We start from the raw sequence: 57,197 nt of genomic DNA, 5'->3' as shown, positions 1-57,197 counted from the left end.
GACTCCTGGCCCGAAGTTTCGCCAGACTTCGATCCGCAAACAGGATCGAGGCGTAACCGAAACGGGTAGACCGTTCCCGTGGCGTTTCCCGGGGTCCAAAAGCCCCACACCCCTTGTTAACTGCGCAGACTCCCCCTGGACTTGTCGACAAGTCACTACAGCGCGTTGCCGACATGTGACATTCTGCGGGAAGTGAGTTTGCCGCAGTCCTCGCTCCGGTATTCAGGTGGAGGCTGCGTTCCTCCGATGGTCGTGGCCACCGCGACCGTCCGCGACCTCAAGGGGGTGGCATGTCCGTAGAACAGGGCAGCTCGAAGGTGCTCACGCTCACCAAGAGCGAACCCGCACCCGTTGCGCTCACCAGCTCGCCGGAAGCCATCGACACCCGCACACTCTCCCGCTCCCTGTTCCTGCGGCTCGCCGCGCTGGGGCCCGCGCCGGGGCCCGGCGGCACCGACAGCCCGGAGCGCGCCTATGTGCGGGACACGCTCATCGAGCTCAACCTGCCGCTCGTGCGGTACGCCGCCGCGCGGTTCCGCAGCCGCAACGAGCCGATGGAGGACATCGTCCAGGTCGGCACGATCGGCCTGATCAAGGCGATCGACCGCTTCGACTGCGAACGCGGCGTCGAGTTCCCGACGTTCGCGATGCCCACCGTCGTCGGCGAGATCAAGCGGTTCTTCCGCGACACCTCGTGGTCGGTACGGGTGCCGCGCCGGCTCCAGGAGCTGCGGCTCGCCCTGACGCGGACCAGCGACGAGCTCGCGCAGAAGCTCGACCGCTCGCCGACGGTGCCGGAGCTGGCCAAGGCGCTCGGGGTCTCCGAGGAGGAGGTCGTCGACGGCCTGGCCGTGGGCAACGCCTACACCGCCTCCTCGCTGGACTCGCCCGCCCCCGAGGACGACGGCGGCGAGGGCTCGCTGGCGGACCGGCTCGGTTACGAGGACACGGCGCTCGAGGGCGTCGAGTACCGCGAGTCCCTCAAGCCGCTGCTGGCGAAGCTCCCGCCGCGCGAACGCCAGATCATCATGCTGCGGTTCTTCGCCAACATGACGCAGTCGCAGATCGGCGAGGAGGTCGGCATCTCGCAGATGCACGTCTCCCGCCTGCTGACCCGCACGCTCGCCCAGCTCCGAGAAGGGCTCATCGCGGACTGAGGCCCCCGTCGGGCCCCTCGCCCACCCGGCCGCCGAGGCCCCGCGCACGCCGCCTCGGCGGCCGCGCCGCGTCCCGGGCGGGGCCGCTCGCGCGGACGGGCCCGGAAACGACGGCGCCGCCGCTCGCGCGGGTCGGCGCGAGCAGCGGCGTGAGGCGGGTGCGGCCCTAGGACACGCCCTAGACGGGGCGCGTTGCGGAAGGTCAGCCCAGGGCCAGCCAGGCGACCGCCGCGAGGATGACGACGACCGCGACGATTCCGGCGATCAGGCCGGTCCTCGGGCCGGAGGAGACGGCGGCGGGCTGCTGCGCGCGCTGCGGCTCGCCGTCGTCGACGAAGGCGCGGAACATCTGGGTGCTGCCGGCCGGGTCGTAGGAGCCCTCGGGACCCTGCGGTGCGTGGGGATTGTGTGCCATGTCGCAGGACCCTAGCGAACTCGGGCGAACGGCCCAACCCCCGGGCGCCGCCTCCCGATCCACCACCCGTGTGGCACGGACCACACCGACTCCTCCATTACCGCAGACCCTGCGGGTTTGACCAGCACCCTACGCAGCCTTTTGCGTTCCTTTACTCCCGCAGGGCCCTTTTCGTTTGCCTGCAGCAACCAACGGCTTCTATGGTTGCCCTAAGCAACAAGATGACCGGTGAGATGTCTGGGGGTCCCGTGGCCGCACGGAGTCAGTACGAAGAACTGGCCCGGCAGCTGAGTGCCATCGGGGCCGTCAAGAGGGGTATCGCCCGCATCCTGCCCGCCGAGTGCCCCGGTGGCTCCGCCGCCGTGCTGACTCTGCTGAGCCGGCACGGTGAGATGCGGATCAGCCGGCTGGCCGAGCTCCTCGCGGTCGACATGTCGGTGACCAGCCGGCACGTCGCCCACGTGGCGGAACGGGGCTGGATCGAACGGTTCCCGGACCCGGCGGACAAGCGCTCCCGCATCCTGCGGCTGACCCCCGCGGGTGAAGGGGTGCTGGAGGACCTCTCCCGCCGGTCGGCCGAGATGTTCGCCTGCCATCTTCAGGATTGGTCCGACGACGAGGTCGGACAGCTCAACACGTTGCTGGCCCGGCTGCGCGACAGCTTCTCCTGTCGCGGCACCGGAGGGTGCGCTTCCGGAAAGCACAGCGGCGAGTGCCGCTCCCGGCAGGCCGACACCGACCACGACTCGTACACCCGTACACCCGTGTAACAGAAGCAGAGACAAGGACTTAAATGGCTACGACCACACCAACCGGTGTGCGGGGCGGCCACGCCAAGCACGGAGGGCACGACGCCTCCGACGGCGCGCCGATGACACACCGGCAGATCATGGAGGCACTTGCCGGGCTGCTGCTCGGCATGTTCGTCGCGATCCTGTCGTCCACCGTCGTCACCAACGCCCTGCCGGAGATCATCTCCGACCTCGGCGGCGGTCAGAGCGCCTATACCTGGGTGGTCACCGCCTCGCTGCTGGCGATGACGGCGACCACCCCCCTGTGGGGCAAGCTCGCCGACCTGTTCAGCAAGAAGCTGCTGGTCCAGATAGCCCTGGTCATCTACGTCGGCGGCTCGGTCGTCGCCGGGCTCTCGAACAGCGCCGGCATGCTGATCGTCTGCCGAGTGGTCCAGGGCATCGGCGTCGGCGGTCTCTCCGCCCTCGCCCAGATCGTCATGGCCGCCATGATCGCCCCGCGCGAGCGCGGCCGTTACAGCGGCTACATCGGCGCGGTCTTCGCCGTCGCCACCGTCGGCGGCCCGCTGCTCGGCGGCGTCATCACCGACACCAGCTGGATGGGCTGGCGCTGGTGCTTCTACGTGGGTGTGCCGTTCGCGGCCATCGCCCTCATCGTGCTCCAGAAGACCCTGAAGCTCCCGGTCGTCAAGCGCCAGGTCAAGGTCGACTGGGCCGGCGCGTTCCTCATCAGCGCCGCCGTCTCGCTGCTGCTCCTGTGGGTGACGTTCGCGGGCGACAAGTACGACTGGATGTCCTGGCAGACCGGCGTGATGCTCGCGGGCTCCGTGGTCCTCGCGCTGCTCTTCGTCTTCACCGAGTCCCGCGCCAGCGAGCCGATCATCCCGCTGCGGCTCTTCCGCAACCGGACCATCACGCTCGCCTCGCTCGCCTCGCTGTTCGTCGGCATCGCGATGTTCGCCGGCACCGTCTTCTTCAGCCAGTACTTCCAGCTGGCTCGTGGCAAGTCGCCGACGATGTCCGGCGTGATGACGATCCCGATGATCGGTGGCCTGTTCCTCTCCTCGACGATCTCCGGCCAGATCATCACGCGCACCGGCCGCTGGAAGGCCTGGCTGGTCACCGGTGGCTTCCTGGTCACCGCCGGGCTCGGCCTGCTCGGCACGATCCGCTACGACACGCCGTACTGGCACATCGCGGTCTTCATGTTCCTGATGGGTCTCGGCATCGGCATGATGATGCAGAACCTGGTGCTCGCCACGCAGAACCAGGTGGACCCGAAGGACCTCGGTTCGGCCAGTTCCGTCGTCACCTTCTTCCGTTCCCTCGGTGGTGCGATCGGCGTCTCGGCGCTGGGCGCCGTCATGGCGAACCGTGTCACCCACTACGTCAAGGAAGGCCTGGCGGACCTCGGTCCGCAGGGCGCGGCCCTGGGCCACGGCGGCACCGGCGGCGGGGGCATCCCCGACCTGGACAAGCTGCCCGCCCCGTTCCGCACGGTCATGGAGACCGCCTACGGGCACGGCGTCGGTGACGTCTTCCTGTACGCCGCTCCGGCCGCGCTGGTCGCCTTCGTGATCACGATCTTCATCAAGGAGGTCGCGCTCAAGAGCCGGGCCGGCAACGACGCCTCCGCGCCGGCCGAGGCACCCGCCGAGGCCGTCACCGAGGCGGTCGCCGAGGGCGCCGCCGGGGTCACCGCGGTAGACACGGCCGAGGCCGTGACGGTCGCCGCCGACGCCCCCGTGGACCTCGGCAAGGGCGGCACCCCCGTCCGCGGCGTGGTCCGCGGCGCCGAGGGCGCACCCGTCGCCCGCGCCGCCGTCACGCTGATCTCGCTCGGCGGCCGGCAGCTGGGCATCGCCGCAGCGCAGGCCGACGGCGGCTACGCGCTGGACGCCCCGGGCGCCGGTTCGTACGTGCTGATCGCGTCCGCCGACGGCTTCCAGCCGCAGGCGTCCACCGTGGTCGTCGGCGACGAGCCGCTGGCGTACGACGTCCTGCTCTCCGGTACGAGCGGCCTGGCCGGTACCGTGCGCGCCGCCGAGAGCGGTACGCCGGTGGCGGACGCCATGGTCATCGTGACCGATGTCCGCGGCGACGTGCTGGCCACCGGAAAGTCCGCCGAGACGGGCGACTTCGCCTTCGGCGAGCTGGTCCCCGGTGCGGTGACCGTCGCGGTCAACGCGGCCGGTTTCCGCCCGCTGGCCCTCCCGGTGGAGGTCGGCGGCCAGGGCGTCACCCGGGTCGAGGTCGCGCTCCGGGCCGGTGCGCTGGTCCAGGGCGTCGTGCGGGCCGGTACGAGCCGGCACCCGCTGCCGGACGCCCGGGTCACCCTGGTCGACGCGGCCGGCAACGTGATCGCCAACTCGACGACCGGGGAGGACGGGGCGTACGCCTTCGCCGACCTGGACGCGGGCGAGTACACGGTCATCGCGACCGGCTACCCGCCGGTGGCCGGTGCCCTGACGGTGGCCGGTCACGGAATCGACGGCCACGACATCGAGCTCGTCCACCCGGGCGAGTAACCCGACGGGTACGGGGCAGGGCCTTTCGTTCGGCGCGAGCCCGGCACGATCCGAACGAAAGGCCCTGACCCCCGGCCCGCGCCAAAACCCCTGGTAGGGGCGGCGCTCTTCGAGCGGAGGCGTCGCACCGGCCGGTGGAAATGGGCCCCGGCGGCGGGGACGGCAGGCAGGGGACGGCCTGCCGTCCCCGCCCCGGGGCCCGACTCATTGAATGACCCGGTCCGGTGAGCGGGCGGGTCATGAACAAGGAGAGAGAACGGGATGGGACTTCGCGCACAGGTACGGACGCGGGACGGCTGGGCCGTCCAGCACGCGGTCGTGACGGTCACCGACATGACCGGCACGCAGGTGCTGCGCGCCGCCGCCGACGAGGCCGGGGCGGTACGGGCCGACACCCCGCTGGCCGCGGGCGCGTACACGGTGATCGTGACGGCGGTCGGGTACGCCCCCGCCGCCTCCACCGCCCTCGTCACGGCGAGCGGCACGGCCGACGCCGGCACGGTGGTGCTGAACCGCCAGGGCGGCGTGGAGCTGCCGCCGCCGGGCACCTGGTCGCTGGACCCGGCGCACTCCTCGGTGGGCGCGGTCGCGCAGCACCTGGGGATCTCCAGCGTGCACGGCCGGTTCACCGAGTTCGGCGGGCGCGTCGAGATCTCCGAGGACCTCGGCAGCTCCCGGGTCGAGGCGGTCATCGACGCCGCGAGCATCGACACCGGCAACGGCATGCGGGACAAGCACCTGCGCTCCCCCGACTTCCTGGACACCGACCGGTTCCCCGAGATCACCTACCGCTCCAGTGGACTGACCCCGGCCGGGCCCGACCGCTGGACCGTGCACGGCGAGCTGACGATGCGCGGTGTGCAGCGGCCCGTCGACCTCGACCTGAGCTACCTCGGCACCGGCCCCGACCCGTGGGGCGGGGTGCGCGCGGCGTTCAGCGCGACGGCCGGACTGCGCCGCGAGGACTTCGCCATGAACTACAACCAGGTCGTCCAGGCGGGCATCGCGGCGATCGGCACCACGCTCCGCGTCGAGCTCGACATCCAGGCCGTGCAGGGCGATTCCCTGCCCGCTGTCTGACCGCATCCGGTCGTAGGGTCGGTTCCATGGCACCCGACATCGCAACGAACACCACCGTGGAACTCGACGCACTGCTCGACTTCGTACGGCCCCGGCACCGGGCGATCCTGCTGACCACCCGGGCCGACGGCCGCCCCCAGGGCTCCCCGCTCACCTGCGGCGTCGACGACGCGGGCCGGATCGTCGTCTCCACGTACCCCGAGCGCGCCAAGACCCGCAACGCCAGGCGCGACGAGCGGGTCAGCATCATCGTGCTGTCCGACGACTGGAACGGCCCGTGGGTGCAGATCGACGGGTCGGCCGAGGTCATCGACGCGCCGGACTCGGTCGAGCCGCTCGTCGAGTACTTCCGGAACATCTCCGGCGAGCACCCCGACTGGGACGAGTACCGGGCGGCGATGGTGAAGCAGGGCAAGTCGATCATCCGGATCACCCCGGAGCGCTGGGGCCCCGTCGCCACCGGCGGCTTCCCCGCCCACCTCGCCCCGTGAGCTCTCCCGCCCTGCTCGACCGGGCCCGGATCGTCGCCGGGCCCGAGGTCGGCGAGGCCGCCGTGCGCGGGCTGTCGCTGGCCACCGGCCGGCCCGTCGGGCGCGACCTCGGTGAGGGCCCCTTCGTGTACGTGGGTGCCTCGCTGCCCGACGCGGTGCGCGGGGCGGACCTGGTCTGGTTCCACAGCGTCAACGCGGGCACGGACGCCCTGCTGCGCTCCGGGCCCTGGCCGGACGGCGTACCGCTGACCCGGACCGTGGGGCGGATGGGCGAGCGGATCGCGCAGTACGTGCTGGGCTGGGTGCTCGCCGAGTGCCAGTCCGTCCCGGAGTTCGCCGCGCAGCACGCCCGCGCCGAGTGGCGCCGCATCGACTCCGAACTCGTCGCCGGTCAGACCGCCGTGGTCCACGGCATCGGCCGCATCGGCTCCGCCGTCGCCGCGCTGCTGCGGGCCTGTGGCATCCGGACCGTGGCCGCCGCCCGCACCCCGCGCCCGGTGCCGCCCGGCTTCGACGCGGTGGTCCCGGCCGACGAGCCGGTCGCCGCCCGCTGGGTGGTCGCCGCGCTCCCGCTGACCGGGGCGACCGCCGGGTACTTCGGGGCGGACCGGTTCGCCGCGATGGGCGGGGCGACCTTCCTCAACGTGGGGCGGGGCGCGACCGTGGACCTGGGGGCGCTGGACGCGGCGCTGCGCTCCGGGGCCGTGGGGCGTGCGGTGCTCGATGTGCTGGCCGACGAACCGGCCGCGTCCGGCGACCCGTGCTGGCGGCTCCCCCGTACGGTCGTCACCTCGCACTCCGCGGGCATCACGGCGGACGAGGACGTCGTCACCGACTTCACCGCGTGCCTGCGTGAGCTGTCGGCGGGCCGGGTCCCGGCGCTCACCGTGGACACCGGGCGCGGCTACTGAGCGCGCGCCCGCATCGCGTCGATGCCGGCGATCAGCAGGTCGAGGGCGAAGGTGAAGTCGCGCTCGCGCATCTCCTCGATGGTGACGCCGCCGCGCGCCGCCATCAGGTCCCGCGAGTCCTCCACGAACTCGTCGAGCCGGGGCTGCTCCTGGATCGCCGACATCGCCTGCCGGAAGTACTGGTCCTGGGTCAGCCCCGCCTCCGCGCTGCGCTGCGCGAACTGGCCCTCGACCGTGCCGAATCCGTACACGAACTGGAAGACCGCCGCGAGCGCGCCGCTGCGGCCCTCGACGGGGAGGCCGGTCGCCCGGATCACGTCCTGGATGGTGTGGGTCACCAGTAGCGAATGGGGGCCCAGGTTCAGGAACTTGCCCGCGAGCGGGGAGACCCAGGGGTGGCGGACGAGCAGCCCCCGGTACGCGGTGGCCACCGCGCGCAGCCGGTCCTGCCAGGACGCGTCGGCGGGCGGCGGACCGATCTCGCTGTAGACCGCGTCGAGGGCCAGTTCCAGCAGGTCGTCCTTGGTGTCCACGTACCAGTACAGGGACATCGCCGTCACGTTCAGCTCGGCGGCGAGCCGGCGCATGGAGAACTTCGCCAGTCCTTCGGCGTCCAGCAGCCGGACCGAGGCTGCGGTGATCCGCTCCCTGCCGAGCCCGGCCGGCTGGTCCGCCCGCCGGGAACGGGCGGGCGGCCGGGTGTTCAGCCACACGCTGGTCCGGACAGGGTTCTTCACGCGGTCGGCCGCGGACACCATGGCGCACTCCCTCGTCTCGCCGGCGGGACGGACGGACCGGCTCCGTACCGCGTACCCGGAAACCGGAGCCGCAGGGTCCGGTAGGTCCCGTCCGATGCTATGCCGCTGTCGCCGCCGGATCGGCCGGGGATCGGAGTGGTTGGGGCGTACAAGTGTCTTCTCGTGGGTACGGTGCCGGTCGCCGCATCGGATACGACCTGCCCCGGAAGCTGGAGTGATATGTCACTGCGTCGTCGTACGGTGGAAGTCCTGGTAGCCGCAGGGTTGTTGGGGGCCGCGCTGGCGCCTCCCGCGACGGCCGCGGGGCACGGGCGGGCGCCCGGGCAGTCGGTGCCGCTGCGCGTCGCCACGTACAACGTCCATGCCGGGGCCGGCATGGACAACGTCTTCGACCTCGACCGGCAGGTGGCCGCCCTCCGCGCGCTGGACGCGGACGTGATCGGGCTCCAGGAGGTCGACGTCCACTGGGGCGACCGCAGCGAGTGGCGCGACCTGGCGGCCGAGCTCGGGCGGCGGCTGCGGATGCACGTCTCCTTCGCCCCGATCTACAGCTTCGACCCGGTGGCCGCGGGCGATCCGAGGCGCGAGTTCGGTGTCGCCGTGCTCTCCCGGTACAGGATCGTGAGCGCTGAGAACCACGACCTCACCCGGCTCTCCACGCAGGACCCGGACCCGGTCCCGGCGCCCGCGCCCGGCTTCGGCGAGGTGGTGCTGAAGGTGCGCGGGCTGCCCGTCCACGTCTACGCCACGCACCTCGACTACCGCGGCGACCCGTCCGTGCGCGTCGCCCAGGTCGCGGACACCCGGCGGATCATGGCGGAGGACCGGAGGCGGGAGCGGCGCCCGGTGCGGCAGATCCTGCTCGGCGACTTCAACGCGCCGCCGACCGCGCCCGAGCTGGCCCCGCTGTGGAAGGAGCTGACCGACATCGAGCCGGGCGGCCCGACCTACCCGGCGCAGGACCCGGTCCAGCGGATCGACTACGTGGCCGTTTCGAAGGACACCGTGCGGGTACGCGGCGCGGCGGTGGCCGAGACGCTTGCCTCGGACCACCGCCCTGTCGTGGCCGACCTGTTGCTGCGGCGCTGACTTCTCGGACCGTCAGCTGCTCGTCTTCGGCTGGGTCAGGTCGTAGAAGGTGGCGCTGCCCGCCGTCACCTCCTTGAAGTTCTTCTCCACCCAGGAGGAGATCTGCGAGGCGGTGCCGCTGCCGCCCATGCCTCCGCCCATTCCGCCGCCCGAGACGAAGTAGTGGACGCGGCCGTCCTCGACGTACTTCTCGAACTGCGCGAGCGTCGGGGACGGGTCGCTTCCGTTGAAGCCGCCGATCGCCATGACGGGCTTCTCGGTGGCGAGTTGGTAGCTCGCCGCGTTCTGCGAGCCGATGGCCGCGGCGGCCCAGCTGTAGTCGTCGGCGTTCTTCTCCAGGAGCGCCTCGGCCTCGGAGCCGACGGACGCGCCGTTGAGGAGACCGCCCATGCCGCCGGCTCCGCGTTCGCCCATGCCGGACGGGGCGCCGCGTTGCCGGGTGTTCCGGCTCGTTCCCTGGCCGGGCGGGGTACCGGTGGGGGGCTGGCCCATGCCGGTGCCCTGCTGGTTGGTGCCGCCCTGGCCCGGGGGCTGCGTGCCTCCGGGGCCGCCGCCGCCCGGACCGCCGCCACGGCCTCCGCCGCCGCCGGGGCCGCCGCCCATGCCGCCGGAGGACGGGCCCGCCGTGACGATCGAGCCCTGATGGCCCGTGTTCAGGGTGCTCACGGTGTACGCCGTCGGCCCGGCGAGTGACGCGGCGAAGCCGAGGACCGCGGCGCCCAGGGCCAGTTGGCGTCCGAGGCGCGCCGCGAGCAGCAGGCCCACCGCCGCCACGAGGCCGGTGACGAGGACGGCCGTCCGCAGCCACGGCAGGTAGTCCGGGGTGCGGCCCAGCAGGACGTACGCCCAGTACGCCGTCGCCGCGACGGTCGCGGCCAGCGTGGCACCCGCCCACCAGCGGGCCCGCTCCTCCCACAGGACCGTGACGCCCATGCCGGTCAGCGCGGCCAGGTAGGGGGCCAGGGCCACCGTGTAGTACTGGTGGAAGATGCCGGCCATGAAGCTGAACACGGCGGCCGTCATCAGCAGCGAGCTGCCCCACGCGAGGAAGGCCGCCCGCGCGGTGTCCGTGCTCCCCCAGCGCTTGATGCCTGGGAGGTGTCCCCCTGCGCGCCAGGTCAGCCAGACACCCGCGGCGAGCAGGATCAGGGCGGCGGGCAGCAGCCAGGAGATCTGGGCGCCGATCTCGGAGTTGAACATCCGGCCGATGCCGGTCTCGCCCCACTGACCACCGCCGCCCCGGCCGCCTCCGCCGCCCCCGCCGCCGACGCTACCGGTCTCGTCGCCGTTGATCCGGCCGAGGCCGTTGTAGCCGAAGGTCAGCTCCAGGAACGAGTTGTTCTGCGAACCGCCGATGTACGGGCGTGAGGAGGCGGGCCACAGTTCGACGACCGCCACCCACCAGCCGCCGGCGACGACCATCGCGAGCGCGGAGAGGCCCAGCTGCCCGAACCTCTTGCGTACGGAGACCGGCGCGAACACCGCGTACAGCACGGCGAGCGGCGGCAGGATCAGGAACGCCTGGAGGGTCTTGGACAGGAACGCGAGTCCGACCGCGACCCCCGCCCACACCAGCCACTTCGTACGGCCGTGCTCCATCGCGCGGAGCACGCAGTAGACCGTGACGGTCATCAGCAGGGCGAGCAGCGCGTCCGGGTTGTTGAAGCGGAACATCAGCGCGGCGACGGGCGTCAGCGCGAACACCGCCATGGTGATCAGCCCGGCAGCGGCACTGAACCGGCGGCGCACGGCCGCGTACAGCACCCCGGCCGTCGCCGCCCCCATCAGCACCTGCGGGGCGAGGACCGCCCACGAGCTGAGCCCGAAGATCCGCACCGACAGGGCCATGGGCCACAGGGTGGCCGGGGGCTTGTCGACGGTGATCGCGTTGGCCGAGTCCAGCGAGCCGAAGAAGAACGCCTTCCAGCTCTGGCTGCCGGCCTGCACGGCGGCGGAGTAGAAGGAGTTGGCGTAGCCGGAGGCGCTGAGGTTCCAGAGGTACGCCAGCGTGATGGCCAGCAGCAGGGCGAGGAAGGCGGGCCGCACCCAGGGGGCGTCCCCGGCCCGGCCGCGCCAGACGCGGCGAGGCAGGGAGGTTTCGGCCCGTGCGTGCCCCGGGGGCGTGTCCGGCCGGGCCGGCGCGTGGGCGGGGTCGAGCGTGGTCATCGGGCGTCCCTCAGGTCGTGGATGGTTTCGGCGGTGGGGGGTGCGGGGATGTGCGCGGGGTTTCCCCGGTCGCGGTCCGGGAAGACCCAGGCGCGGAACAGCAGGAACCGCAGCACCGTCGCGGCGAGGTTGGCCGCGATCAGCACGGCGAGTTCGGTGGTGTGCGAGGGCGAGCCGGACGCGGCGCCCAGGGCGGCCAGCGAACCGGCGGTCAGGGCGAGGCCGATGGCGAAGACCACGAGGCCCTGCGCCTGGTGGCGGACGGCGCCGCCTCTGCCACGTACCCCGAAGGTGAGCCTCCGGTTCGCCGCCGTGTTGGCGACGGCCGAGACGAGGAGCGCGGCCCCGTTGGCGAGCTGCGGCCCGGCGCCGAGGCGGAAGAGGGAGTACAGCGCCAGGTAGAACAGCGTGGACAGGGCGCCCACGACGCAGAAGCCGACCAGTTGCCGGGCCAGTCCGCCCGGCACCCCGCCGATCCCCCGGTCGCGCGGGTCGTCCCCGAAGGGCCGCGCCAGCCGGTCCAGCGGCAGCGCGCCGACGGCCAGCGCCCGCCCCACCCGCCACACGCCCTTCAGGTCCTCGGTGGCGGTGCGCACGATGTGCACCGTGGAGTCGGGGTCGTCGACCCAGTCGACCGGCACCTCGTGGATGCGCAGCCCGGCCCGCTCGGCGAGCACCAGCATCTCGGTGTCGAAGAACCATCCGGTGTCCTCGACCATCGGCAGCAGCCGCTGCGCGACCTCGCGGCGGATCGCCTTGAACCCGCACTGCGCGTCACTGAACCGCGCGGACAGCGACGAGCGCAGGATGATGTTGTAGGCCCGCGAGATGAACTCCCGCTTCGTGCCCCGCACGACCCGGGAGCTGCGGGCGAGCCGGGAGCCGATGGCGAGGTCCGAGTGCCCCGAGATCAGCGGCGCGACCAGCGGGAGCAGTGCGTTGAGGTCGGTGGACAGGTCGACGTCCATGTACGCGAGCACCGGCGCGTCCGAGTGGGTCCAGACGGTACGCAGCGCCCGTCCGCGCCCCTTCTCCTCCAGCCGGAACGACCGCACCCCCGGCAGCGACCGCGCCAGCCGCTCCGCCACCTCGGGCGTGCGGTCGGTGCTGGCGTTGTCGGCGACGGTGATCCGGAACGCGTAGGGGAAGGTGCGGGCCAGGTGGTCGTGCAGCCGCAGCACGCACGGTTCGAGGTCCTTCTCCTCGTTGTAGACCGGTACCACCACATCGAGCACGGGCGCACCCGCCGCACCGCCCACGCCGGCGAGGAGGTGGTCCCGGGCCGGCAAGGTGCTCCAAGGAGTCTCTGTTCGCATGCCATCGACGGTCGCCAACCCCGCTGTCACGGGCGTGTGGTGAGGCTGTGGTGCGTCTGTGAGCCGGGGGCGGCCCTGCCCCAGTCCGGTTGACCGACCACGGCGGGCGGTGCTGGAGTCGGCGCGTGGACAGCATCCCCGCCAACCGGCGGCTCTGGAACAGGATCAGCGGCGACTACCAGCAGAGGCACGACCGGCAGATCGGTGCCGCGCCCCGGCTGTGGGGCATGTACTCCGTCCCCGACGCGCAGCTGCGGGCCCTGGGCGACGTCACCGGCAAGCGCGTCCTCGAACTGGGCTGCGGCGCCGGTCAGTGGTCCAGGGCGCTCGCCACCGAGGGCGCCAACGTGGTCGGGATCGACCTGTCCGAGGCCCAGCTCGCCGCAGCGGCCGGTGCGATGGGGGCGGCCCGTTACGCGCTGGTGCAGGGCGCCGCCGAACAACTCCCTTTCGCCGACGCCGCCTTCGACCTGGTGTTCTGCGACTTCGGCGGGCTCAGCTGGGCGCCCCCGCACCTGGCCGTCCCGGAGGCCGCGCGCGTCCTGCGCCGGGGCGGGCGCCTGGTGTTCAACGTCGCCAGCCCCTGGTTCGAGGCCTGCTACGACGAGGCCGCCGCCCGCGTGACCACGACGCTCCAGCAGGACTACTTCGGGCTGTCCGGCATCGCGGAGGGCGACGGCGCGACCAGCTACCAGCTGACGTACGGCGACTGGGTCAGGGCCCTGCGCGGCGCGGACCTCGTCATCGACGACCTCATCGAGCCCCGGCCCGCCCCCGGAACACCCAACGGCTACAACGAGACCGACCCGCCCGACTGGGGCCACCGCTGGCCGGCGGAACTCCTCTGGGTGACCCACAAGCCGTAGGTCACCCGGGCCCTTCTCACCCAGCGGCACCAGCGGGCACCGCCACGGAGGACGAGACCCGCGCCGCCGGCAGCCGTACCGCGAACACCGTCCCGCCCGGGACCGAGCGCACCTCCACCGCGCCGCCGTGGGCCGTCACCACCGCCTGGACGATCGCCAGGCCGAGGCCCGTCGAGCCCGCGTGGCGGGAGCGGGAGGCGTCGCCCCGGGTGAAGCGTTCGAAGATGTGCGGGAGGAGGTCCGGGGGGATGCCGGGGCCGTTGTCCTGGACCTCCAGGGTGACCCAGGGGTCGGTGGGGGCGGTCAGGACGCGGGCGGTGACCGTGGTGCCCGGTGGGGTGTGGGTACGGGCGTTGGCCAGGAGGTTGACCATGACCTGGTGGATGCGGGTGGGGTCGGCGTGGACCGTCGCGGGGGCGTCCGGGAGGTCCAGGCGCCAGTGGCGGGCGGGTTCGGTGCGGTCCGCCGCGCGGGCGTCGCTCACCGCGTCCACGACGAGCGGGGAGAGATCGGTGCTCTCGTACGAGAGCGGGCGGCCCGCGTCCAGGCGGGCGAGGAGGAGCAGGTCCTCGACCATGCCCGTCATGCGCTGCGCCTCCGACTCGATGCGGCCCAGGGCGTGCCGGGTGTCCGGGCCCGGGTCCTCCCGGCCGCGCCGGGTGAGTTCGGCGTAGCCGCGTATCGAGGCCAGCGGGGTGCGCAGCTCATGGCTGGCGTCCGGGACGAACCGGCGCACCCGCGTCTCGCTGCGCTGCCGTGCGTCCAGGGCCGAACCGACATGGCCCAGCATCCGGTTCAGGGCCGCGCCGACCTGGCCGACCTCCGTGCGGGGGTCCGCCTCCGCGTCCGGGACGCGTTCGAAGAGGGCCACCTCGCCGCTGTGCAGGGGGAGTTCGGAGACCCGGGTCGCCGTCGCGGCCACCCGGCGCAGCGGGCGAAGGGCGACGCCGACCATCGCCGCGCCCGCGATCCCGGCGGCGACGAGCCCCGCGCCGGTCACGCAGACCTCCACCAGGATCAGGGTGCCCAGCGCACGGCTCACCTCGGTGGTGGGGATGCCGATCAGCACCGTGCCGCCGTCGCTCGCGGGCACCGCCCGCACCCGGTAGCCGCCCAGGCCGGGCAGGTCGACGTCGTGCGCGCGGTCGTCCGCCGTGACACCGGCCGACGTCAGGGCGTCCCGCTGGGCGGTGCTCAGCGGTTCGGTGTTCTCGCCGGTGTCGAACCCGCCGTCCTTCACCACGGCCGAGTCGGTGACGTCACCGCGCTCGATCAGCGCGCCGAACGTCTCCAGGGGCTGGCCGCCCATGCCGATGAAGCCCAGCGGATCGCGGTTCTTCGGGCCGCCGCCCGGATTCGGCGCGCCCGGCACCCGCTCGGCCCGGACCGCGATGTCCCGGAGCTGGTCGTCGAGTTTCCCGTACATGTAACTGTGGAAGGCGATCGCGGTGACCGAGCCGATCACGGCGGCGACCACCGCGATCAGCGTCACCGCCGAGACCACCAGGCGGGTGCGCAGGGTCCACGGCCGCCCCGTGCGCCTACTCACCGGGCTTGATCAGGTATCCCGCCCCGCGCCGGGTGTGGATCATGGGCGTGCGGCCCGCGTCGATCTTCTTGCGCAGGTAGGAGATGTACAGCTCGACCACGTTGGCCTGGCCGCCGAAGTCGTAGTTCCAGACGCGGTCCAGGATCTGGGCCTTGCTGAGCACCCGGCGCGGGTTGCGCATCAGGAACCGCAGCAGCTCGAACTCGGTGGCCGTCAGGTGGATGTTCTTCCCGCTCCGGCTCACCTCGTGGCTGTCCTCGTCGAGCATCAGGTCGCCCACGACGAGCTGCGACTCGCTGCGCGCCGTCGCCGTGCCCGAGCGCCGGATCAGGCCGCGCAGCCGGGCCACGACCTCCTCCAGGCTGAACGGCTTGGTGACGTAGTCGTCGCCGCCCGCCGTGAGCCCGGCGATCCGGTCCTCCACGGCGTCCCGCGCGGTCAGGAACAGCACCGGCACGTCGGACAGCTCCCGGCGCAGCCTGCCGAGGACGGCCAGCCCGTCCATGTCGGGCAGCATCACGTCGAGGATCACCGCGTCCGGCCGGAACTCCCGGGCCGCCCGCACGGCGCCCGCCCCGTCACCGGCGCTGCGCACCTCCCAGCCCTCGTAACGAAGCGCCATCGACAGCAGCTCCGTGAGCGAGGCCTCGTCGTCCACGACCAGGATCCGCACGGGGGTGCGGTCCGGCCTGAGCAGTTCGGTACGCCCCTGGGGCGAGGTCGTCGTCGTCATGACGCCAGCCTGTGAGACGGCTCTGAGAGAGTTCTTGCCCGTTTCTGTGAATTCCCTGAGAAAGCGGGCCGCCGCCCTCAGACGTCGAACAGCGCCTTCGCGTTGTCGTGGCAGACCGCGCGCAGCCAGGCGTCGCCGAGGTCCAGGCGTTCCAGGGCGTGCAGCTGGTGGGCGTACGGGTACGGGATGTTCGGGAAGTCCGTGCCCAGCAGGATGCGGTCGCCGAGGTCCGCGAGGCGGCGGTGTTCCGCCCTCGGGAACGGCATGAAGCCCTCCGTGAAGTCGGTGAACGCCATCGTCGTGTCGAGCCGGACCTCGGGGTACACCTCCGCGAGCGTCAGGAACTGCGTGTACTCCGGCATCCCCATGTGGGCCACGACCAGCGGGAGGCGGGGGTGCCGGGCCAGGACGCGGGCGATGGGCCCGGGGCCGGTGTGCTTGCCGGGGGCCGGGCCCGAGCCGCAGTGCGTCACGACCGGGATGCCCGCCTCCGCGAGGAGGCCCCAGACCGGGTCGAGCAGCGGGTCGTTCGGGTCGTACGCGCCGACCTGGAGGTGCGCCTTGAAGACCCGGGCCCCGGCCTCGACGGCCTCGCGGACGTACCGCCCGGCTTCCGGCTCGGGGAAGAAGGTCGCCGTGTGCAGGCAGTCCGGGGTGCGGGCGGCGAAGTCCGCCGCCCAGGCGTTCAGCCAGGCGGCCATGGACGGCTTGTGCGGGTAGAGCATCGACGTGAAGCGCAGGACGCCGAACGAGCGGAGCAGGGCGAGGCGTTCGTCCTCCTCGTGCCGGTAGGTGATCGGCCACTCCAGGCCGGTCAGCGGGCCCGCCGAGTCGAAGTACGCCCAGACCTTGCGCAGCACCCGCTCGGGCATGAAGTGCGTGTGTACGTCGATGAGTCCGGGCAGCCCGAGCCGCTGCCGAAACCGCACCACGTCGTCGTGATCGTCACCCATACGGCCGACCATCTCAGAACAGCCCGTCCTGCGCCGCCCCGCCCCCGACCGCGACCGTCGGCACGCCCGCCCCGGCGGCGCCCGCACCGGCCGCCGTCAGCGCCCAGCCGGTCATCAGCCGGGTGTCGACGACGACGAGGCCCTGGGGACCCGTGTCCAGGTGCAGGTCGGGGCCGGCCGCCGCGACCAGCCTCCCCGCGACCGCCCCGCCGTCCACCAGGCCGGTGACGGCGCGGACCGGCCCGGACGCCGCCCCGAGACCGAAGATCCCCGCGTGGTCCACCGCCGCGAACGGCAGCCGTTCCAGCGCCTCCGGCCAGCCGGCGCCCTCCAGGGCCGCCGCCCTGCCGTACAGCTCCGCCACCTCGGCGGCCCGCTCCCCCGGCTCCGGGAGGTCCGCCCGCACCGCCCGCTTGCGCGCGTACGGAATGCGGTCCGGGACCCCGAGCGCCGCCCGCAGCACCTCCTCGGCCCGGCGCGCCGCCATCAGCGGACCCCGCCCCAGCCAGCTGAAGACCACCGCCCCCTGCTCCCGCAGCCGGGCCGCGCCCCGCTCCTCGGCGGTGATCCCGACCTTCACCATGCCGGGCCCGAACCACGCCAGGTACACCCGGTACGTGCGCGGGTCGTCCGGAATCGTGTCGGCGGCCACCGAGTGCGCCCGGTCGAGCCGCCCGCACTCGGGGCACCGCCCGCCCGTGCTCGTCGCCGGGACCACGGCCGCCAGCGGGCACGCGTTGCCCCGGGCGCCGGAGCAGCGCCGCTCACCGGCCGCCCGGAAGCCGAACTCCGTCCCGTACGCCAGCGGGCTCGCCCGCGCACGCGCCCCCTTGCGCCAGCCGAGCGCGGGGCCGCCGGAGTCCTCGGGCCAGCGGAGGCCGGTGCACTGCCAGTCCATGCCGGCACCCTACGGGCGGGCACTGACAACGCGGGCGCGACTAGGATTCCGGGCATGACCCCGACCGTGCAGGACGTGGACCGGTTCGAGGCGGCCAGGCCCCGGCTGGAGGCCATCGCCTACCGGCTGCTGGGCTCCGCGAGCGAGGCCGAGGACGCCGTGCAGGACACGTACCTGCGCTGGCAGGCCGCCGACGTCCGGCGGATCGAGGTCCCCGAGGCCTGGCTGACCAAGGTCCTCACCAACCTCTGCCTCAACCAGCTCACCTCCGCCCGCGCCCGCCGCGAGACGTACGTGGGCGCGTGGCTGCCCGAGCCGCTGCTCGCCGGGGACGCCATGCTCGGCCCCGCCGACACGGCCGAACAGCGCGAGTCCGTCTCGTACGCCGTGCTCACGCTCATGGAGCGGCTGACGCCGGGCGAGCGGGCGGTCTACGTGCTGCGCGAGGCGTTCGGCTACCCGCACCGGGAGATCGCGCAGATCCTGGACATCGGCGAGTCCGCCGCGCAGCAGGTCTACCACCGGGCGAAGAAGCACATCGCCGACGGCCGGACGCGCACCCAGGTCGACGAGGCCGCCGCCCGGCGGGTCATCGAGGAGTTCCTGCTCGCCGCCGCGGGCGGGCGTACCGAACCGCTCGTGGAGCTGCTGACGTCCGACGCGATCTCCATCGGGGACGGCGGCGGCAAGGTGCCGGCGCGCGCCAAGGCCTTCGAGGGCGCGAAGGCGGTCGCGACGTTCATGCGCGGCCTGCTCAAGCCGGGCAAGGCGAAGACGGCGTTCACCGGCGGTTCCGTCGAGCTGCACATGACCACCGCCAACGGCTCCACCGCCGTCGTGGCGGCCGTCGGCGGACGGGTCATCGGCGTCATGTGCGTGGAGGTCACCCCCGAGGGCATCACCTCGTTCCGCAACCAGGTCAACCCGGACAAGCTGGAGCGGGCGACCCGGCAGTGGGCGGCCATGGAACACGGGAAGCCGCTGCTCACGGCCTTCTGAGTGCTCTGTGACGCAGGCCACATAGCTCTTCTGTCAGGAAAGCGCGGGCTGCCCGGTTCAAGGGGCGAGAAACCACCCCGCAGGGGCGAACCCGCGCGAGACAGGAGCAGGCACATGCAGCAGCACCGCATCATCGTCCTCGGAGCCGGATACGCCGGAGCGATCGCGGCGGGCCGCGTCGCCAGGCGGCTGCGCCGCGAGGACGTCGGCGTCACCCTCGTCAACGCGGAGCCCGACTTCGTCGAGCGCGTCCGCATGCACCAGCTCGCGGCGGGCCAGGACCTCAGGCCCCGCCCCTTCTCCGAGATGTTCGCCGGTACCGGTGTCGAGCTGAAGGTGGGCCGGGTCACCGCCGTGGACGTCGACCGCAAGGCCGTCACCGTGCGGGACGCGGACGGGGAGGAGGAGCTGGCGTACGACAGCCTCGTCTACGCCCTGGGCAGCGCCTGGAACACCCACGATGTGCCCGGGGCCGCCGAGCACGCCCACGAGATCGCGAGCCGCCCCGGCGCGCTCCGGCTCCGCGACCGGCTGGCCGCCCTCGTGCCCGGGCAGTCCGTGCTCGTCGTCGGCGGCGGGCTGACCGGCCTGGAGGCCGCGACCGAGTTCGCGGAGGCCCGCCCGGACCTCGACATCGCCCTCGCCGCACGCGGTGAACTGGGCGACTGGCTCTCGCCCAACGGCCGCGCCCACGTCCGCAAGGTCTTCGGCCGGCTCGGGATCACGGTCCACGAGAACGCGGCCGTCGCAGAGGTCGGGGCGGGTCACGTCACCACGGCCGACGGCACCTCGCTCCCGGCGGCCGTCACCGTCTGGACGGCGGGCTTCGCGGTCCACCCGCTCGCGGCGGCCACCGCGCTGGAGACCTCGGACACCGGCCAGGTCGTCGTCGACGCGACCATGCGCTCGGTCTCCCACCCCGACGTGTACGCGATCGGGGACGCGGCCCTCGTCGCGGGCCCCGGCGGCAAGCCGCTGCGGATGTCCTGCGCCTCGGGCGTCCCCACCGCGTGGCAGGCGGCCGACGCCATCGCGGCCCGCCTCACCGGCGCCAAGGTCCCGTCCACACCGCTGCGTTACTTCAACCAGTGCGTCTCACTGGGCCGCAAGGACGGCCTGATCCAGTACGTCACCGCCGACGACCGCGCGGTCCGGGCGGCGCTGCGGGGGCGGGTCGCCGCGCTCTACAAGGAGCTGGTCTGCAAGGGCGCGGCGTGGGGCGTCGCCAACCCGACCATGGGCATGCCGGTCCGGCGCCGGCCGGTCGCGGCGGAACGGCCCGGGGCGGCACGGGTGGTGGCCGAGCAGCGGTGACCGGGCGTCAGAGGAGGCGTTCCGGGAGCGGCCCCGCGCTCGGTGTCCGGGCGGCGGGGCCGGCCGGGGTGACGTACTCGACGTCGCCCGTCGGATCCGCCGTCACCTCGCCGACCACGGCTGCGTGCCGGCCCTCGGGGCGGGCACGCAGTGCGGCGAGCACGGAGTCCGTGCGGTCCGCCGGGACGAACAGGCACAGGCGGCCCGCGCACGCCGCGTCCAGCGGTGCCAGGCCCCGGGTGGCCAGGGCGACCCGGGCCTCATAGCTGACGGGCAGCGCGGACTCGTCGACGCGCAGGGTCAGCCGGCGGGCGGCGGCGGTCAGGCGCAGGGTCTCCGCGAGGCCGCCGGCTCCGACGGGGCGGGCGTGGTGGAGGCCGTCGCGGACCTCGCGCAGGAGGCCCGTGAGGGGGGCGCAGTCGCTGGGCACGTGGTGCTCGTAGCCGAGGCCGTCGCGCAGGGAGACCAGGTGGGCCGCGTGGTCGCCGAGCGGGCCCGTCACCACGATCCGGTCGCCGGGGCGGACGAGGTCCGGGGCCAGCGCGGGCCCCCGGCGTTCGCCGAACGCGGTGGCGGTGACGTAGACCCGGTCGGCCTCGCCGGCGCGGACGACCTGGGTGTCCACGGCGGCGACGGTGACCCCGGCCTCGGCGGCGGCGTCCCGGATCGACTCGGTGAGCCGGTGGACCAGGTCCAGCGGGAGCCCGGCCTCCAGCACGATGCCGAGGGCCAGGTGGCGGGGGTCGGCCCCGGTGGCCGCGAGGTCGTTGACGGCACCGCAAACGGCGACCCGGCCGATGTCCCCGTTGCCGAAGAACGGCGGGTCGACGACGTAGGTCCCCGCCCGGACGACGAGGTCGGGCTCCCGGGGCGCCAGGGCCCGGGTGATCAGGTCGCGCACCTCCGGGCCGAAGCCGACCTGCGTGGTGTACCGGTCTCGCGTGTACGTCACGGAACCCCCCCCGATGCGCGCGTCACGACCGTGCCCATCATGCTGCGGGGGTGCGGGCGCGCCTACCCGTGTTGTGGGCTAGGGGGAGTGGTTAGGGGCGGTCGTACGCGCGCAGCAGCAGGACCGCCGCGACGGCGGCCAGGGCGGGGAGGGCACCGAAGCCGGCCAGGATGCCGATGCGGGCCGTGAGGGACTGGGCGACGGCGTCACCGGTGCCGGAGGAGACGTAGCCGGTGAGCTGGAGGACCAGGCCGTAGAGGAACGGGCCGACGGCCACGCCCAGGCCCTCCGCCGTCGTGAACACCCCGGAGAGCACGCCCCCTTGGCGGCGGCCGGTCCGGGTCGTGTCCCGCGCGACGCAGTCCGGCAGCATCGCGTACAGGAAGAGCAGCTGGCCCGCGTGGCCGGTGCCGGCGAGGGCCATCGTGACCAGGACCGCGCCCTGCGGCAGCACCGGGGAGGCGAGGAAGAGCAGGCAGCCCGCGACGAACAGCGTGGAGGCCAGGGCGTATCCGCGCGGGCCGCGCAGCCGGGACCACAGCGGCATCGTCAGCAGGTTCGGCGCGACGAACGCGGCCACCAGCGGGCCGACCCCGGAGGAGTCGCGCAGTACGTGGTCGGCGAAGTACGGGGCGCCCGCGAGGAGGACGCCGGTGGCGACGGACTGGAGGACCACGCAGCGCAGCAGCGCCATGAAGGGCGGGTTGGCCCGGGCGGCGGCGAACTGCTCGCGGAGGGTGGGGCCGTCGGCCGCGACGCGGGGTGTCCTGCCTGCCGTACGGGTGCCCGCGAACACCCACACCGCCCCCAGCGCCACCACCACCGCGCCGAACGCCCCCGCGTACCGGTGGCCCGCCAGGCCGCCGCCGCCCGCGTCCACCAGGGCGGGTGCCGCGGCGCCCGTCACCAGGGCCGCCACGCCGATCACCGCGACCCGGCCCGCCACCAGGCGCATCCGGTCCTCCTCGCGGTCCGCGAGTTCCGCGGGCATGGCGACGTACGGGACCTGGAAGAAGGCGAAGGCGGTCGCGGTGAGCAGGTAGCCGGCGGCGGTGAACCAGGCGCCGGCCGCACCGGGCAGTGGGCCCGCGAAGGTCAGGGCGAAGCCCAGGGCCATGACGAGGCCGCCCCACAGCACGTACGGGCGGCGGGAGCCCCAGCGGGTGCGCGTGCGGTCGCTGGCGCGGCCGACGAACGGGTTGAGGACGACGTCCCACGCCTTCGGCAGGAAGACGACCGCCCCGGCCAGCGCGGCGCCGACACCGAGCGTGTCGGTGAGGTACGGGAGCAGGAGGAGCCCCGGGAGCGTGGTGAACGTGCCCGTGACGAGCGAGCCCGAGGCGTAGCCGAACCGCACGCGGCGGCCCGGTCCGCCGGGGCGCGCCGGTGCGGGCGGGGCGGTACGGTCGCCGCCGGTGTCGGTGATGGCCATCGCGGTGCCTCCCTCGGAAAGCCCCGCCGGGGGCGCGGGGGATGTCCCCCGGCGGGGCTGTCGGGGCACAGCATCGCGCCCCGTCCATGGGCGCCGCTTAAGCGCCGCCGATCCGCGAACGCACCTTCCTGCCATGCATTTTGTGGACAGCGGCGACGGGTGGCCGGGTCTTGTCAGGGGCTCCACCATGTGCTGAGAGAAGGGGAGGGACATGACAGTCGACAACCGCACGGCCTCGGCCCCCGCCATCCACGGACTTGCGACAGCGGCTGCGGGGAGCGCGGGGGTCGCCCAGCACCTGATCCACCGCCCGGCCGCCCGGTCGTACTACGGCCTGGACGCGCCGAGTCTGGGTGAGGAGCACTTCACCCTCGTCGGCGACACCCCCGTGTCCCACCCGCTCTTCAACGACGGCCCCGGACGCTTCCACGACCTCCAGATAGCCACCGCCGGTGTGCGGGACGTCGGCGAACTCGTCGGCCACCGCTACTTCGGTGTGCCCGAGAACCGTCCCGGCCTCTTCTACCGCTTCTCCCTCGACCTCACCGACCTGTCCGCCTGGCGTACGGAACCGGCCGGCGGCCGGGGCGTGGTCATGGAGACGCAGATCAGGGCCAGGCCCGCCAACGTGGTCGCCGAGGTGCCGCGCGGGCTCGACTTCCACCTGGACGTACGGATCGACGGGCGGCCGTGCGGTGTCGGGGCGGCCGGGATGGTCTTCCTGATGCCGAAGCTGTACCGCAAGCACGTCGCGCACGCCCGGCAGGCGATGCGGGCCGTGCCCGAGCTGCACGACGCCCCGGACACCCCGCCGCGCCCGGCCGGCGGGGCCGAGGTCGGCCGGTCGTCCGGGGAGAACGTGGTGATCAGCGAACCGGTGGACGCCTCGCGCGGCCGGATCAGCACCTGGGTGCTGTCCGCACCGGTCAGCCCGGTCTTCGACGTCACGGACGGGCGCCAGGAGGAGCAGTTCTCCGGGCTGCACCTGCTGGAGGCGCTGCGCCAGAGCTCGCTGCTCACCGCCGGCCGCGCACACGGCCTGGACCCGGAGCGCAGCACCCTGGGCGCCTGCCAGGTGCACTTCCGGGGGCAGGCGGAGCGCGCGCTGCCGCTGCGCTGCGTGGCCGTGGCGGGCCCGCTGGACCGGGACGCCGAGGGGCGGCCATCGGTGCCGGTGACCCTGACGCTGACGCAGCAGCGGTGGGCGGTCGCCGAGGCCCGCACCTGCGTGGTCCAGGACTACTGACCCATGAGCGCGGTGCGTTTCGGCATCCTGGGCCCCCTGGAGGTCAGCGGCGGTGCGCCGGCGGCCGCCAAGCTGCGGGGTGTCCTCGGAACCCTGCTGGTGCGCGCGAACGAGGTCGTGTCGGTGGACGGCCTCATCGACGAGCTGTGGCCCCAGTCCCCGCCGCGTACCGCCGCCACCACCCTCCAGGTGTACGTGTCCCACCTGCGCAAGGCCCTGCGCACCGCCGACCCGTCCCACGACCGGGAGACGCTGCTCACCCGCCGCCCCGGCTACCTCGCGCGGGTCGCCCCCGACGAGCTGGACAGCACGGCCTTCCTCGGCCTGGCCCGGCGCGGCCACCAGGCCCTGAACGAGGGCGACTTCGCCGCCGCCGCCGACCTCCAGCGCCGCGCCCTCGCCCTGTGGCGCGGGCCGCTGCTCTCGGACATCCCGCACGGGCCCCTGCTGGAGGGCGCCGCCGTCCGCATGGACGAGGCCCGCACCACGGCGCTCGACGAGCGCGTCCGGGCCGAGCTCCACCTCGGCATGCACCGCGAACTCGTCCCCGAGCTCCACGAGCTGGCGGCGGAGTACCCGCTGCGCGAGGAGTTCCACGCGCATCTGATGGTCGCCCTCTACCGGTGCGGGCGGCAGGCCGAGGCCCTGCGGGTCTTCACGCGGCTGCGCCGGACCCTGGTCGACGAGCTGGGCATCGAACCGGGGCCCCGGTCCCGCCGGCTCCAGCAGCTCATCCTGGCGGGCGACCCGGACCTGGCCCGCCCCGGACCGGGCCCGCGTCCGGTGCCCGTCGGCGCGGTCGGCGGTGACACCCCGCTGCCCGGGCCCGACCCGTCGTTCGTGGGACGTACGGAGGAACTCGGCGCGCTGGAACGCCTGTTGCTCTCGGCTTCCGCAGGTGACGTCATCGCCGTGACCGGGATGCCCGGCGCCGGGAAGACGGCCCTGGCGGTCGAGGCCGCGCACCGGGCCGCCGGTGCCTTCCCCGGGGGGCTGCGCCTGCTGGACCTGCGCGACGGCGGACCCCCGCCGCGCCCCGCCCCCGCGCACGGGTCGCTGCTGGTCGTGGACGGGGTGACCTCGGAGGCCGAGGTACGGCCGCTGCTGCCGCTCGGCCACACCCTGCTGCTCACCGCCCGCCGCGTGCCGGCCGGGCTGCCGGGGCTGCGGACCGTGCTCCTCGGACCGTGGCGCCCGGAGGAGACCCGGCAGCTGGTGCGGCTGCTGGACGGTCCCGACGGGCGCCGGGTCTCCGTCGAGCAGGCCGGGACCGTCGCCGAGCTGTGCGGGCGGCTGCCGCTCGCCGTACGCGCCGCCGCCGCGCAGCTCACCGCCCGGCCGCACTGGACGCCCGCCACGCTCGTCGACCGGCTGCACGCGGAGGACGGCCGGCTCGACGCGCTGCGCACCGGCGACATGGACGTCCGGGCCCGGCTGCTGACCGCGTACGAGGACTGCGACGAGGGGCGGCGCCGGCAGTTCCGGCTGCTGTCCCTGCTGCCGCCGGGCCCCTTCGACGCCGCCCGGGCCGCCGCCGCGCTCGACCTCACCGCGGCCCGGGCGCTCGCCGCGCTCGAAGGGCTGGCCGACGACCGGCTGGTGGAGGCCGACCGGGAAGCGTGGCGGCTGCCCGAGCTGCTGCGGCTCCTCGCCGTCGAACGGCTGGCCGCCGAGGAGGCCCCCGGGGCCGTCCGGGCCGCCGTGCGGCGCGTGTGCCTGGCGTACCTGCCGGGGACGGCGGGGCCCCGGCGCGCGACGGCCCCGGACGCACCGGCGCTCGCCCGGCTGGCCCGGACCGCGTACGACGCGGGGCTGTGGGAGCTGACCGTACGCCTGACGGACGGCCTCGCCGGGTTCGCGCGGCCCGACGCGGTGGCCGAGGAGGCGTCCTACGCGCTGGCCCTGGACGCGGCGCGCCGGTGCGCGGACCGTCCGGCCCATGCCCGGATGCTCCGGCTCCTCGCCGAACTCGCCTGGCGCTACCGGCGCTTCGGGCGCGCCCGTGACCTGCTGGGGCGTGCGCTGGAGCTGGCCCGGGAGTGCGGTGACGAGGAGGAGGCGGGGCAGGCGCTCGTGGGACTGGCCGAACTCCTGCTGGACGGCGGCGCGGCCGACGAGGCGGCGGACCTGCTCGGACCGGCCCTGGCCGCGCCCGTACACAGCAGGGCCCGTTACGAGGCGACGCGGGCGCGGGCGCTGGTGGCCCTGGCCCGGGAGGGCCCGGAGGCGGCCCGGACCTGGTTCACCGAGTGCCTGACGCTGGCGGGCGCGCTGGACGACCCGGGCCTGCGGATGTACGCACGGCGCTCGCTGCGCGCCCTGGACGCGGACGCCGACGCGCCGGGGGCCGGTTTCGGGGCCGTGGAGATCCGGCCGGGGCTCTGGCGGATTCATCAGGGCGGCCCGTTCGCGCGGTCGTCCTCGGCCTGTGGAGAACCATGCCGGTAGCGCTCGCCCCGGACACGGAACTGATCGGCAGGGCCCGCGAGACCGCCGCCCTGCGGGAGCGCCTGCTCTCCCCCGGCGTACGCCTGGTGACCCTGACCGGGCGGGCCGGCGTGGGCAAGACCCGGCTCGCCCGGGAGACGGTACGGGAGCTGGGGGACGCCTTCGCGCGCGTGGAGGTGGTGGACGCGGGGGCGCTGCCGCCGCTCGCCGGCCTCTCCGCCGACGGGCGCGTCCTGCTGGTCCTCGACGGGTGCGACCACGACGCCCGGGGCCCGGCCGCCGACGCGGTCGTCGCGCTGGCCGCCGACCCGCACGTCGTCGTGCTGGTCACCGCCGTGGAACCGCTCGGGGTGTACGGGGAGCAGCTGCTGCCGCTCGGGCCGCTGGCCGTGCCCGGGGACGGGCACGGGGACGGGCACGGGGACGGGGAGGAGCCGCACTCCGTGGCGTCCGTGGAGTTGTTCGTGCGGCGGGCCCGGGACGCCGATCCGTCGTTCGCGCTGACCCTGGAGAACAGCACCGCCGTCGCGGAGATCTGCACCCTGCTCGGCGGACTGCCCCTCGCGCTCGAACTCGCCGCCCTGCGCCTGCGGCTGCTGCCCCCGCACCTGCTGGCGGCCCGGCTGCGCGGGCGTACGACCGTGCTCGCGGGCGGGCCCGTGAACGCGCCCGCCCGGCACCGCTCGCTCACCGCGCTCGCCGAGTGGAGCTGCCACGGCCTGGAACCGGCGGCCCTCGCGCTGCTGGGGCGGCTCGCGGTGTACGAGCCGGGCTTCGGTCTTGCCGCCGCCGGGCTCGACGACGAGGAGGGGCTCGAACCCCTGATGGACCGGGGGCTGCTCACCGTCGTCGGCGAGGAGCGCGGCGAACTGCGGCTCGCGGTGCCCGAGCCCGTACGGTCCCACGCGCGCGCCCGGGCGGCTCAGGGCGTGGCGGACGCGCACGCCGAGCGCTACCGGCGGCTGGTCGCCGCCGCGCTGCCGGGGCTCGCCGGCACCGGACAGGACCGGCTGCTGCGGGAGGCGGCGGCCGAGAGCGCCAACGTCCTGGCCGCCCTCAGGCACCTGCACGAGCGGGGCGACGGCGAGGCCACGGCGGCGACGGTGCTCGGCTGCCATCTGCCGTGGCTGGCGCAGGGGCGGCTGCGGGAGGGCCTGGAGTGGTGCGACGCGGTCGCCGACGCCGGGCCGCTCCCGGAGGCGCAGCGGGCCCGGCTCGCCGACCTGTCCGGGGTGTTCGCGCTGGCCCTGGGCGATCCGCAGGAGGCCGTGCGCCGCCACCGGCACGCCCTCGCCCTCGGCAAGGGCGTGGGCGACCGGCGGCAGAACGCCCTCGCCTCGCTCCGGCTCGGCACCGCCCTCCTCAGGTCCGGCGACGCGGCGGCGGCCCACAGCGTGCTGGTCACCGCGCACAGCGCGCTGTCCACGATGGGCGTCACCGGGGGCACCGCCGAGGCGGCGGTCTCGCTCGCCGCCGCCCTGCACGCCGAGGGCGACCGGCGCAAGGCGCGGGACATGCTGGTCAGGGCCGAGGAGACGTTCCGCCGCAGCCGCGACGGACGGGGGCTCGCCGGCGCGCTGCGGGCGCTGGCCGCACTGGACCTGGAGGGCGACGAGCCGGAGCCGGCCGAGACCGCGCTGCGGGAGGCGCTGCGGCTGTACGAGGCGATCGACGAGCGCACGGAACTCCCCGGTCTGCTGGAGGAGTTCGCGCTGCTGCTGCTCCGGTCGCAGCCCGCGCAGCGCCCGCGCGCGGTCCGGCTGCTCGCGGCGGCGGACGTGCTACGGCAGCGGACCGGTGCCGAGGTCCCGCAGGAGTGGCGCTCGCAGGCCGAGCGGGCCCGTACGGAGCTGGGCGCCCGGCTCGACTGGCCCGACTTCGCGACCGCCTGGGCGGAGGGCGTCCGGATGTCCGCGCCCACGGCGGTGGCCGAGGCGCTGTCCTCGCCGGCGCCGTCGCGCCGCACGGTCGCCGGGGCGGCGGCCGAGGCGCGGTCGCTCACCCCGCGCCAGGCGCAGGTGGCGCTCCTGGTCGCGGAGGGGCTCACCAACCGGCACATCGCGGTCCGGCTCGACATCTCCGAGTGGACCGTCGTCAACCACGTCCGCCAGGTGATGCGGCGGCTCGGGTGCACCTCGCGGGTGCAGGTGGCGGGGGCGGTGGGGCGGTGGGGATGACCCGGGGCACCGGCACGGCCGAGCGCCGCCTCCTGGAGCTGACCGCGCCCGACGAGGTCGTCCGCCGGTTCCGGGCGGCCGGCTGGTGGCGGGAGGAGACGTTCCTGGACGACCTGCGCCGCACGGCGGCCGGTGCGCCGCAGCGGCCCGCGATCGTCGCGGAGCGGATGCTGCGGCCGGAGGGCGAACGCCGGGTCACCGTCACCTACGGACAACTCGCTCTGTACGTCGACCGGTTCGCGGCGGCCCTGGCCTCGCTCGGGGTCGCGCCGGGCGACCCGGTCGCCTACCAGCTGCCGAACCGGTGGGAGACGGCCGCCCTCACCCTGGCCTGCTGGCGGGCCGGGGCGGTCGCGGTGCCCGTGCTGCCGACCGTACGGGCCCACGGGCTGCGGCACATCCTGGACGGCACCCGGGCCCGGGTCTGCGTGGTCCCGGACGCCTGGGAGGGCTTCCCGCACGCCGAGGCCCTGGCCGATCTCGCGCCGGGCCTGCCGTGGCTGCGGCACCGCGTGGTGGTGGGGGACGCGGCGGCGACCGGGGCCGTCGACTTCACGGCGCACTTCGTCCGCACCCCGCACGAGCGGACCGGGGCGGGACGGCGGCTCGCACCGCTGCCGGGGCGCGCGGACCGGCCGGCGCTGCTGATCAGCGTGATGGGGCTGCGTGACGCGTACACCTCGGTGGTGCACTCGCCCGACACGCTGTACGCCAACATCTCGGCCCAGCACCTCCCCGAGGGCCCGGGGCGGCGGCCCGGCGAGGTCTTCCTGTCCACCCTCCCGCTGACCTCGCTGGCCTCGCTGCTCTACACCGTGTGCTGGCCGCTCGCGGTCGGCGGCACCGGCGTCTGGCAGGACGTCTGGGACCCGGGCCGGTGCCTGGACCTGATGGCGTACGCGGGCGTCGACCAGGTGTACGCGGAGCCCGCGTACTTCGCGGAGCTGCTGACCACGCAACGGCAGCGCCCCCGGGACCTGGAGCGGCTGCGGCTGGTCCTGTCCGGCGGGCGCACCAGCACCCCGGAGCCGCTGGCGGCCGAGCTGCGCGAGGTGTTCGGGGTGCCGGTGCTGTCCGCGTGGGGGGCGCCCGAGCTGGGCATGGGCGCGCTGTCTGCGGCGGCCGGCGAGTCACGGCTGCTGCGGGGCCTGGAGGTGCCGGCCGCGGACGGCACGGGCCCCGCCCCGCTCCGGGTGCGCGGGCCTTCGGTGGCCCTGGCGACCTGGCGGCACGGGGCGGCGGTGCCCGTCTCGACCTGGGAGGACGGCGACGGCTGGCTGGACACCGGCGACCTCGCGACGACGGACGCCGGGGGCGGCATCCGGGTCCGGGCCCGGGCCGGCACCAGGACCGGGGCGATCTTCATGGTGCCGGTCGCGGAGGTGGAGGAGGCCCTGCTGACCCACCCGCGGGTGGGCGAGGCGGCGGTGGTCGCCTACACCGACCCGGAACACGGCGAGCTGCCGTGCGCGGTGGTGGTCCCGGTCGCGTGGGACCGGCCGCCCGGCCCGGCCGAACTGCGCGAACACCTCACCGCGCACGGGATCGCCGAGGCGTTCCTCCCGACGCGCCTGGAGGTCGTGGGCGCGCTGCCCCGCGACGAGGAGGGCCGCCTGCGCCGGGCGGCGCTGCGCGCGTGGCTGCTACGGGGGCGGCCGGGGAGCCCCCGGCCGGCGCCGGTGTAGGGGGCACATGCCCGTACGACCGGGCGCTCGCGGGGGCGTCCGTCACTCCCGTACAGCCGTGCCCAGCGTCACTCGCAGCCCGCCACCCGGCGGGCGAACGCCTTCAGTTCCGTGCGCCAGCGCGGGGAGACGGGGGCGGCCGACGCCACCTCGTCGGCGCGGACCAGGAGGCCCGCGATCGTCTCCTCCGCCTTCTCCCGGGCCTGCGCGTCGAAGAAGACGTCCCGCAGGAACTGGGCGTCGCCGTCGAACCCCGGGCCGCCGCGCAGGAATCCGCGGATCCGCCAGGCCGCGTGCAGGGCGCGCGCGTACTCCTCGTACGGTTCGCGCAGGTCGTCGCGGCCCGCGAGCGCGGCGCCGATCAGCAGGGCGTGGCGCAGCCCGTACCAGCCGGCTCCGCAGCCGGCACCGCAGCCGTCGAGGCACTGGCCGGGCCAGGCGTCGTCGAGGTACTCCGTCGCCGCGGCGGCCTCCGCGTGCGCGCCGATGGTGCGTTCCGTGCGCAGGGCGTCCCACAGCTCCCGGGCCGGCAGCGGGAGACGGGCGGCGATGCGGTCCCCGTACGCCGTCGCGAGGTCGCCCGCGAGGACGGCGGTGTCCTCGCCGAAGCGGCGGGACTCACCGCGCCAGCCGTTGCGTTCGTGCTCGGCGGCGTGGCTGATGTGCAGGGTGGGGATGCCCCGGCGCAGGGTCGCGTTCTTGCGGACGTCGTCCCGGATCATCAGGCAGGTGTCGAGGAGTTCGAGCGCTGCGCACGCGGACACCGCGTCCTCGCCTGCCGGGTCGCCGCCGGCCGCGAGGTAGCCGGTGAGGCAGATGACCGGATGGGCCCGCTCGGCCCCGGCCTGGACCAGCTCGGCCACACCCGCCACCAGGACCGCGCTGCGCGGATCGGCCGTGCGCCGGCTCCGGGTCTCGTCGGCGAGGAGGCGGGCGAGCCGCTCCTCGACCCGGTCGAGCATGGCGTCGCGCAGCTGTCCGGGGCTCGCCGCGCTTCCCGGCTGCCGTTGCGTCGGTGTGGTGGTCATGGTGCCCTCCCTGGTGGGCTACGGCCTCATGACCGACCTTCCAGGCGGCGCCACCGGTGAACCACTCCGTCTCACGTTCAGGGGTATGGACCACTGAATGCGGGGCGGGGCACAACAGTTGTCTGCCATGGCCGGCCGGGCCCGGGCACCGGGCTGCCATGACCTTGCCATGCCGTCAGATGAACTCGGCGACCCCCAGGTGGAAGTCGACGGGGAGGGCCTGGCGGCCGGGGATCTCCAGCTTGCGGTAGACGCGGGTGAGGTGCTGCTCCACCGTGCTCACGGTGATGTACAGCTTCTGGGCGATCTCCCGGTTGGTGTGGCCGTGCACGGCCAGCAGGGCGACCCGCTTCTCCGACTCGCTGAGGCTCGCCACCAGGTCGGCGTGCGGGGCATCGGCCGCGGAAGCCGCCTGCGGGGCCTCGCCGGTGTGGCCGGGCAGGATCTTCACGCACAGGGCCTGCGCCCCGCACTCCTTCGCCACGTGCCAGGCCCGCCGGTTGACCATGGCGGCGCGGGCCGGCTCGCCCAGGACGCGCAGCACCTGGCCGAAGTCGCTCATGGCACGGGCCAGTTCGTAGGTGTCGCCGGAGCGGTGCAGGTCGTCCACGGCCTTGGTGAGCATCGCCTGCCGCTCCTTCGGCTCCCGCAGCGAGGCCCGCAGGCGCAGCGTCATCCCGCGCACCCAGGGGTCGCCCGCGTCCCGGGTGGTCAGCTGGTCGGCCAGGAAGCGGTCGGCCTGCTGGGTCTCGCCGAGCCGGAGCAGCGCCTCCGCCGCGTCGGCCCGCCACGGCAGGACCCTCGGCCGGTCCAGGCCCCAGCGCTTCATGTGGCGGCCGATGTCCAGGAAGTCGCCGAGCGCCGCGTGGAACCGGCTGGTCGCCAGCGCGTAGTGCCCCCGGGCCCGGAGGTAGGCCAGGCCGTGGACGCTGCCGGTCAGCCGCTCGGGGACGGGCCGGCTGAGCACGGCGGCCGCCGCCTCGGGCTGCCCCATGGCGGTCCGGGCCCGCACCAGCGTCGCCATCAGCCCGCACAGCTGGACGCCGCCGCCCCGGGCGGGCACCACGCGCAGGGCGTCCTCGGCCGTCTCCGCCGCGCCGCTCAGGTCGCCGAGGCGCAGCCGGGCCTCGGCGAGGAGCCCGGCGAAGACGGCCTGCCAGCCGGTCGCGCCGCGCTCCGCCGCCTGCCCGGCGAACGTCTCGCACCACGGCACCGCGCGCTCCGCGCCGTCCAGGAAGAGCAGGGTACGCAGGGCCTGGACGGCCGGCTCGACCATGCCCTCGGCCAGCGTGGCCCCGCGCAGGAAGAGTTCGGCGGCCTGAGCGGCTGCCACCTCGTCCGCCTCGGCGGGCAGCGCCCACAGGGCGGCCGGGTGAACGGCGCCCCGGGCGACGCGGCCGAGGTGGTGTCCGGGCGCTCCCGCCGAACGGCGTCCGGCGGCGCCCCACTGCGGGAAGGCGGAGAGCCCGTCGAGCGGGTCGTCGCCGGGGATGTCGCCGTGTCTGCGCTCGGCGCCGGGGTGGCGGCCCTCACCGGCGGCGAGCCGTTCCAGCACCTCCGTCGACTCGTCGATGCGGCCCTGCGCGGCCAGTACCCGGGCGAGCGGGCCCAGCGCGCGGGCGTCCAGCCGTCCGGCGCCGAGGGCGGCCAGGGGTTCGGCGAGGTGGCGTTCGGCGCCGGCCGGGTCGGTGCGCCCGGTGACCACGGCGAGCCGGACGCCCAGCTCGGCACGCACGGTGTCGTCCGGGCATGCCTCACGGGCGAGCGCGAGCAGGTCGGTCGCCCTGTCCGGCTCGGCGTCGGCGGCGTGGTGGTCGGCGGCGGCCCGCAGCACGGGCAGCGCCCAGTCCTCGCCGGTGTGGCGGGCAGCGAGCAGCTGTGCGGCGACGACGGTGTCGGGGGCGCCTGCGGTACGGGCCAGCAGGGCGGCCTCCCGGTGCAGGGCGCGGCGGGCGTCCGGCTCCGTCCGGTCGAGCACGGCGGCCCGGGCGGCCGGGTGGCAGAAGCCGCGCTCCCGGGTCAGCAGCCCCGCGTCCTCCAGGGCGGAGAGCGCGCGGGCGGCGGCGGGTTCGGTGGCGCCGGCGAGGCGGGCGACGTACGGGACGGTCACCAGGGGGTCGAGTACGGCGATGGCCTCGGTCAGCGCGGTGGTGGCGGGCCCGCAGCGGTGCAGGCAGGCCAGGACGGCCTGGGCGTAGGCCTCGCCGGGACGGGTGCCGGGGTCTTGGAGCAGGGCGCGCAGCAGCAGCGGGTTGCCTCCGCTCGCCCGGTGCAGCCGGGCCGCCTCGGCGTCGGTGCGGTCGGGGAGCATGGCGCGGACCGCGTCGGGCGTGAAGCGTTCGAGGCGCAGGCGCGAGAAGTGCGGCAGCCTCAGCAGCTCGGTGCGCAGCAGCGGGTCGTCGCCGTGCTCGTGGACGGACTCGGTGAGGGCGAGGAGCACCTTGGCCTCGCGGGTGCCCCGGGCGAGCTGGAGCAGGTAGCGGCCGGAGAGCTCGTCGACGTGGTGCAGGTCGTCCACGCAGATCACCACGGGCGCGGTGGCGCTCAGCTCGCGTACGGCCGAGGCGAACTGCCGCATGGCGCCGACCCGGCCGGCCTCGGCGGGCGACGGGGGCAGGGGCGGGAGGGTGCCGGGCGGGGCGTCGGCGGTCAGCTGGCGCAGTACGCCGAGCGGATGGCGCCGCTCGTCTGCGGTGGCCATTCCGCGCAGCACCAGGGCGCCGTGTTTCTCGGAATTTCCGGCAACGGTCTCCAGGAATTCGCTTTTTCCACATCCGACCGCCCCTTCGATGAGGAGCAGTCCGGAATTCCCTTCGGCACAGCCTTCGATGAGCCTTTCCAGAAGAGACAGTTCTTCGGCGCGACGGAACAACACCATGAGATCCCCCATGCCCATGTTCCGGCTCTCGGTAAAGATACGGGAATGCGAACCGGAATCAGGACCGATCGAGCGGCGCTTGAGAAGCAATCGAGCTTCAGCATAGGGGCGCGTGCGGCGCGTTCACGGTGGCCGGAACCTGCCAGTCAGCTATCCCCGGGGACGGCCGGAAAGATGCGCCGGGGCGCCACCCCTGCCTGCCCCCGCTGCCGCCGCTCCCTCGGGTAGCCGACGGAGACCTCCTCGAAGCGCACGCCGTCGTACCACGTGGTGCGCGGGATGTGGAGGTGCCCGTACACGACGGCGGCGGCGCGGAAGCGCGTGTGCCAGTCGGCCGTCAGCTCGGTGCCGCACCACTGGGCGAACTCGGGGTGGCGCAGGATGCGGGTGGGCGTACGGACCAGCGGGAAATGGTTGACCAGCACGGTGCGCAGCTCGGGGTCGCAGGCGGCCAGGCGCTGTTCGGTGGCGGCGACCCTGGCCCGGCACCAGGCCTCGCGCGAGGGGTAGGGGTCGGGGTGCAGCATGAACTCGTCGGTGCACACCACGCCCGCCTCGTACGCCTGCTCCAGCGCCTGTTCCCGGGTGGTGGCGGTGGGCGTGCGGAAGGTGTAGTCGTACAGCAGGAAGAGGGGGGCCACGACCAGCGGGCCGCCCGGTCCGGACCAGACCGGGTACGGGTCCTCCGGGGTGTGCACTCCGTACGAGCGGCAGATTTCGACCAATCGCCGGTACCGAGCGTCTCCACGCAACGACACAGGATCATCGCGAAGGGTCCACAGATCGTGGTTTCCGGGCGCCCAGATGACGGCGGCATAGCGTCGGGTGAGCAAATCGAGCACCCAGCTCAGATCGTCGGGTGACTCGCCGACGTCACCGGCGACGATGAGCCAGTCGGCGGGGCTGTCGGGATACAGCTCCTCGACGATCCGGCGGTTCTCCGGGAATGCGACATGGAGGTCGCTGATGCCCATGAGGTTTCCGTGCGCCATTCACCCAGGCTGGACGATCGGCCCGGTGGCGAACACCCCTCTTCGACCCCTCAGTTGACGGCGTGTTACCGAGGTGTGCGGCCGAGCGGCCGGGTGATCCGCCCGGCCGTAGCAGGGGCATGGCAAGGGCCGTGCCGCGCGGTGACAGCCCGGCAGCGGGCGGAGCCGGCCGGCCCGGCCGGATGGCAGCGGGCTGGCAGGAAAGGGCCGCCGGAGAGGGCCGGTCCGCCCGGCCGGGGGCCGCTTCGCTGGCCGGTGCGGGGCGGCGGCGGGAGCGTGGGAAGCGTCCACCCGACGCCCCGACCTGAAGGACTGCCGTGCTCACCGAGCTCCTGCCTTCGACCGTCGCCACCGCCGAGGCCACCGCCGACCCGGCCGGTGTGTTCCTCTTCCCGGAGGAGGAGTCCCTGATCAGCAACGCCGTCCCGAAGCGCCGCCTCGAGTTCGCCACCGTGCGGTGGTGCGCCCGGCGGGCGATGGGGGCGCTCGGGGTGGCACCGGCCGCCGTGCTGCCGGGCAGGCGCGGGGTGCCGCAGTGGGCGCCCTCGGTCGTGGGCTCGATGACGCACTGCGCGGGATTCCGGGGTGTGGCGCTCGCCCGCAGGGAGGACTTCCTGTCCGTGGGGATCGACGCGGAGCCCAACGCCCCGCTGCGGCCGGGCGTGCTGGAGTCGATCGCGCTGCCCCAGGAGCTGCGGCGGACCCGTGAGCTGGCGTGGGCGGTGCCGGAAGTCGCCTGGGACCGGCTGCTGTTCTCCATCAAGGAGGCGGTGTACAAGACGTGGTTCCCGCTCACCGGCCAGGAACTCGACTTCACCGACGCGCTGGTGAGCGTGGACGCGGTGCAGGAGACGTTCACCGCCCGGCTGCTGCCGGACCCGGCCGAGCTGTCCCCGGCGGGGCCCACCTCGTTCAGCGGGCGCTGGTCCGCGCGGGACGGGGTGCTGCTGAGCGCCATCGCCGTGCCCGCGCGCAGACCGGCCGGGTCCGCACACAGCGATGCTCCCCGCATGTGCGCTGCGGGGAGCATTCGCTGAGCCTCGTTCAACCGCGGGCGGCCCTGGTCAGGTGATGGGGCCCCAGCGGTCGTCCTCCGGCCGGTCCCCAGCGGTCGCTCCGAGGTCCGCGGACGCCGAGCTCACCGCGCTGACCGCGCTGTGGCCGGACGTCCCGTGCGAAAGCCCCAGCATGAACTGCCCCCCGATAACGGCCAGAAGTACACCCATCAGCAAAGTCAAGCGAACCAAAGATTCTTTACCATAACTTGCCATTGCGACTCCCCTAGGTCGACGAATGAGCCTTACCTCCGGCTACTGCGTCACCCGAAACCTCCGGCTTCGGAGCTCTCCGGCGACGGGAAAAGAATCTCGGACACCGATCATTCGCGCCAAGGGCTGCACGTTGGCGTAAAGTTACGTGGCAGCAATTACACCGACCAGTGGGGGCTGGCGTGTTCCAAGGGGAGTACGCGGATTCGGGCTTTGCCGAACTGGATGACGTGAGCGCTGCCGCATACGGGATCGCCGTCGAGTGCGGCCGCTTCGACCGGGAACGGATTGCCAAGGACCTGTCCCTCACGCACGACGAGGTCGCCCGGGTCGAGAGCGTGCTGGTCGGTGTCCGCCTGCTCCAGTCGGTGCCGGGTCACTCGCACCAGCTGACCCCCGTCACGCCCGACGCGGCCGCCGCCTCCCTGGTGGGCCCCGCCGAGCGGCAGATCCGCGATCTCCAGCAGGCCGTCACCGAGGTCCGGGCGCAGCTGATGTCGCTGACCCCCCTGTATTTCGAGGGCCGCCGGGTGCGCAACCACCTGGAAGCCATCGACATCATCAGCGACCCCGCCCGCATCCAGGCGCTCCTGGACCACCTCGGGCAGACCTGCAAGAGCGAACTGATCACCGTCCAGCCCGGCGGCGCGCGCCCGGCGGACATGCTCGACGACGCCAGGGCGAGCGCCCTGTCCATCCTGTCGCGCGGGGTACGCATCCGGACCATCTACCAGCACACCGCGCGCAACGACCTGCCCACCCGCTCCTACGTCCGTGACGTCACGGTGCGGGGCGCGGAGGTCCGGACCGCCGACGAGGTCATCGACCGGCTGATCATCTACGACCGGGAGGTGGCCTTCCTGCCGGCCCGGTCGGCCTGCGAGGGCAGCTACCCGGGTGCGGCCGTCGTCCGCGAGCCGACGCTCGTGGCGTTCCTCTGCTCCGTCTTCGAGTACCTGTGGGAGGGCGCGACCCCGTACGTCGTGGAGTCGCAGCGCCCCCCGTCCTCGACCGACGAGCTGAAGTGGTCGATCATCCGGCTGATGACCAAGGGCTACAAGGACGAGATGGTCGCCCGCAGGCTCGGCATGTCCGTGCGCACCTGCCGGCGCCACATCGCGGAGATCACCGAGCAGTTGGAGGCCACCAGCCGCTTCCAGGCGGGCTACAACGCCGCCCGTCAGGAGATGCTCGCCGGTGACACCGCCACGAAGCCCTACTGACCGGGGGCACCATCGCACCGCACCTCACGCACCGGTGCCCCCGCCGTCCTCCTCGTCCAGCGCCTGCGTGATCGCGTCCACGCAGTCCTGGTCGAGCATCGTCGTGACATGGGCGTCCTGCAGCTTGCCGAACCCCGCGTCGTACACCGCCGCGCTGACCACGTAACCGTCCTCAAGGGCGAAGGTGCGGAAGGTCCACTCCTCGCCGGTGCCCGGGGTGCCGTCGGGCCGCTGCACCCGCACCGGGCGGCCGTCCGGGCCGAAGCCGAATTCGGTGAAGCGGAACTGCATGCCCTGCCCGATCGCCTTGGAGTACGCCTCCTTCAGCGTCCACAGCCGCACCAGCGCACCGTTGCGCTCCTTCTCCGGCATCCCGGACAGCAGGACCGCCTCGTACGGCGTGCAGATGTGCCGGACGAGCCCGCCGCCGTACATGTCGCGGTCGGCCCGCTCGGCGTCCACGCCGATCAGCCCGCAGGTGGTCAGCCCCACGAGCAGCAGGTCCTCGGTGTGGCTGAGGCTGATGTCGATCTGGTCGCAGCCGCGCAGATACGGGCGCCCGGTCGGCCCGTACGCCAGCTCCAGGTCGGCCGGCTCACTGGCGAGCACCGCCCCCGCCGCGTGCTTGAGCAGCATCCGGGAGGCCACGTACCGGTTGCGTACGTCGGAGTGGGTCAGGTCCAGATAGCGCGTCCAGTCCCGGCCGAGGAGCTCGCGCAGACCGTCGCCCGAGGGCACGGCGGGCTCCAGGTCCTTCAGCCAGGCGTAGGCCAGGGCGCTGCCGTGCGCGGCGAGGTCGTCCCCGACCCTGCTCCACGAGTCACCTCCGGGAACCACGGCGACGGGCTCACCGAGCGGTGAACCGAGCGTGACGCTGCCCGGGGCGGTCATCCGTACTCCTTAACGAGGGTGTGAATGTCCCGGAGGCTCTGCGCCTCCAGCAGACGGTGCACCGGTACGCGGTGGCCGGACTCCTCCAGGAGCACCACCAGCCGGAGCAGGTTCAGCGAGTCCCAGCCGGGCACCTCGGTGAGGGCGAGGTCGGCTCCGGCGGGGTGCTCCACGTCCAGGCCCAGGTCGTCGCCCACGATCCGCAGGAACGCGTCGAGGCCGGTCGGGTCGTCGGCGCTCATCGGGGTGCCCTTCCGGGCTCGGTGACACGTATGTGGCCGGGGACCTCCGGCAGAACCGTCAGATCGTGGCGGTACTCCAGGGCCCCGCTCCCGCCCTTCCCCGCCCCGGGGCCTTCACGGGTGAGGAACCCGCAGGACGGATACAGGTCCCGGGCCCGGGAATTGCGGGCGGTGGGTACGTAGCGGGCGTCCACGGTGTGCAGTCCGAGACGCCGGGCTCTACTCAACAGTACGGCGAGGAAGGCGCGTTCGACGCCCCGCCCGAGCACCCTGCAACTGAGCCACAGGTTGTCCAGCCGCCACTGCCCGGGGGACCGGCCGATCAGCACCGCGCCGACCAGCCCGTTGTCCCCGAACCGGTCGGCGGTACGGGCCACCAGCACCTCGCGCTCCGGGCCGGCCGCCAGGCCCGCCACGGCCGCCTCGGTGAGACCGCCCCCGGCGAGATTGAACTGGTTGGTCCGCAGGGTCAGCTGCGAGATCCGGGCCGCCTCGTGCGGACGCGGCGGCCCGACCTCCAGCCGTACGTCCAGGGCCCGCAGGAACTCCTCGTGCGAGCCCGATCCGGCGTGCAGCTCCCGGCGCGCACGGCGGGCCCGGTACTCACCGGTCCTGGTCCGGTCCTCCTCGGTCAGGCCGACCGTGTCGAACCAGCCGTCCGCGAGGAGCCGTGCGATGTGCGTCGCGGGCTCGTCGTCGAGCGCCACCACGGCGACCCCGGGCAGGCCGTGGCGCACCTGCGCCCGCTCGGCCGCCGAGTCGTCCGCGAAGACCAGGGCGTCGGTGGACAGGTCCAGCTGCCCGGCGATGTCGGCGAGGTTGCCGTCCTTCGGCTCCCAGTTGGCGTTGACCGCCACGAAGTCCCGTGCGCGCAGCACCAGATCCGGATGGTCCGTCAGCACCCGGGCCACCTCCGCCGCGTCGTTCTTGCTGCTCACCGCGAGCAGGACGCCCTGGGAGCCGAGCTGCTTGACGCAGGTCTGGAAGGCGCCGAACGCCTCCCCGCGCAGGGTTCCCGCGGCGGCGACGCCGTCGGGCCCCTCCTCGGCGAGCACCCCGTCCCACAGCGTCCGGTCGAGGTCGAGCACCAGGCATTTGCGGGTGGCGCCGCGCAGGGCCCGCGCCAGGTGGGCGACCTCCCTGGCGTACCCGGCCAGCAGCCCGGCGCCGAGCCGGACCTTGGCGTACCGGGCCAGGCGGGGGTCGGTGACCGGGCCGCCGTCGGCCGTGAGCGGGTCGAGGTCGATGACCACCAGGCCCGGTGAGCGCTCGGTGAGCCGCAGCAGCCGCGCGTTGAACTCCCGCCACACCGCCCCGAGCCGGGCCCGGGAGCGGTGGTCGATGAGCTGCCTGCTGTACGTGAGGGGCAGCGGCAGGGTGTTGAGGACCAGGGTGCCCGGCGCGGCGCCGGCCAGTGCGGCGCACCGGTCCAGCACCGCGCCGGCGGCCGCCTCGACGTCCTCGGGCCGCCACACCCCGGGGACCTGCTCGAACACCGTCTCGGCGTCCAGCAGGCAGAGGGTGAGGTCGGGGGCGGCGGTGTGCAGCTCGCTCGTGGTGTCGGTCAGGTCGCGCAGGTAGGTGCCGTGCTCACCGAGGACGGGGCGCAGGAGCAGCCCGTGGCGGGCGAGTTCGCCCCGGAGCGGGTCGAGGACCTGGCCGACGGTGGACTGGCCGGTGACGGCGACCGTGACGACCGGGGTCGCCGGGTGGTGGCTCAGCACGGCCCCGGGGGCGATGCCGCCGAGGAGGCGGCCGGCCGCGGCGGTGTCCGCCCGTGCGCCGCCGGGCTCCTCCTCGGCGAGGGCGGCGGCGACCTGGTCGTACGCCTTCTCCAGCAGCCCGCGCTTGCGCAGGTCGCGGAGGTGGTCGAGGCCCGTGCTCATCGCCACCTCACACCTTCTCCAGGGCGAATCCGGCCCGGATCCACCGGCTCGACTCGACGCACAGGCCGAGCGCCCGGTCGCCGTCCGCGAGCTCGGGCACCAGCCGGTCGAGCTGGAGGAACGGCAGGGCGTTGCCGGTGTTGCCGGTGTCGGCGACGCAGGAGACCTTCCGGGCGGGGCAGTCGGGCAGCCGCTCCACGATCCGGGCGGTCATCCGCTCGGAGAGCTGCGGCGGCAGCAGGAACCCGATGTCGTCCAGGCTCCAGCCGAGGCCGCCGAGCAGGTCCCAGAGGATCTCCGATGCGATCGGCGGTACGTGTTCCTCGATCGCCTTGTAGTCCTCGGCGAGCATCGGCCGGTCGGAGTCGCGGTCGGTGGTGCCGTACCAGTCGAGGAGCTGGCCGGGCTGCCGGCCGCGTCCGGTCCAGGAGTTGAGCACCGAACGCACGGCGATCCGCTCGCCCTCCGGCTCGGCGGTGAGCACGGCGGCACCGGCCCCGTCCCCGAACAGGACGTAGTTGACGAGTTCGCTGGTGGGGATCTTCGCGGCGTCCTGCCGGGGCGACAGGAAGCGGTACGTGACGTCGCCCCCGATGACGAGCCCGGCGTGCCGCCCGCCCGCGATCAGGCTGCGGCCCAGGTCCAGGGCCTGCACGGCACCGGAGCAGCCGGCCTGGATCTGGTAGACGGGCAGATGGTCGAGGCCGAGCCGGTCGGCGACCTCGGTCGCGGTGGTGGGCAGCAGGGTGTCCGGGGTCGCGGTCGCGAGCACCAGGAACTCGATGTCCGCGAGGCCCAGCCCCGACGCCCGTACGGCCTGGGCCGCGGCCTCGGCGCACAGGTCGGCCAGCGAGCCGTGCACCTCACCGGTGGCCGGGTCCCAGCCGAAGTAGCGGGTCCGGGTGCCGACGAAGAGGTCGATCCACTCCTTGCTCGCCCCGAGCATCTTGGCCAGCGTGGTGTTGTCGACCGGGTCGCCGGGCAGCGCCGTGCCGGTCGCGGCGATATGGACGTCGGTCATGCCGACCTCGCCATGATCACGCCGTCCAGGAACTCGGCCAGCGAACCGACCGAGCGCAGTGCGGGCAGCATCTGCTGCACGGATACCTCACCGACTCTCGGGAGCCGGGCCTCGACCCGGTTCTTGAGCTGCATGATCATCACCGAGTCGAAACCCAGGTCCTCGTGGAAGCGGGCCTCGCGCACCACGCGCTCCGTGGGGTAGCCGCCGACCTCGGTGACGGCTTCCACGACGGCGACGAGCACGGGGTCGTCGCCCCCGGCCCCGTCACTCTCTGTTTCACGTGAAACAACGCGACCGGCTGCCGCCTCGGGTCGCGGCGCCGCCTCGGACCGCCGTTCGACCGGGGGCCCGACCGAGGCCGGTGGCCGGTCCCAGTAGCGCTGGGCGGACGAGAAGACGTACGGGACGAGCGGTTCGGACACCCGGTGCTCCGGCGCGTACAACTGCTCCCAGTCCGGGTCGAGTCCGCAGCGGTACAGCGCGGCGACCGTCTCCGCCAGGTCCCGGCCGGTGCCCTCGGGCCCGGGCGCGGGATGCAGGAGTTCGGCGCCGCCCAGACTGCCGGCGCGGGCGGCGATCCGGGTCAGCTGGGGCTGCGGGCCGATCTCGACCAGGTGGGTCGGGGCGATGTCGCGTACGAGGGCGCCGAGCGCCGCGTCGAAGAGCACCGGCGCCTCGGTCTGGTCCGCCCAGTAGTCCGCGTCCATCGGCTCGTCGCGCAGCATCCGCCCGTACCGCGTCGAGGCCACCGGCAGCGCGGCGGGCGCGCAGTCCACCGGGGCGGTGCGCAGTCCGGCGGCGACCGGGGCCACCAGGGCGGAGTGGAATCCGTACGGGGAGGCCGGCGTCCGGGTCCGGATGCCGAGCCCGGTCAGCTCATCGGCGACCCGGGCCAGGGCGTCCAGCGGGCCCGACAGCACGGTGTCGGCGGGCCCGTTGAGCGCGGCGGTCACCACCTCGGGCTCCGCCGCCAGGGCCGGGGCGAGCGTCTCCGGGCCGGCCGCGGCGGTGATCATGCCGCCGCCCGGGGGCAGCGCGGCGGTCAGCCGGGCGCGCCGGGCCACGAGTGCGGCGGCCTCGCCGAGCGGGAGGACCCCGGCCGTGACGGCGGCCGCGTACTCGCCGAGGCTGTGGCCGAGCACGGCGGCCGGGGTGACGCCCAGCTCCGTGAGGGTGCGGGCCAGGGCGTAGCCGACGGCGAAGAGGGCGGGCTGGACCAGCTCGGGCCGGCCGCCCCACTCCTCACCGCCGAGCACGGCCTCGCGCACCGAGGCGCCGAGATGCGCGGCCAGCGCCTCGTCGGCGGCGTCGAAGTGGCGCCGGTAGGCCGGGGATTCGCGGTAGAGGCCCGCCGTCATCGCGGGGTACTCGCTGCCCTGGCCGGTGAAGAGGAACGCCACCACCGGGCGGCCCCACGGCCGGTCGGCGGCGTGCCGCAGCCCGCCCGGCGCGGGGGTGCGCAGCGCGACCGCCCGGCGCAGTCCGTCTACGAGTTCCCCGGTGTCGCGGGCGGTCAGCGCGAAGCGGTGCGGCAGACCGGTCTTGACCCGGTTGCTGCTCCGGCACAGGGCCGCGGCCCCGCCCTTGGGCAGCGCCGCGATGGCGTCGGCCTGGGCGGCGAGGTTGCGGCACAGCGCCTCCGGGGTGTCGGCGCTGACGGTGAACACCCCCGCCGCACCGGCGTCCGCGCGGGCCCGGACGGGGACGGCGCGCGGGGTCCTGGGGGCGCTCGCGAGGACGGCGTGGGCGTTCGTACCGCCCATGCCGAAGCTGCTGACCCCGGCGACGGTCTCGCCGCGCGGCAGCCGGGCCGGGGACTTCAGCAACCGCAGGCCGCGCTCGCCCAGCCGCAGCCGGGAGTTCTCGCGCTCCGCGTGGAGGCTGGCCGGGACGATGCGGTGGTGCAGGGCCAGCGCGGTCTTGATGAACCCGGCGATCCCGGCCGCGGCCTCGGTGTGGCCCAGGTTGCCCTTGACCGAGCCGATCGCGCAGGGGGTCTCGCGCGGAACGCCGTGCACCGAGCCGAGGGCCGCGCACTCGATGGCGTCCCCGAGCACGGTCCCGGTGCCGTGCGCCTCCACGAAGGCGACCTCGGCGGGGCTGACCCCGGCGCGCTTGTAGGCGGCGTTCAGGACCCGCTCCTGGGACCAGCGGTTGGGCGCGATCATCCCGTTGCTGCGGCCGTCCTGGTTGACCGCGCTGCCACGCAGCACGGCGTAGACGCGGTCGCCGTCGGCGAGCGCGTCCTCCAGCCGGCGCAGCACGACCAGGCCGACGCCGTCGCTGCGGCCGATCCCGTCCGCCTCGGCGCTGAACGGCTTGCAGCGCCCGTCCGCCGCGGCCAGGCCGAGCTGCCCGTAGACCAGGCCCAGCGAGGGCGAGAGCACGATGTTGACGCCGCCCGCGAGCGCGGTGTCGCACTCCCCGGCGAGGAGCGAGTTCGCGGCCAGGTGGACGGCGACCAGCGAGGACGAGCAGGCCGTGTCCACGGCGAGACTCGGGCCCGTGAGGTCGAAGTGGTACGAGATCCGGTTGGCGGCCATGCCCGCGCTGCTGCCCGAACCGAGCAGCGGGGTCACCTGCGCGAGGTCGCTCATCGTGAGCCGCCCCCACTCGCCGCCCATCACGCCGACGAACACCCCGGTCCCGCTGCCCGCGAGTTCGCCGGGCGCGCGCCCCGCGTCCTCCAGCGCCCGCCAGGCACAGGGCAGCAGCAGCCGCTGGTGCGGGTCCATCGCGGCGGCCTCGCGCGGGGTGATCGAGAAGAAGTCGCTGTCGAAGACATCGGCGTCGTCGATGAAACCGCCGCTGCCGCCGACCGCGGGGAAGTCCCGCGCCTCCCAGCGCTGTCCGGGGACGGGCCCGATACCGGCCCTGCCCCCCACCAGCAGGTCCCAGTACGCCCGCACGCCCGCCGCTCCGGGGAACGTGCAGTCGATGCCGACGACGGCGATGTCCCCCATCAGCTCTGGCCCCGCGCGGCGGCCGGGTCCGCCGGGACGTCCGGCAGCACGGCGGTCAGATGGCGCACGAGCGCGGTGACGGTCGGGAAGTCCCACAGCAGGGTCGGCTCGACCTCCAGGCCGAACTCCTCCTCCAGGTCGCCACAGAGGCTCAGCGCCGCCACCGAGTCCATGCCGTACTCGGCGAGCGGCACGGCCGGGTCGATCGACTCGGGCGTCCGCCGCAGGTAGAGCGCGAGGCGGGCCGACAGCCACTCGTACACGCCGTCGGCCTTCGCGGTGTCGGCGGCAAGGGTGTGCCGGCCGGTGGGGATGGTCATGGCGGACTCCTTCGGTCAACCCGGGATCGGGGTCGAGTAGAGGTCGTAGCTGGTCCGGGTGGAGAAGCGGAGCTGGACCTCGTGCCTCAGGCGCGTCTCGCACTCCGGGGGGAGCGCGTCGACGCGCGTGCCGAGCCGCCCGCAGATGCGGTGCAGCGCGGCGGCGGCCCAGGACGGGTCGGCGAGGAACGGGTCGGAGCCGTAGCGGGCCTGGTCCCAGACGCCGAGCACGGCGGCCCCGGCGAGCAGCAGCGTGTACCGGTCCATCAGGGCGAACCTGGCCGGCTGGGCACTGGTGGCCGGTCCTGCCGCCTCCAGCCGGAGCACCCGCCCCCGCACGTCCCGGAACTCCTCGACGAGCAGCCCCGCGAGGGCGCGCAGGGCGCGTTCCACGGGGCCGTGGCCCTCGATGCGCGCGGCGACCGCGAGCAGCGAGGCGCTGAGCGAGTCCCGGCCGCAGGCCAGCGCGAGCCGGTCGGTGCGCAGCGGCGGCAGGTCCCCGTCCAGCCGGAAGAGCCCGGCGGGCGCCTCGTCCTCGACGAACCAGGAGCGGCGGGCGAGCCGGGGCATCTGCGGGATGACGGTGGCCTGGCAGGCGACGGTGCCGGCGTGGCCGAGGCTGAGCACGGGCACGTCCCTGACGTGCTTCTGGAAGATGCCCCGGGTGCCCTCGCGGGTGTAGAAGTCGGAGCCCAGGACGATCGACAGGTCGTACATCGTCTCGCCGAGCACGCGCGGCATCAGGTACTTGAGCGCCGCCGAGGTCACGCTCGTCTCGGCGGGCAGCAGGTGCAGGGCGCGGGCGGCGACCACGGCGAGCGCGTCGTAGAGCAGCAGGCTGACGAAGGCGTTGGTGAGGGCCGCGCCGGTGCGGCTGTTGTCGGTGCCCCGGCCCTGCCAGCCGCCGGACTGCTCGCGGTCGATGCGTACGGCGGTGCGCAGGCTGGTGTCCAGGGCGGCGACGGCGGTCGCGGCGATCACGGTCCGGCTGATCTGGAAGGAGCGCAGCGCGGTCTCGATGCCGCTGCCCTCCGGGCCGAGGAGCGCGCTCCCGGGGACCGGGCAGTCGTCGAACTCCACCCCGGCGAACCGGCAGCCGCGCAGCCCGACCGGGGTCCTGCGGGCGGTGACGGCCGCGTGGGCGTCGGACAGCTGCTCTGGTTCCAGCAGCAGCACGGAGTGGCTGCGGCTGCCGGGGGACGGGTCGGTGCGGCAGAACAGGACGAGCGCCCCGGCCCGTTCCAGGTTGTTGACCAGCGGCTTCCCGCCGCTGATCAGATAGCCGCCGCCGGGGCCGCGCCGGGCGGTGACCTGGCTGCGGACGAAGTCGTTGCTGTGCGCGGTCTCGTGCTGGGCGATGGCCGCACGGCCGCCCGCGCGCAGCAGCCCGGCCAGCCACTCCCGCTGCCGGTCGCTGCCCGTCGCCCAGACGTCGGACGCGGCCATGAAGGTGGTCATGCCGTGCCCGATGGCCAGGCCCACGTCCCGGCGCACCACCGGCCGCATGACCCGGACCAGGGTGTCCATCGCGTCGAGCCGGCCGCCCAGCGAACGCGGCACGTACTCGTCGACGATCCCGAACTCGTCGAGCAGCGCCTCCCCCGCGGCGAACGGCACCGCGGCCCGGTCGGCTTCGAGGAGCGCGGTGTAACCGGCCGGGTTGGCCGGGTCGGAGGGGTCGCCGAACAGGTCCTCCAGCTGGGCGACCCGGGCCCGGACGGCGCTCTCGCGCCGCCCCGCGGCCGTTCCGGAGGTGGGCGGGAGCGCGGTGGGCAGGGTCGTCGCGGTGGGCAGGGCCGTCACCACCGCCTTCCTCCGTCGGCTCCCTCCGGCCGCAGCAGGTCGCCTCCGAACAGCACGTCCTCGGCGCGGGCCAGCGCCCACACGTCCGGGGTCAGCACCTCGTACTCACCGCGCACCACACCGTCCAGGAACAGCGTGCGCATCAGGGTCCGCTGGACCTTGCCGCTGCTGGTGCGGCGCACAGCGCCGGGGCGCACCAGCAGGATGTTGCCGGCCGGGATCTCGAATTCCTGGCCGATCAGGGCCTGGATCTTCTGGGCCACCGTGCGCAGTTCGGTGCTGTCGGCGACGCCGCGCACCTCCTGGACGAGGACCAGGTGCTCGCGGCCGGCGTCCACGGAGAACGCGGCACCGGCGCCGAAGGTCAGGGCGGGGCTGACCGTGCGGGCGGCCCACTCGACGTCCTGCGGGTAGACGTTGCGGCCGTTGATGATGACGACTTCCTTGAGCCGCCCGGTGACGAACAGCTCCCCGTCGACCAGCATCCCGAGGTCGCCGGTGCGCAGGAAGTTGCTCTCCTCGTCGTTGACGGCGGCGAGGAAGGTCCGGACGGTCTCGGTGGGCCGCCGCCAGTAGCCGCGGGCGACGCTGTAGCCGCGTACCCATATCTCGCCGACCGCGCCGGGCGGCAGCTCGTGGTGGGTCAGCGGGTCCACGATCCGTACGTCGGTGTCCACGGGCACGCCGCAGCCGACGAGGGTCCGCCGGCGGGTCCCGGTGCCGGCCGCCTCGGCCCGGTCCCGCTCCAGCTCCGTCTGGTCGAACTCCTTGCGGACGTACGGGGTGCCGGGTTCGCCGCCGGAGACGACGAGCGTGGCCTCGGCGAGCCCGTAGCAGGGGCGCAGCGCCTCCGGCCGGAACCCGGCGGGTGCGAACCGCTCCGCGAAGGCGTCCAGGCTCTCGGCGCGCACGGGCTCGGCGCCGTTGAGCGCGAGCCGCCAGCGGGACAGGTCGAGCGCGGCGATCTGCTCGTCCTTGACCCGGTGGACGCACAGGTCGTAGCAGAAGTTGGGGCCGCCGCCGACGGTGACGCCGTACTCGTCGATGGCCTGCAGCCAGCGCAGCGGGCGCTTCACGAAGGAGAGCGGGGTGACCTGGACGCTGTGGCTGCCGAGGTACACCGGGTGCAGCAGGTGCGCGACCAGGCCCATGTCGTGGAAGTACGGCAGCCAGCTGCCGAAGACGTCCTCGCGGGTGGTGTGCAGCAGCTTGTGCAGACTCGCCTGGTTGGCGAGGAGGTTGCGGTGCGAGACGGTCACGCCGCGCGGTTCGGAGACCGAGCCGGAGGTGTACTGGAGGAAGACCAGGTCGTCCGCGCGGGCCGCGACCGGCCGCCAGGCCTCCGGGTCGCCGATCTCGGGCACGTCGGTGACCAGGCACTCGGCGGTGGACCGGGTGTTGCGGGCGAGCCACAGCGCGACCTCGGGCGCGGCGTCGGTCTCGGTGAGGACGACGGCGGCTCCGGTGTCCTTGAGCACGGCGGTGGTCCGGTTGAGCCGCTTGTCGCGGCCGGCCTCGCCGGGCAGCGGTACGGGGACCGCGACGGCTCCCGCGTACAGGCAGCCCGCGAAGCCCTTGAGGAACTCCACGGTCGAGGAGTAGGCGAGCAGCACGGGCTGCTCCGCCACGCCGTAGCTCTGGAGGCAGGCGGCGATGCGTCTCGCCTCCCGGTCCAGTTCTCCGTAGGTGAGGTGCTCGGCCACCGGACCGTCCGCGGTGTCACGGAGGAAGACGTGCACGTCCTCGTCGGCGAGTTCGGCCGTCCGGGCGCGGAGCAGTTCGGTGAAGGTGGCGAAGCGTGACTCTGACATCCGCGGCATCCCCTCGCGTCTGCGGGCCCGTGGATGTGCGGCCCTCGTTCCCGCCGATCCTCCGCAAAGGCCCTTGCGGCTCGCTTGCGCGCCCCGGCGCACGCGCCGGACTCAGGGGTCGGCAGGGGTGCACCGAGGGAGGGGGTACGGGTGACGCTCGGCCCATGGACACCCACACCGAACCCGCAGAGGCGACGCGGACGGCGATCGTCTTCCCCGGCATGCAGCCGACGGCCTTCTCCGAGGTCTCCCGGTTCATGCTGGTCAACCCGTACGCGCGCGAGCTGTACGCGCGCGCCGACGACACCCTCGGCTACCGGCTGGCCGACCGCTACCAGGAGACCGAGGGCGACTACTCGCTCTACGGGCAGATCTCCTTCGTGGTGAACTGCCTGGCCCTGGCGCGCTTCGCCGCTGAGCGGCTGGAGGTCGACCCGTCCCACGTGACGGGCCCGAGCTTCGGCGCCCGCGCCGCCGCCGTGTACTCCGGGGTCCTGGACTTCGCCGACGCCGTGACGATGACGGCCCGGCTCGCGGAGACGATGGAGGACTACTTCGCCCGGGAGCACCCCGCCCTGGTCACCCAGTCGATGGCCCGGGTGCCGCAGGAGGGCGTGGCGGAGCTGCGCCGGGAGCTGGAGGAGCGCGGCGAGTGGAGCGACATCGCCTGCGTCGTCGACCACGACTTCACGATGCTGACCGTCCACGAGTCGGTCCTGGACTGGCTCCAGCGCCGTATCCGCTCGCTCGGCGGAATGGCGATGTACACGATGAAGCCGCCGATGCACTCGTACCTCTTCGACGGGCTGCGCGACCGGGTCGACGAGGAGATCTTCGCGGGGCTGACCTGGTCGGACCCGCGGCTGCCGGTGATCGCGGACCAGGACGGCCGTACGGTGACGACGGGCGCGGGCGTGCGCGAGATGCTGCTCGACGGTTTCGTCCGCACGGTGCGCTGGCCGGACGTGGTGGCCGCGCTCAGGGCGGCGGGCGTGGGCCGGCTCTGCGTGGCCGGCGCGGACGGTCTGTTCACCCGGGTCGCGTGCACCACGCGGAACTTCCGGGTGATGCCGGTGACGCCCCGCTCCGCGATGCGGCCGGTGCGGCGCCGGATGCCGGTGGCGGCCTGAGCACCGTACGCACGCGGAAGGGGCCGGTGCCGCGAAGGCGCCGGCCCCTTCCGTCGTACCGCTTACCTGCCGTCCACCGTGAAGGCGTAGAACGTGCCCTCGGTGCTGCTGCCGGTGGTGCCGGCGCCGTCGGCGAACCGGGCGTAGCCGTTGCCCCAGTAGACCGTGCCGTCGACGACCGCCGGGCCCGCGTTGGAGGAGTACGGCGCGGTGAACTCCCACAGGTACGCACCCGTGGCCGCGTCGAAGGCGTACATGTGGCCGCTGGTTGAGCCGCCGAAGACGACGCCGTTCGCGGCGGTCAGGGCGCCCCAGGCAAAGCCGTCGGTGCGGTCCGCGACCTGCCAGAGGATCTTGCCGGTCTGCGGGTCGAGCGCGGCGAACGAGCTGCGGTTGGTGGTGGTGCCGTCGGCCAGCTGGTAGTCCAGCCTGTTGAAGTTGGCCTCGGCGAGGTAGATCCGCTTGTCGTCGTTGGCGGTGCCCCACTCGATGCCGCCGACGTGTCCGCCGGGTCCGGCCGCCGCGCTCCAGACGACGTCGCCGTCGGTGGCGTCCATCAGCCAGTACTCGCCGCTCTTCTCACCCGCGCCGATCACCTTGCGGGGGCGGCCGTCCGCGCCCTTGATGGTGAACAGGTGGGCGCCGTCACCGAAGTCGTAGTCGTAGCCCGGGTTCGGCGGGCAGTTGTTCGGCGGGAGCCCCGGCAGGCAGCCGGTGTTCCAGGCGTCGAACCGCTTGGCGCCGGTGTGCCACTTGATCCGGCCCGTGGTCATGTCCAGGGCCAGGACCGTGTCGACGTAGTTGTCCTCCTGGTAGCACTGGGCGGGGGTGCCGCCGGCCGTCTGGCAGTCGGAGACCTCCTTCGGCACGGTGTAGTTGTTGCCGGTGGTGAAGTAGACCGTGTTGGTCGACGGGTCCAGGGCCGGGGTGCCCCACACGGCGACACCGCTGTAGCCGCCCGGCTTCCCGCCGTTGTCCGGGGTGGTGAACTGCCGCCACAGCACCTTGCCGGTCCTGGCCGAGATGGCGTTCACGCTGCCGCGGAAGGTGCAGCAGGGGTACGTGGGGTCGTACGCGCCCTCGGACTCGCGCGAGGAGACGCCCTGGTAGATGACGCCGTCGTGGACGACCGGCGACTGCGTCAGCACGGCCTTGTACTGCTGGTCGATCTCGCGGGTCCAGATCTTGTTGCCGGTCCTCGCGTCCACCGCCATCAGGACGGCCTTCGTCCAGTCGGCTATGTAGACCCTGCCGCCCACGACCGTCGGGCTGGACCGGGAGACGGAGGCCTCGTCGCCGGTGTACTCGGAGACCTTGTGCGACCAGATCTCCTTGCCGGTCCGGGCGTTGATCTTGTGCAGGTAGCCGCCCCAGTCCGGGAAGTACACCGCCCCGCCCACGACCGCCGGGGTCGCCGACACGTCGCCGTGGGTGGCGTACGTCCACTTGGCCTTCAGCCGGCTCGCGTTGTCCTTCGTGATCTTGTGCTCCGCCGCGGCGGAACGGCTGTTGGCCAGGTCGTGGCCGCCGGTCGACCAGTCGACCTGTGCCGCACACGCGTTGGAGGGGGCCATTCCGAGCGTGGTCGCCAGCGCCACGGCGGCGAGCAGAGTGAACCTGCGGGCCGTCTTCCGCGTCGGCCGGGGTCTTGTGAACATGACTGACTGTCCTCCTGAGGACGGGTGGTGAGGGTGATACCTGTGGGGTCTGTGGGGGCCGGGCAGGCCCTGGGGTTACGGAGCCGGGCTCGCGGCGCGGGCGCCGGGCCGGCCCTCGGGGGCGTCTTGCCGCTCCGGGCTGAGGGCCGCGGCTCCGGGCTCAGGCGGCGCGCGCCGGCTCCGGCTCCTTCGTGCCGTGCCGCTCCGCCGCGAGCGCGGTGAGCGCCAGCCGGTCGGTCTTCTTGTTGGTGTTGAGGGGGAACTCGTCCAGCCGGTGGTAGTGGCGCGGGATCAGCTGCGGCGGCAGCACGGCCGCCAGATCGCGGCGGAAGTCCCTCGGGGCGCGCTGCTCACCGAGGTAGAACGCGACCAGCTCGGTGCTGTTGGCCACCGGGACACCGACCACGACCGCACCCGTCACCGGGCACGCCGCGCGCATCGCGTGCTCCACCTCGGCCAGCTCGACGCGGTAGCCCTGCACCTGCACCTGCGAGTCCACCCGGCCGAGGTAGACCAGCTGGCCGTCGGCGAGCCGGCGGACCCGGTCCCCCGTCCGGTACCAGCGCAGCCCGCCCCGCTCCAGGTACTTGCCGCGCCCGTCCTCCTCGTCGAGGTAGCCGGCCGACAGCTGCGGCCCCGCGAGCCAGAGTTCGCCCTCGTCCGCCGCCTCCTCGCCCCGCTCGTCGAGGAGCAGCTCCGCGTGGCCCTCGTGGAGCAGGCCCAGCGGGACGACGCCGTTGACGCCGAGCCGGGTCGACTCCTCGGGCGACCAGCGGTGGCGGTGCGTGGTGATGGTCATCTCGGTCGGCCCGTAGACGTTGATCACCGCGGAGCCGGGCGCGGCCCGCTGCCAGGCGTCGGTGTCCTCGAACTGCAGGGCCTCGCCGCCGAAGTACGTCCAGCGCAGCGTGGGCATCGAGCCGGGCAGCAGCCGTCCGGTGCGCCGGGACAGCGAGATCACGCTCGGCGCCGAGAACCACACGGTGATCCCGTGCTCCGCCACGAACCCGGGCAGATCGCGGTACGCGTGCGCCGGCACCGACACCAGCGGCGCCCCGGCCGCCCAGGCGCACCACAGGTCCGAGACCGCGGAGTCCCAGTTGAGCCCGGCGGCCTGGGAGAACACGTCGTCGGCCGAGAAGTCGTACCAGGAGTCCATCAGCGCGAAGTAGTGCGCCATGTTGCCGTGGGTGAGCCGGACCCCCTTGGGGCGACCGGTGGAGCCCGAGGTGAACAGGATGTACGCCACGTCCCCGGGCGCCGCGTCCCGGGGCCCGGTCAGCGCGGTGTCCGGGCCCGCCGCGAGCACCGGCAGCCCGGCGCCCTCGGCCAGGGCCGTGGTGCCGGCCTCGTCCAGGTGAGGGGCCAGCACCGGCAGACCGCCCAGCTCCGCCCCCGTACCGCCGGCGAGCAGGGCCGCGCCCTCCTCGTCGACGACCAGGGCGGACACCTCGGCCGCGCCGAGCATCGAGACGACCTTGCCGGCGGGGAAGCCGGCCGGGATCGGGACGGCCGGGAGGCCCGCGTACAGGCTCGCCAGGATGCCGACGTACGCGGTGGTGCTGCGGCCGGTCAGGATGCCGATGGCCGTGGGCGGTCCGCCCGGGGCGGCCAGCAGGGCGCCCGCCCAGGCCAGGGCCGTCGCATGGGCCGTCGCGTAGTCCACGGTGTCCGCGCCCACCCGGACGGCGATGCGCTCCGGGGATTTCTCCAGGCCCCGCAGGAAACGCGCGTGCAACGCCTTCGACGCCAATGATTCCATTTCCGCTCCTCATTTCCCGGCATACTCTCGGGACTTTCCCGGGACATTTCCGTGACACGTTGACAGCCGCCGACGGACGCCCTCATCATTCCCGTATGCCAGAACTCGCGAATCACACCTGGGACGAAGCCTTCGAGGCCGTCATCCGCCCGTTCCTGCCCTATCTCGACCCGGGCGAGAAGCTGACCGACGATTCCCCGCTCAAGGAGCTCGGACTCGACTCCATGGGCACGGTCGAGCTGCTCGCCGCGTTGGAGAGCGCCTATTCGGTGCGCTTCCTGGACGACGCCCTGAAGCTGGAGAATTTCGCCAGCCCGGACATCCTGTGGAACACCCTGATCACCAAAACAGAATCCGCGTGAGAAAACGGATACACCGCCCGGCCCGACGAGGATTTCGCATCCGAGTCGGGCCGCTCCCGTTCACCCGATGCCGCTGAATTTCAGCGGATTTCACAGAAGGCGCTGGAAACTTTCCTCGACCCGGTCCAGCACGGACCGGACGTGTGGCAGTTCCAGCGGTTTTTCGGCAGCCAGTGACATTTCCTGCTGCTCCGCGTTCTCGCCGTAGAGCATGCTCGTCGCGCACTTGAAGCGCAGGGCCCCCGGCTCGTCCCCGAGGAGGTGCCCGGCCAGGACCACGGTCCCCAGGTCCAGCATCCGCCGGGCCAGCGAGGCCGAGTCCGTCACCTCGTGCTTCCCCAGCTCCTCGCGGACCGGCTCGAAGTCCGGGTACACGTAGAACGCTCCGGTGGGCGGCCGGCAGCGCGCCCCGGCCCCGACGGCGATCCGGTGCACCTCGCGGGCGACGGCTCCGTGCAGCCTGGCGCTGGCCCGCAGCCGCTCCCGGATCTCCGCGGGCTCCCCGAAGGCGTACTCGGCGGCCTCCTGCATCGGGCCCGCCAGCGTCGACCAGACCTCACTGGCCACCGAGACGACCCCGGCGCGGATCGACTCGCCCCACGGCCCCTCGGGGAAGCGCGCCGCCCCGATGCGCCAGCCGCCCACGGCGAGGGACTTGCTGAGCCCGGTGCAGACGACGGTCCGGGCCGGCGCCACCTCGGCGGGGCTGAGGTAGTCCGCTTCCGGGTCGTGCATGACGTCCCGGTAGATCTCGTCCGAGACGACGAGCAGGTCCTCCTCCTCGGCGATGGCGCACAGTTCGCGGATCATCGCGTGCGGGGCGAGGGTGCCGGTCGGGTTGTCCGGCAGCGTCAGGATCATGATGCGCGGGTCGCGGCCCTCGGCCCGGGCGGCCCGGATGTGCTCGCGCAGCACGGCCGGGTCGGGCACCCCGCCGCACTCCTCCGGGATCGGCACGGCGATCGGCTGCTTGCCGGCGAGCCGGGCCTGCGGGGCGTAGGTGTTCCACGCCGGGCGGGGCAGCAGCACATCGCCGGGGACCGTGTGGTTGACGGCCATGAGCAGCGGCTTGCTGCCCGGGGCGACCACGATCTGCTCCGGTCCGGTGGGCAGGCGGCGCCGCCCGAAGTACCCGGCGACGGCCTCCCGTACGCCCGGCGAACCGGCCACCGGGCCGTAGGCGTTGCGCCGCGCCCCCGCGACGAGGCGCTCGACGAGCGGCCCGAAGGCGGGCAGCCGCGACTCACCGAAGCCGAGGTGGACGAGGCGCTCGCCGGCGGCCTGACGCTCGGCTACGAGCTGGTTGAGCGCGAGGTTCGGGGACATGTTCATCGTGTTCACGCCTGGCTCCCCACCCCGGCCGCCGCCGTCCGGCTCCCGAAGAGCTCCGGCTCGGGCGAGCGGGCCGGCCCGGCGATGGCGCGGGCGATGTCGGCGGGCACCGAGTGGTCGAGCCGGAGGTCGTCCACCCAGGCCGCGTCGGCGTCGTAGTGCGCGAGGAAGGGGCGCCCGACGAGCTTCGGGTCCCGCGCCTGCATCATGCGCAGCTGGAAGAACAGCCCCTCGGCCTTCTCGACGACCCCGTCGACGGCCACCTTGCCGGGCGTCGCGGACATCACCGGACCGCGCACCGTACGGGCCAGGCCGGGCAGCGTCGCGTAGGCGTCCCGGTAGATCTCCGCCGCCCGCGCGAGCGGCACCCGGAAGTAGTCGTACGGACCGGTGTCGCGCTCCACGAACATGTAGTACGGCACGGCGCCTACGGCCAGTTCGGCCCGCCACATCCGCGCCCACACGTCCGCGTCGTCGTTGACCTTCGCGATCAGCGGCGCCTGGCAGTAGACCAGCGCCCCGGTGGACCGGATGCGGGCGATGGCGCGGCGCGCGAGGTCGGTCTCCAGTTCGCGCGGGTGGCTGAAGTGCGCCATCACGGCGAGGTTCCGGCCGGTGGCGACGACCTCCTCGAACAGCCGCAGTACGTCGTCGGCGTCCGGGTCGGTGACGTACCGCTGCGGCCAGTAGGCCACGGACTTCGTCCCGATCCGGATCGTGCGCACGCTCTCCAGCGACAACAGCGGCTCCAGGTGGGTGCGCAGCCGCGCGGTGGACATCACCATCGGGTCGCCGCCGGTCACGAGCACGTCACCCGCGTCCGGATGCGTCTCCAGGTACGAGATCAGGCCACGCGGGTCGGGCGCCGCGAACCGCAGCTCGCTGTCGCCGACGAACTGCGCCCAGCGGAAGCAGTACGTGCAGTACGAGTGGCAGGTCTGGCCCTGGCTCGGGAAGTACAGCACCGTCTCGCGGTACTTGTGCTGGAGCCCCGGGAGTTCGACGCCGTCGCGGGTGGGGACGTTGAGTTCCTTCTGCCCGGAGGGGTGCGGGTTGAGCCGGCCGCGTATCTGCTGCACCAGGGCTCGCAGCGCGACCTTGCCGGAGGGGTCCGCGGAGAGCCTGGCCAGGTCCCGTTCGTTCTGCTCGCTCAGCATCCCCTTCTGCGGGAAGACGAGCTGGAACATCGGGTCCTCGGGAATGCGGTCCCAGTCGATCAGCTGCGACAGGACGTATTCGTTGACCCGGAAGGGCAGCACCATCGACGCGAGCCGGACGGTCTCCCGTATGCCGGCGGGCAGGCCGTGGCGGTCGGCGATCTCGTCGAGCTGCCGTGGGCCGTAGGCGCGGAACCGTGCCGCCTCGGCAGGATCGGTTGCCAGCAGGGACATACGGATATTCCTCCAGCCTGGTGCCCGGCAGTCCGAGCGTGTGCTCGAACACGATGCCGATGCTAGGGACGCGAATCGGCCACCGGACCCCAGAACCGACCCCAGCCGGACCCTTACGAAGAGCCGCCACCCCTGGCCGTTTTCCGGGGCCCCCGGGGCATGGCGAAGCCGCCCGGGAGCGACGGGGGAGACGCTCCCGGACGGCTGCTTTCGGACCCCTTGAGGGGTGGGTGTCAACGCCGGACCCGCGCGGGAACGGCGTTACGCGAGCCCGGTTCCCGGCTCCTGCGCACCCGCGTTCGGGGACTGTGCGGCAGTCCCCTCCCCCTCGGTCGGCTCGGTCACCTTCGCGTTGTCCTGCTGTACGGAGCGCAGCCCGACGAGCGCCACGACGGCCGCCCCGGCCATCACGACCGCGCCGGCCACGGACGCCGCGTGCACCTCGGTGGTGAACGCGGACCGGGCCGCGTCGACGAGGTTCCCGCCCGCCTCGCCGGGCAGCCGGGCCGCCGCCGCGAGCGCACCGCCGATCGTCTCGCGCGCCGCGTCCAGCGCGCTCGCCGGCACCCCGGCGGGGTCGTCCAGCGCGGGGCTGTTGCGGTAGGCGGTGGCTCCGATGGAACCGAGGACGGCGACCCCGAGGGCGCCGCCCAGCTCCTGGCAGGTCTGGAGCAGCGCGGAGGCGGTGCCGGCGCGCTCCGGCGGCACCTGGCCGACGACGAGTTCGGTGACCAGCGTCAGGACGGGGGTGAGGCCGACGGCGAGGGCGATGATCCCGATCAGGATCAGCACGAGCCCGTCCTCGTCCGGCACCTGAGTGAGCATCAGCAGCGCGACGGTGGCCAGCCCGAAGCCGCTCGCGATGATGACGGCCGGGCGGATCGTCCGGACGAGCACCGTGGCGAGGGGCACGACCGCGCCGACCGCGATGGTCCCCGGGATCGTCCACAGCGCGGACTTCAGGGCGCTCATCCCGAGCACGGACTGCATGTACTGCGTGGAGAAGAGCGAGTACCCGACGAGGGTGAAGCAGGCCAGCATGTTGACGGTCACCGAGGCGCCGAACGCCCGGTTCCGGAACAGCGACACGTCGATCATCGGATCGGCACTGGTGCGCTGGCGGCGCAGGAACACCGGGACGAAGGCGAGCCCGACGACGATCGCGACGACGTACGGCACCGTGAACCCGTCCACGGCGATCTTCTTGAACCCGTAGACGACAGGCAGAATCGCGGCCAGCGAGAGCACGGCGCTCACCAGGTCGAACTTCCCGGCGGCGGGGTCCTTGAACTCCGGCAGCAGGAACGGCCCCGCGACC

At 73.9% G+C, this 57,197-nt stretch carries 46 protein-coding genes (2 of these 46 only partly in view); 19 read left to right on the top strand and 27 right to left on the bottom strand.

Annotated elements, in window-relative coordinates:
* A protein-coding gene (locus tag OG242_RS16565; protein WP_405898907.1) for an RNA polymerase sigma factor SigF crosses the window boundary here: on the top strand, positions 1-56 show its 3' portion. 835 nt of this gene lie to the left of the window's left edge; only the last 56 of its 891 coding nucleotides appear in the window; its start codon lies off the left edge, out of view; its stop codon occupies positions 54-56.
* Between the two features lie 234 nt (positions 57-290).
* Positions 291-1,157 (top strand): RNA polymerase sigma factor SigF, encoded by an 867-nt coding sequence (locus tag OG242_RS16560; RefSeq protein ID WP_018521941.1) that lies wholly within the window; start codon positions 291-293, stop codon positions 1,155-1,157.
* Positions 1,158-1,359: 202 nt separating this feature from the next.
* On the opposite strand, the gene OG242_RS16555 is transcribed toward OG242_RS16560, so the two are convergent.
* A complete protein-coding gene (locus OG242_RS16555; protein ID WP_405898906.1) occupies positions 1,360-1,572 on the bottom strand; it encodes a hypothetical protein in 213 nt (70 codons plus the stop codon).
* A gap of 248 nt (positions 1,573-1,820) precedes the next feature.
* Between OG242_RS16555 and OG242_RS16550 the strand changes: the two genes are divergently transcribed.
* From OG242_RS16550 to OG242_RS16530, 5 genes are all read left to right on the top strand, one after another.
* Complete coding sequence (locus OG242_RS16550; RefSeq protein ID WP_405898905.1) at positions 1,821-2,342, top strand: MarR family winged helix-turn-helix transcriptional regulator; 522 nt, start codon at positions 1,821-1,823, stop codon at positions 2,340-2,342.
* A 23-nt stretch (positions 2,343-2,365) separates the two neighbouring features.
* Complete coding sequence (locus OG242_RS16545; protein ID WP_405898904.1) at positions 2,366-4,852, top strand: DHA2 family efflux MFS transporter permease subunit; 2,487 nt, start codon at positions 2,366-2,368, stop codon at positions 4,850-4,852.
* 261 nt (positions 4,853-5,113) lie between these two features.
* Positions 5,114-5,932, top strand: coding sequence for a YceI family protein (locus tag OG242_RS16540; protein ID WP_405898903.1), 819 nt, complete (start codon positions 5,114-5,116; stop codon positions 5,930-5,932).
* A 26-nt stretch (positions 5,933-5,958) separates the two neighbouring features.
* A complete protein-coding gene (locus OG242_RS16535) occupies positions 5,959-6,423 on the top strand; it encodes a PPOX class F420-dependent oxidoreductase (protein WP_405898902.1) in 465 nt (154 codons plus the stop codon).
* Entirely contained in the window at positions 6,420-7,334 is a 915-nt protein-coding gene (locus tag OG242_RS16530) for an NAD(P)-dependent oxidoreductase (RefSeq protein WP_405898901.1), read from the top strand. Before OG242_RS16535 ends, OG242_RS16530 begins: the two co-directional genes overlap by 4 nt.
* Here the strand turns inward: OG242_RS16530 and OG242_RS16525 are convergent.
* Positions 7,328-8,092 (bottom strand): TetR/AcrR family transcriptional regulator, encoded by a 765-nt coding sequence (locus tag OG242_RS16525; RefSeq protein WP_405898900.1) that lies wholly within the window; start codon positions 8,090-8,092, stop codon positions 7,328-7,330. The two genes, OG242_RS16530 and OG242_RS16525, sit on opposite strands and share 7 nt — an antisense overlap.
* A gap of 219 nt (positions 8,093-8,311) precedes the next feature.
* Between OG242_RS16525 and OG242_RS16520 the strand changes: the two genes are divergently transcribed.
* Positions 8,312-9,181, top strand: a complete 870-nt coding sequence (locus OG242_RS16520) for an endonuclease/exonuclease/phosphatase family protein (protein WP_405898899.1) — start codon at positions 8,312-8,314, stop codon at positions 9,179-9,181.
* A gap of 12 nt (positions 9,182-9,193) precedes the next feature.
* Here the strand turns inward: OG242_RS16520 and OG242_RS16515 are convergent, their stop codons facing one another.
* Positions 9,194-11,347: an ArnT family glycosyltransferase gene (locus tag OG242_RS16515; RefSeq protein WP_405898898.1), complete on the bottom strand. Its 2,154-nt coding sequence runs from the start codon at positions 11,345-11,347 to the stop codon at positions 9,194-9,196.
* Positions 11,344-12,663, bottom strand: a complete 1,320-nt coding sequence (locus OG242_RS16510) for a glycosyltransferase (RefSeq protein ID WP_405898897.1) — start codon at positions 12,661-12,663, stop codon at positions 11,344-11,346. Before OG242_RS16510 ends, OG242_RS16515 begins: the two co-directional genes overlap by 4 nt.
* 125 nt (positions 12,664-12,788) lie before the next feature.
* Between OG242_RS16510 and OG242_RS16505 the strand changes: the two genes are divergently transcribed.
* Positions 12,789-13,529: a class I SAM-dependent methyltransferase gene (locus tag OG242_RS16505; protein WP_405898896.1), complete on the top strand. Its 741-nt coding sequence runs from the start codon at positions 12,789-12,791 to the stop codon at positions 13,527-13,529.
* A 16-nt stretch (positions 13,530-13,545) separates the two neighbouring features.
* Here the strand turns inward: OG242_RS16505 and OG242_RS16500 are convergent, their stop codons facing one another.
* From OG242_RS16500 to OG242_RS16485, 4 genes are all read right to left on the bottom strand, one after another.
* A complete protein-coding gene (locus tag OG242_RS16500) occupies positions 13,546-15,078 on the bottom strand; it encodes a sensor histidine kinase (RefSeq protein ID WP_405898895.1) in 1,533 nt (510 codons plus the stop codon).
* Complete coding sequence (locus OG242_RS16495) at positions 15,071-15,811, bottom strand: response regulator transcription factor (protein ID WP_405898894.1); 741 nt, start codon at positions 15,809-15,811, stop codon at positions 15,071-15,073. The genes OG242_RS16500 and OG242_RS16495 overlap by 8 nt, the downstream gene beginning before the upstream one ends.
* 77 nt (positions 15,812-15,888) lie before the next feature.
* The gene (locus OG242_RS16490; RefSeq protein WP_405898893.1) at positions 15,889-16,764 is read right to left on the bottom strand and encodes an amidohydrolase family protein; all 876 of its coding nucleotides are present in this window, start codon (positions 16,762-16,764) and stop codon (positions 15,889-15,891) included.
* A gap of 13 nt (positions 16,765-16,777) precedes the next feature.
* Positions 16,778-17,662 (bottom strand): DUF2797 domain-containing protein, encoded by an 885-nt coding sequence (locus OG242_RS16485; RefSeq protein ID WP_405898892.1) that lies wholly within the window; start codon positions 17,660-17,662, stop codon positions 16,778-16,780.
* Positions 17,663-17,716: 54 nt separating this feature from the next.
* Between OG242_RS16485 and sigJ the strand changes: the two genes are divergently transcribed.
* Together sigJ and OG242_RS16475 are read left to right on the top strand one after the other, a co-directional pair.
* Positions 17,717-18,661: an RNA polymerase sigma factor SigJ gene (gene sigJ, locus OG242_RS16480; RefSeq protein ID WP_405898891.1), complete on the top strand. Its 945-nt coding sequence runs from the start codon at positions 17,717-17,719 to the stop codon at positions 18,659-18,661.
* 114 nt (positions 18,662-18,775) lie between these two features.
* The gene (locus OG242_RS16475; protein ID WP_405898890.1) at positions 18,776-19,975 is read left to right on the top strand and encodes an NAD(P)/FAD-dependent oxidoreductase; all 1,200 of its coding nucleotides are present in this window, start codon (positions 18,776-18,778) and stop codon (positions 19,973-19,975) included.
* 7 nt (positions 19,976-19,982) lie between these two features.
* Here the strand turns inward: OG242_RS16475 and OG242_RS16470 are convergent, their stop codons facing one another.
* The gene (locus OG242_RS16470; protein WP_405898889.1) at positions 19,983-20,927 is read right to left on the bottom strand and encodes an AIR synthase-related protein; all 945 of its coding nucleotides are present in this window, start codon (positions 20,925-20,927) and stop codon (positions 19,983-19,985) included.
* A 91-nt stretch (positions 20,928-21,018) separates the two neighbouring features.
* Positions 21,019-22,359 carry an MFS transporter gene (locus tag OG242_RS16465; RefSeq protein ID WP_405898888.1) on the bottom strand — a complete coding sequence of 447 codons (1,341 nt, stop codon included), beginning with the start codon at positions 22,357-22,359 and terminating at the stop codon, positions 21,019-21,021.
* Positions 22,360-22,570: 211 nt separating this feature from the next.
* Here OG242_RS16465 and OG242_RS16460 point away from each other — a divergent pair, with 211 nt between their 5' ends.
* The 4 genes from OG242_RS16460 to OG242_RS16445 are packed head-to-tail and all read left to right on the top strand — an operon-like array spanning position 22,571 to position 29,915.
* Positions 22,571-23,605 carry an AfsA-related hotdog domain-containing protein gene (locus OG242_RS16460; protein WP_405898887.1) on the top strand — a complete coding sequence of 345 codons (1,035 nt, stop codon included), beginning with the start codon at positions 22,571-22,573 and terminating at the stop codon, positions 23,603-23,605.
* A 3-nt stretch (positions 23,606-23,608) separates the two neighbouring features.
* Entirely contained in the window at positions 23,609-26,053 is a 2,445-nt protein-coding gene (locus OG242_RS16455; RefSeq protein WP_405898886.1) for a BTAD domain-containing putative transcriptional regulator, read from the top strand.
* Complete coding sequence (locus OG242_RS16450; RefSeq protein ID WP_405898885.1) at positions 26,044-28,230, top strand: ATP-binding protein; 2,187 nt, start codon at positions 26,044-26,046, stop codon at positions 28,228-28,230. The genes OG242_RS16455 and OG242_RS16450 overlap by 10 nt, the downstream gene beginning before the upstream one ends.
* Positions 28,227-29,915, top strand: coding sequence for an AMP-binding protein (locus OG242_RS16445; protein WP_405898884.1), 1,689 nt, complete (start codon positions 28,227-28,229; stop codon positions 29,913-29,915). The genes OG242_RS16450 and OG242_RS16445 overlap by 4 nt, the downstream gene beginning before the upstream one ends.
* A 68-nt stretch (positions 29,916-29,983) precedes the next feature.
* Here OG242_RS16445 and OG242_RS16440 read toward each other — a convergent pair whose 3' ends face one another.
* From OG242_RS16440 to OG242_RS16430, 3 genes are all read right to left on the bottom strand, one after another.
* Positions 29,984-30,943 (bottom strand): polyprenyl synthetase family protein, encoded by a 960-nt coding sequence (locus OG242_RS16440; protein WP_405898883.1) that lies wholly within the window; start codon positions 30,941-30,943, stop codon positions 29,984-29,986.
* A 175-nt stretch (positions 30,944-31,118) separates the two neighbouring features.
* Positions 31,119-33,821 (bottom strand): AAA family ATPase, encoded by a 2,703-nt coding sequence (locus OG242_RS16435; protein WP_405898882.1) that lies wholly within the window; start codon positions 33,819-33,821, stop codon positions 31,119-31,121.
* Positions 33,822-33,967: 146 nt separating this feature from the next.
* Positions 33,968-34,813, bottom strand: a complete 846-nt coding sequence (locus OG242_RS16430) for a metallophosphoesterase family protein (RefSeq protein WP_405898881.1) — start codon at positions 34,811-34,813, stop codon at positions 33,968-33,970.
* 317 nt (positions 34,814-35,130) lie between these two features.
* Here OG242_RS16430 and OG242_RS16425 point away from each other — a divergent pair, with 317 nt between their 5' ends.
* On the top strand, positions 35,131-35,850 hold the full coding sequence (locus OG242_RS16425; protein WP_405898880.1) for a 4'-phosphopantetheinyl transferase: 720 nt from the start codon (positions 35,131-35,133) through the stop codon (positions 35,848-35,850).
* A gap of 27 nt (positions 35,851-35,877) precedes the next feature.
* Here the strand turns inward: OG242_RS16425 and OG242_RS16420 are convergent, their stop codons facing one another.
* A complete protein-coding gene (locus OG242_RS16420; RefSeq protein ID WP_405898879.1) occupies positions 35,878-36,039 on the bottom strand; it encodes a hypothetical protein in 162 nt (53 codons plus the stop codon).
* A gap of 272 nt (positions 36,040-36,311) precedes the next feature.
* Between OG242_RS16420 and OG242_RS16415 the strand changes: the two genes are divergently transcribed.
* A complete protein-coding gene (locus OG242_RS16415) occupies positions 36,312-37,304 on the top strand; it encodes a LuxR C-terminal-related transcriptional regulator (protein WP_405898878.1) in 993 nt (330 codons plus the stop codon).
* A gap of 24 nt (positions 37,305-37,328) precedes the next feature.
* Here OG242_RS16415 and OG242_RS16410 read toward each other — a convergent pair whose 3' ends face one another.
* Genes OG242_RS16410 through OG242_RS16375 form a run of 8 tightly spaced genes read right to left on the bottom strand, consistent with a single transcriptional unit; the run spans position 37,329 to position 48,244 of the window.
* A complete protein-coding gene (locus OG242_RS16410; RefSeq protein WP_405898877.1) occupies positions 37,329-38,195 on the bottom strand; it encodes a 4'-phosphopantetheinyl transferase family protein in 867 nt (288 codons plus the stop codon).
* A complete protein-coding gene (locus tag OG242_RS16405; protein WP_405898876.1) occupies positions 38,192-38,437 on the bottom strand; it encodes a phosphopantetheine-binding protein in 246 nt (81 codons plus the stop codon). The genes OG242_RS16410 and OG242_RS16405 overlap by 4 nt, the downstream gene beginning before the upstream one ends.
* Positions 38,434-40,323 carry an HAD-IIIC family phosphatase gene (locus OG242_RS16400; RefSeq protein ID WP_405898875.1) on the bottom strand — a complete coding sequence of 630 codons (1,890 nt, stop codon included), beginning with the start codon at positions 40,321-40,323 and terminating at the stop codon, positions 38,434-38,436. Before OG242_RS16400 ends, OG242_RS16405 begins: the two co-directional genes overlap by 4 nt.
* Before the next feature lie 7 nt (positions 40,324-40,330).
* The gene (locus OG242_RS16395) at positions 40,331-41,344 is read right to left on the bottom strand and encodes a 3-oxoacyl-ACP synthase III family protein (RefSeq protein ID WP_405898874.1); all 1,014 of its coding nucleotides are present in this window, start codon (positions 41,342-41,344) and stop codon (positions 40,331-40,333) included.
* Positions 41,341-44,310, bottom strand: a complete 2,970-nt coding sequence (locus OG242_RS16390) for a type I polyketide synthase (RefSeq protein ID WP_405898873.1) — start codon at positions 44,308-44,310, stop codon at positions 41,341-41,343. Before OG242_RS16390 ends, OG242_RS16395 begins: the two co-directional genes overlap by 4 nt.
* Positions 44,310-44,630 carry an acyl carrier protein gene (locus tag OG242_RS16385; RefSeq protein ID WP_405898872.1) on the bottom strand — a complete coding sequence of 107 codons (321 nt, stop codon included), beginning with the start codon at positions 44,628-44,630 and terminating at the stop codon, positions 44,310-44,312. The genes OG242_RS16390 and OG242_RS16385 overlap by 1 nt, the downstream gene beginning before the upstream one ends.
* A gap of 15 nt (positions 44,631-44,645) precedes the next feature.
* The gene (locus tag OG242_RS16380; protein ID WP_405898871.1) at positions 44,646-46,433 is read right to left on the bottom strand and encodes an acyl-CoA dehydrogenase; all 1,788 of its coding nucleotides are present in this window, start codon (positions 46,431-46,433) and stop codon (positions 44,646-44,648) included.
* A complete protein-coding gene (locus tag OG242_RS16375; RefSeq protein ID WP_405898870.1) occupies positions 46,430-48,244 on the bottom strand; it encodes a fatty acyl-AMP ligase in 1,815 nt (604 codons plus the stop codon). The genes OG242_RS16380 and OG242_RS16375 overlap by 4 nt, the downstream gene beginning before the upstream one ends.
* Positions 48,245-48,408: 164 nt before the next feature.
* Here OG242_RS16375 and OG242_RS16370 point away from each other — a divergent pair, with 164 nt between their 5' ends.
* The gene (locus OG242_RS16370; protein ID WP_405898869.1) at positions 48,409-49,374 is read left to right on the top strand and encodes an ACP S-malonyltransferase; all 966 of its coding nucleotides are present in this window, start codon (positions 48,409-48,411) and stop codon (positions 49,372-49,374) included.
* Positions 49,375-49,436: 62 nt separating this feature from the next.
* On the opposite strand, the gene OG242_RS16365 is transcribed toward OG242_RS16370, so the two are convergent.
* Positions 49,437-51,032: a PQQ-binding-like beta-propeller repeat protein gene (locus OG242_RS16365; RefSeq protein WP_405898868.1), complete on the bottom strand. Its 1,596-nt coding sequence runs from the start codon at positions 51,030-51,032 to the stop codon at positions 49,437-49,439.
* Positions 51,033-51,192: 160 nt separating this feature from the next.
* Complete coding sequence (locus OG242_RS16360) at positions 51,193-52,794, bottom strand: AMP-binding protein (protein WP_405898867.1); 1,602 nt, start codon at positions 52,792-52,794, stop codon at positions 51,193-51,195.
* A 95-nt stretch (positions 52,795-52,889) separates the two neighbouring features.
* Between OG242_RS16360 and OG242_RS16355 the strand changes: the two genes are divergently transcribed.
* A complete protein-coding gene (locus tag OG242_RS16355) occupies positions 52,890-53,156 on the top strand; it encodes a phosphopantetheine-binding protein (protein ID WP_405898866.1) in 267 nt (88 codons plus the stop codon).
* A gap of 90 nt (positions 53,157-53,246) precedes the next feature.
* Here OG242_RS16355 and OG242_RS16350 read toward each other — a convergent pair whose 3' ends face one another.
* The 3 genes from OG242_RS16350 to OG242_RS16340 form a co-directional block, all read right to left on the bottom strand.
* Positions 53,247-54,497: a pyridoxal phosphate-dependent aminotransferase gene (locus OG242_RS16350; protein WP_405898865.1), complete on the bottom strand. Its 1,251-nt coding sequence runs from the start codon at positions 54,495-54,497 to the stop codon at positions 53,247-53,249.
* Complete coding sequence (locus OG242_RS16345) at positions 54,494-55,879, bottom strand: KamA family radical SAM protein (protein WP_405898864.1); 1,386 nt, start codon at positions 55,877-55,879, stop codon at positions 54,494-54,496. Before OG242_RS16345 ends, OG242_RS16350 begins: the two co-directional genes overlap by 4 nt.
* A 261-nt stretch (positions 55,880-56,140) precedes the next feature.
* Positions 56,141-57,197, bottom strand: the 3' portion of a protein-coding gene (locus tag OG242_RS16340) for an MFS transporter (RefSeq protein WP_405898863.1). It continues 575 nt past the right edge of the window; the window shows 1,057 of its 1,632 coding nt (coding positions 576-1,632); its start codon lies off the right edge, out of view; the stop codon is at positions 56,141-56,143.

This window comes from Streptomyces sp. NBC_00727 (genome assembly GCF_045161745.1).
Taxonomy (GTDB): Bacteria; Actinomycetota; Actinomycetes; order Streptomycetales; family Streptomycetaceae; genus Streptomyces.
The sequence above is the reverse complement of the archived record's forward strand: the minus strand, read 5'-3'. Positions and strand labels throughout refer to the sequence as shown.

Bases quoted from the DNA above. Each gene is read 5' to 3' on its own strand.
- OG242_RS16460 (WP_405898887.1), top strand. From the start codon at position 22,571: ATGACAGTCGACAACCGCACGGCCTCGGCCCCCGCCATCCACGGACTT.
- sigJ (WP_405898891.1), top strand. From the start codon at position 17,717: ATGACCCCGACCGTGCAGGACGTGGACCGGTTCGAGGCGGCCAGGCCC.
- OG242_RS16410 (WP_405898877.1), bottom strand. From the start codon at position 38,195: ATGACCGCCCCGGGCAGCGTCACGCTCGGTTCACCGCTCGGTGAGCCC.
- OG242_RS16455 (WP_405898886.1), top strand. From the start codon at position 23,609: ATGAGCGCGGTGCGTTTCGGCATCCTGGGCCCCCTGGAGGTCAGCGGC.
- OG242_RS16485 (WP_405898892.1), bottom strand. From the start codon at position 17,662: ATGGACTGGCAGTGCACCGGCCTCCGCTGGCCCGAGGACTCCGGCGGC.
- OG242_RS16390 (WP_405898873.1), bottom strand. From the start codon at position 44,310: ATGGGGGACATCGCCGTCGTCGGCATCGACTGCACGTTCCCCGGAGCG.
- OG242_RS16365 (WP_405898868.1), bottom strand. From the start codon at position 51,032: ATGTTCACAAGACCCCGGCCGACGCGGAAGACGGCCCGCAGGTTCACT.
- OG242_RS16420 (WP_405898879.1), bottom strand. From the start codon at position 36,039: ATGGGTGTACTTCTGGCCGTTATCGGGGGGCAGTTCATGCTGGGGCTT.
- OG242_RS16545 (WP_405898904.1), top strand. From the start codon at position 2,366: ATGGCTACGACCACACCAACCGGTGTGCGGGGCGGCCACGCCAAGCAC.
- OG242_RS16475 (WP_405898890.1), top strand. From the start codon at position 18,776: ATGCAGCAGCACCGCATCATCGTCCTCGGAGCCGGATACGCCGGAGCG.
- OG242_RS16495 (WP_405898894.1), bottom strand. From the start codon at position 15,811: ATGACGACGACGACCTCGCCCCAGGGGCGTACCGAACTGCTCAGGCCG.
- OG242_RS16540 (WP_405898903.1), top strand. From the start codon at position 5,114: ATGGGACTTCGCGCACAGGTACGGACGCGGGACGGCTGGGCCGTCCAG.
- OG242_RS16560 (WP_018521941.1), top strand. From the start codon at position 291: ATGTCCGTAGAACAGGGCAGCTCGAAGGTGCTCACGCTCACCAAGAGC.
- OG242_RS16490 (WP_405898893.1), bottom strand. From the start codon at position 16,764: ATGGGTGACGATCACGACGACGTGGTGCGGTTTCGGCAGCGGCTCGGG.
- OG242_RS16510 (WP_405898897.1), bottom strand. From the start codon at position 12,663: ATGCGAACAGAGACTCCTTGGAGCACCTTGCCGGCCCGGGACCACCTC.
- OG242_RS16525 (WP_405898900.1), bottom strand. From the start codon at position 8,092: ATGGTGTCCGCGGCCGACCGCGTGAAGAACCCTGTCCGGACCAGCGTG.
- OG242_RS16430 (WP_405898881.1), bottom strand. From the start codon at position 34,813: ATGGCGCACGGAAACCTCATGGGCATCAGCGACCTCCATGTCGCATTC.
- OG242_RS16515 (WP_405898898.1), bottom strand. From the start codon at position 11,347: ATGACCACGCTCGACCCCGCCCACGCGCCGGCCCGGCCGGACACGCCC.
- OG242_RS16450 (WP_405898885.1), top strand. From the start codon at position 26,044: ATGCCGGTAGCGCTCGCCCCGGACACGGAACTGATCGGCAGGGCCCGC.
- OG242_RS16375 (WP_405898870.1), bottom strand. From the start codon at position 48,244: ATGTCAGAGTCACGCTTCGCCACCTTCACCGAACTGCTCCGCGCCCGG.
- OG242_RS16445 (WP_405898884.1), top strand. From the start codon at position 28,227: ATGACCCGGGGCACCGGCACGGCCGAGCGCCGCCTCCTGGAGCTGACC.
- OG242_RS16400 (WP_405898875.1), bottom strand. From the start codon at position 40,323: ATGAGCACGGGCCTCGACCACCTCCGCGACCTGCGCAAGCGCGGGCTG.
- OG242_RS16395 (WP_405898874.1), bottom strand. From the start codon at position 41,344: ATGACCGACGTCCATATCGCCGCGACCGGCACGGCGCTGCCCGGCGAC.
- OG242_RS16405 (WP_405898876.1), bottom strand. From the start codon at position 38,437: ATGAGCGCCGACGACCCGACCGGCCTCGACGCGTTCCTGCGGATCGTG.
- OG242_RS16555 (WP_405898906.1), bottom strand. From the start codon at position 1,572: ATGGCACACAATCCCCACGCACCGCAGGGTCCCGAGGGCTCCTACGAC.
- OG242_RS16345 (WP_405898864.1), bottom strand. From the start codon at position 55,879: ATGTCCCTGCTGGCAACCGATCCTGCCGAGGCGGCACGGTTCCGCGCC.
- OG242_RS16435 (WP_405898882.1), bottom strand. From the start codon at position 33,821: ATGGTGTTGTTCCGTCGCGCCGAAGAACTGTCTCTTCTGGAAAGGCTC.
- OG242_RS16465 (WP_405898888.1), bottom strand. From the start codon at position 22,359: ATGGCCATCACCGACACCGGCGGCGACCGTACCGCCCCGCCCGCACCG.
- OG242_RS16360 (WP_405898867.1), bottom strand. From the start codon at position 52,794: ATGGAATCATTGGCGTCGAAGGCGTTGCACGCGCGTTTCCTGCGGGGC.
- OG242_RS16385 (WP_405898872.1), bottom strand. From the start codon at position 44,630: ATGACCATCCCCACCGGCCGGCACACCCTTGCCGCCGACACCGCGAAG.
- OG242_RS16370 (WP_405898869.1), top strand. From the start codon at position 48,409: ATGGACACCCACACCGAACCCGCAGAGGCGACGCGGACGGCGATCGTC.
- OG242_RS16440 (WP_405898883.1), bottom strand. From the start codon at position 30,943: ATGACCACCACACCGACGCAACGGCAGCCGGGAAGCGCGGCGAGCCCC.
- OG242_RS16355 (WP_405898866.1), top strand. From the start codon at position 52,890: ATGCCAGAACTCGCGAATCACACCTGGGACGAAGCCTTCGAGGCCGTC.
- OG242_RS16535 (WP_405898902.1), top strand. From the start codon at position 5,959: ATGGCACCCGACATCGCAACGAACACCACCGTGGAACTCGACGCACTG.
- OG242_RS16520 (WP_405898899.1), top strand. From the start codon at position 8,312: ATGTCACTGCGTCGTCGTACGGTGGAAGTCCTGGTAGCCGCAGGGTTG.